The following is a 57,671-nucleotide window of genomic DNA, read 5'->3' on the forward strand; positions in this document are numbered from 1 at the left end:
CGCTTCGTCTCACGTCATTTCTGCCATTAAATGTCGTGCCGGTGCATCGCCGAATTCCCTGAAGTCTAAAAGAAAGCTCCGGCGTGCCCTTCTTTCCATAAATTGGGGAAAGCGGAAGGCGACGTGTCGTAATTCACATACGCAAGTTTAACTTGGCGATCGATCGACTCGATTACTCGGGATAGGACTCAACGCCCTCGTGCACCGACTTATTGAAAAGAATGAATACCAAGGGGTTTCCGGGCTCCGACATTGCATCGCTGCGCTGGCCTGTTACCTCCCCGGCAACGCTGCTCGTATACTCCGCAACAACCTCGCCGAAGCTATTGCGCTGGATCGCAACTTTTTGTCCGGCTTCAACTTTGTCGTTAAGTTTGACCAAATGCTCGACCAGCCCGCCTGCGGTCGCCAGGACCGGGAACGCGCTGTTACCAACAAAGACGGTCACGTCCTTGCCTGTACGCCCCATTGGCCCGGCGATGATGCCATGATGCCTGAGGACGTTCATCGTGCCTTCGACGAAGAGGGAGCTCATCTCCCTATCGAGGACGCGTGCAGCACCAATTTCCGGGGTGAACGACGGAATGCCAACGTCCATGAACGCGTTGTGCAGAACGCCGGGATAAACGTGATTGTCGAAAATCTGACCAACTGGGTAGAGCTCCATCATCGCCTTGACCTCGGGCACATCCATGCCGCCGAGGTTAAATGCAGTGACTTCGAATCCAGTTGTCCCGGTGTGAAAATCGATCGCGAAGTCGGCATTCGGCCGCAACAGCCGGTTGAATAAAAGCCCGGCGTGCCGGTTGGGTGCGGTAGCACCGTTCTCGTTCCCGGGCCACTCGCGATTCATATCGATCAGATCGATGCCTCTGCCCTGATTGGGCCATCTCCGCTGCATGCTTTCCAGGGCGGGACGGGAGATATCCGTGACCGCCATCACGGTACCCGACATTTCCGCAGGATTGAGCTGGTTCATCACTGTCTGGACCGTATGCACCGAACTCATCTCATCCCCGTGCACGCCACTTGTCAGGATGCCGCGCTTCCCGGGTTTTGCTCCCTTAGCCACCGTCACAGAAACATACCAATGCTGTCCAGTCGGCATCTCAACACCCTGAAAATACAAAAGGTGCTTCTTGCCTGGCTCCAGGTCATTGACGTCGAGCCTACTGATGACCTTTTTGCCTTCGATGACATCGCCAGTGTAGACGGTTCCCGAGGCCGGATTGGCAGGGGGTGTGGCTTGGGCTTGAGCATTCGCAGTGCCAGCGGTGCCGGCGAGCGCAGCCGACGCGCCGACTGTGGCAATGGATGCGATCATGAAATCGCGGCGATCGAGGCGGCCTTTCGATTTGTCCGACATGAGGGATCGTCCTTTGTCATCTGAGAAACTGCGTAAGAACAACGACGTACACGTGGTCACAGGTATCTTCCGCAACCTAGACCACAACCAGCTACTCGCAAAGTTGCTTATTTCTGTGTGGCTGTGCGGGAGGGGCCCAAGCAAGTGGTGGAGCGGGCAAAAAGAAAGAACAGCCAACCAAATTGACTGGCGCCCGGCGCTTTGCGAGTGGCGGGAAAATTAGTTCAGAAGGCGGAACGACTTCTGTTTGAGAAGGTTAGCTCTTAAACAGGAGCTACCGACATGCGTGCACTTTGCTGGCATGGAAAGGGCGATGTCCGAATTGACACCGTTCCCGATCCCAAGATTGAACATCCTCGCGATGCGATCATCAAGATAACCTGTTGTGCGATATGCGGGTCCGATCTGCATCTGCTGGACGGCTACCAGCCCACAATGGAAAAAGGCGATATTCTCGGCCACGAGAACATGGGTGAGGTTATTGAACTTGGTTCTGACGTCACCAATCTGAAAATTGGCGATCGCGTCGTGGTACCTTTTACAATCAGCTGCGGCCAATGCTGGTTTTGCAAGCATGGAATGTTCTCGTGTTGCGATCGCACCAATCCCAATGCTGAAATGGCTGTCAAAGCCATGGGGCACTCGCCCGCAGGCCTATTCGGGTTCAGTCACATGCTTGGTGGGTATAGTGGCGGCCAGGCGGAATATCTGCGCGTTCCGATGGCGGATATCGGGCCTATCAAGATTCCTGACAGCGTGACGGACGAACAGGCCCTGTTTTTGTCCGATATTTTTCCGACCGGATACATGGCCGCTGAAAATGCACAGATCGAGCCGGGTGATACGGTTGCGATTTGGGGATGCGGACCGGTTGGTCAGTTCGCCATCCGCTCCGCGCTGATGATGGGTGCTGGGCGGGTTATTGCGATCGACGAAGTTCCGGAAAGGCTTGCGATGGCCGAAGAGGGTGGCGCCGAGACCATCGATTTTTCCAAGACGGATGTCTACGACGAGTTGATGGCAAGGACCGACAAGCGCGGACCTGATAGCTGTATTGATGCTGTCGGCTGCGAGGCCTCCGGCCATGGTGCGACGGACGCAATAATCGACAAGGTCAAGGCCGCGACCTACCTTGCTACTGATCGGGTCCATGTCCTTCGAGAAGCCATCATGAGCTGCCGCAAGGGCGGAACCGTCTCGATACCGGGTGTGTATGTCGGTATGGGCGATAAAATTCCACTTGGTGCCGCGATGAACAAAGGGTTGACCTTCAAGATGGGGCAGACACACGTTCAGAAATATACGAAATCGTTGCTGGAGAAGATCGAGGCTGGCGAAATAGATCCGAGCTTTGTCGTCACACATCCCTCCGCACTGGAAGACGCGCCGGAAATGTACAAGAAATTCCGCGACAAAGAGGATGGCGTAATCAAGGTGGTGCTGCGTCCATAATTACAGTGCGGCACACTTGGCCGATGGGAAATCCAACGGCTTGGAGGCTGGACGCTTCGGACCGCCTGTGGGCAAGCAGATCCGAAGTGGAGCGAGCGCAAGACGGCCCGCCGATGAACTCGCGGCCGCTTTGACTGCCTCACCACTCCGTTTTCGATCTAGGAGCTCACTACGATCCCCGGGGGCGCCCAGGTCCCCTCGCCCGCCGGCAGCACCGAAGGCGGCGTTGTCTTTGGCCAGTAGAGCCGCATCACCAAATAGATCGGCCCGTCAGGGGCAGGCAGCCAGTTCGCTTCCTTGTCTGCGCCCGGAGACTTGTTCTGGATATGCAGTGTCAGCGACCCATCCGCGTTGGTCTTCATAGCGGGCAGCATGGGCGAGTTGATGAGATAGCGGTTGATCGGGTTTTCGATCAGGAGCTGGGACTTGCCGTCATAGATGGTCAGCGACCAGAAGGAATTCACCGGCGGCAGTTGTCCGGCCGGAAACGTCAGCGTGTAGTTGTGCTTGCTGCCGTCGAGCGTCTGCCCGTCGCTGTCGACGCGCGTAAACGGATAAGTCGCCTCCTCCGGGTCATTCCCATATATCCCGGCCTGCGCCGCAACGGCGCGTTTCAACCAGTCCCCGTTGTAGTGGGCGCTATCCCCGGGGAGACCGCTCACCCGCCAGCCATTGATTGTTTTGCCAACGTTGGCGACCGCCTCGTCGACCTTGCGCTGGCCCTCTTTCATGCCAAGGGCAAGCTCCAGCTTATGCTCCACTGACAGCTCCTTGAAGTCGAAGGTCTTGCCTGGACCGACGCCGATGCGAGCCAGCTTGGCGCGTATCTCCCTCTCATTGTCCTGCGGCGGCGCATACTGCAGCGCGAAGTCGAGGTAATCGAAGAAGTTGGTCTTCACGAGTTCCTTATCGATCTTCGGGAAGTCGATGGCCGGAGCAGCCGCTGGTGGCGTTTGCTTCAGATACGCCGAGAGCATCTGTACCTTGTAACCAGCCTGCACCTTCTTGACGTTGTCGAGATCATCCGGCCCGAAGAGCTGGGTGCGATAACCCGCGACGGAAAACTGTGTGCTCGAACGAAACACCTGCTTGATGCCTGCCGGGGTGTCACCCTTCCAGTCTGGCCCGACCACCATGTAGTCGCCGGCCTCGCTGCCCGTGGCACGAGTACCGATATAGCCGTAATTGTAGGTATTGCCGTCGCAGAGCATCACCGAGTAGTAGCGCTTTGGGTCAATCGCCGGGACCGAGAGTACGACCGGCTCGGCCCGCAAATCGAGCCACACGAAGGAATAGGGTGTGTCGCTGTTTGGCGTGACGATTGCTGTGTCTTTGTAGGTGAAGACGTTGGGTTCGTTCTTGATCTCGTTGAACGGAGCCTTGAACTGCCCCGAATTGCGATCGACCGCATACTCGTACATGACCCCATAGTTCATCACAAGCGGCAGGCCATAAATGAACCCTTCCTCGGCGATGTTCTTGGCGTCGATAATGTCTGGATAGCTCTGCGCCACCAAGATGCTTGGCTTCACGATTGTAGCGGCAGCGGCAATTACCGCAGCCGAGCGAAGAAGATCGCGCTTCGTCAACATTTGCTGTGTACTCCCGCCGTGGCCGCCAGAAGCAAGTGCCCCATGATATTCCCCCTCTGAATTACCCAAACTTGGCGGCGCAATATTCAGAAAACACTCATTTTGCGTCACCCGGTTTTGATATTCAAAGGCTGCAATCTTGGCTAGTAGAGCGATCAGATGTTACTGTAAATTACTGTTTCCAAGGCCTTGCAGAACGGCTGAATGCATTCCGATATCGTCGGACGGTTATTGCGAGAGGCGGGCTGCATCGCTTTGAAAAACTATACCTTAGGGCTGCGCCAGCGCCGTTGCCATCGAACCAGCAATGTCGTCTTGAAGCTGAAACAGGCCCTGGCGCTGAATATCGTTTTCGTAGCTGTTCGTCCAAAAAATGGAGCCATCGGCACGATTCACGAGACGCGTGCTTAGCCGAAGCCTCTCGCCCTCGATCCGGACCCGTCCTTCCAGCATGAAGGTTGGTTGCGGATCGACGATCGTGTTGGATGCAGCGCCATCCACGACGACGATCTCCTTGAATTTCGCGAGTTGCATGATGACTTCGTCAGTCAATCCCTTCGCTATATTCGCGGAGCGCCGTGTTCCCGAAAGGTCACCAAACGGTTCGACGAGTAATCGAGGAATAAGAGGTCCTGATCCCCTCGCGACAGTGGTCCCGCCATAAAGGCTCGCATGCGAGCGGATCAGGTAGTCGCCGGTCGCCAGTGCGAAGCCAATAGCAGCGATAATAGGGAAAACTGGCTGTCCTTCACTTGCTCGGTAATGGACAATGGCGCGCTTCTCGTAGACTTCCCGGTTTTTAAGCGCAACTCTGCGCCGCAACCACCGGTGCATGAGGCTCAACCTTCTTCCGGCAATCATCCGGCCAAGACGGGAGCGATCGACTTGCGCTTCACCTTGCACCGTCGCTGCATCGTGCAGCTGCTTGTTAAGGCTTGAGCAGCCAGGCGCGATCAGCTTCATCAACAAGACAGAAACGGCCAGCGACATTAAGCTTCGCCTCATAATCCGCAATCTCCGTTTCATGCTGTTCGACGTTCTCCGCTTCGGCGGCGCGAGCGTTCTTCAGTTGGACCTGGTAGGCGTCGATAACGATCTGATCGGCCTTGCGCTCGCGCTCGATTTTGTCGACTCTGGCTTCGGCAGCGGTTGCCCGGCCTCGGCCGCCTAGCCGCCGCCTCTGGCGTCGTTGCGTTCGATCGGAACAATGATGAGCGAATAGAATGCCGCGGTCACTGCTCCCCCGGCCAGCGCATAGAGGGCAGCCTTGATGGCTTCACGGATTGTCACGGCCCCTCCTCTGCGATTGGAGTGACCGGATTGACCTGTGCCGCTTGAGTAACCTCCTCGACGCGAGTTTCAACCTGGCGCCCGCCGGCGCCGAAGCGCCTCTTGTTCTGACCATCCCAGATTGTCACGGCAACATTGCCGGCTTAGCGGTCTTGAAAGGATGCGAACCGTGAGCCCACCATAGTGTAGTCGCATCGTCCGGCATAACGAATGCGCGAATCTTGGGAGGATATTCTGCATAGCTAACTGATTTCGCCCGCTGCGCTCCGCCGCCGCTTCTGAAAGTCGATCGTCCGCCGGCCGCTCGAATTCCCGACCTGGATTAGCCCATTAGATTGCACGCAATTGAGCGGCAGAGATCTTGCCCGATCTTTTGTTTTGAACGATTTCGAAGCTAATTTTTTGCCCATCGTTGAGTTCGCGAAGCCGGCTCGCTCGACCGCCGAAATATGTACGAGCACGTCTGTACCCCCGCTATCTGGCTGAATGAACCCGAAGCCCTTCTGAGAATTGAACCACTTAACTTTACCAGTAGCCATGCGTCGTCCCCTCTGTTGCAAATAACAAAGTATCGAGGGCAGTAGTAGGATCAAGCCGTGGCATCACCGACGGATGGAAAACCCATTGTCGGCTGTCCTCATGACAAACTTGAGTATCTGTCTCAAGTGGGCGACTTTTGCTCTGAACATGACAATGCCGGCGCCATTACGGTGTCTCAAACGGAACAAATGCGTAGCGAAAGGAAGGTTTCATCGGCCGCCGAGATTGCATGCGCTTTAATTCAACCCGCAGATATTGACGGAGATACCCAACTCGGCCGCCAGCGCTGCTTTCGTCCACATGGCTGCGTCCGCCGCCTCGGCGGAGGTGCCATAGGCAACTTGAACATGGTTCGCTTTATGCCGCGCCATCATGGCGTCGCGATCAACGCCTGTCAGGACGGCGTGCATGATAGGCCATTCGGGATTGGTGGCCCGCGACCGGCGCTCCGTCTCAGCTTCTGACAACGCTACGGCTTGGCCGCGACCAATATCCATATGAAGCGTGCCGTCTGCCACAAAGATTCGGCTCCACACGAGTTGACCGGCTTTAGCGACACCGCGCAGAGAGCCGCCTCCGGCAGGAAAGAACATTGCTGGTTGGCGGAAGCTTTCCGATCCTGCCCAGCCACCCTCGTGGTGTGCCGGAGGCGCCGCTCCCGAAATCTCGAAGACCCAGATGAAATCATCGCGGCCACCCGAGCGGTCGATGTCGCCCCAGCGAATATCGTGCAGCGTATTTTCCACCGGCTGACCAAGCGCGCGATGAACGCGATTGGTCATGACTCCATCGAGTGCTGCGCACTCATCGACTTCGTTGAAATGGATGATCGCTTCGCCCGGCTTGATCGGCTTGCCATCGCGGCCGATGACGTCGGGGCGGTCATCATTATTGAGAATTCCCTCGACGAGATCAGAGGCGGGAAGGAGGTCCTTCAGTCCCTGCTGATACTGAATTCCAACTGCCTCGCAGCCGAAGGCGTCGGCTATTCGCACCACGGCGATGTACATGCGGCATTGGTCGATAACCTGCGCTTCGGTAAGCTCAATTTTCGGATCGTCACCGAGGTGGAATGTCATGCCCTTTGCGACCATCCAATTGTACACTTGACGCGCTTCGGTCTCTGACACTTGCATCGTTGCGTGGTAGAGCGCCGATTGGGACAGCCGTTCCTTCCAGAAACCCAGCGGCATCAGGAGTTCGTCGGGGATGATTGCATTGTACATACCCATGCAGCCTTCATCAAAAACGCCAAGGATGACCTTGTCGCGCCGGATGGATTTTGCAAGCTCCCGGCCAAGCCTCGCTGCCTCGGCGGGCAAGCGAGCCTTGTCCAGTGCGATGGCATGCGACGTGTCATGCTCGATTCTACCCGTTTCGAGCCACTTCTTTAGTCCAGAGCGAAAGAAGGTGTCGTCGAATGTCTCGCTCCATAGTGTCGAGTAGGCGACGCCGGCTTTGGTGAGGGAACCGTTCAGATTGAGAAGTCCGACGAGCCCGGGCCATTCCCCGGCCCAGTTGGCAACAGTCAAGATTGGTCCGCTGTGGTTGACGAGGCCGGCGAGCACGTGATGCGAATATTGCCAGACCGCCTCGGCGACAATAAGCGGCACCGCGGGGTCGATCGTGGCAAAAATGTCCATGCCTTCGCGCTGTGAGGCGATGAACCCGTGGCCCTTTTCATTTCGGAACGGATGGGCGCGCACGAGGTCGTGGCCTAGACTGGCCAATACCTCGGTGAGTTTCCGCTCCATCGCCGCCTGGGCCGGCCAGCACTTGACATTCGCACTCTCCCGCAGGTCACCGCTGGCGACAAGCATTATCCTGGTCATATTCATTCCTCTTAATTCAGCGGCTCGGCCGACATCATTTGCGCGTAAGTGGCAAAGTCTTCCTGCATCCTGCGGAACACTTTGTATTTTGCCTTGTGATACCGCCGAATCTTTCCCGATCGTGGTTCGACAACCGTTCCGTCTCCACTCATGGCTGACATCGCGGAAGCAATGTCATTGAATGCGCCGGCCGCTACGGCGCCGAGAATGGCAGAACCCAACAGCACTGGTTCCGATTGCGCCGGCACCACCACACGGCACCCCGTCGCGTCGGCATGCTCCCGGAGATAAAGTGTATTCTTTGCGAGCCCGCCACTGACTACGAGGCTCGACACCTCGATCCCCTTGCGTTGCATCTCTTCAATGATATGGCGCGTGCCATAGGCGAGTGCCTGGATGGTCGCGAGATAGTCGAGTGCAAGGTCGTCAATATCGGAATCAAGGGTGAGCCCGCTCACCGCGCCTTTTCGCCACGCTTGCGCCAGGGGCGAACGGTTTCCGTGAAAATCGGGGTTGAGGTGCCTATCCGCCGTCAAGAAGGCGGGCTCGTCCGCCATAGCGGCCAGGTGCCGATGCAATTGTTCGGCGGGCCTACTATTGTCGCCAAGCGTGGCGCTGGCGGCATGGCGAGCGATCACAGCATCGATCAGCGCGCCGGCGGCGGATTGCCCGCCTTCACTGGCCCATACTCCTGGAAGCAGCACGGAATAATAGGGTCCCCAAACACCGCCGACGAAGATAGGTTCTTCGGAAGTTACAATGTGACATGATGATGTGCCGCCAATAAGCGCAAGGCTTTCGCCGCGAGCAGCGCTGACTCCCAACGTTCCGAGCGCGCCTGCATAGGCGTCGATCATGCCGCTCGAAACGGCAATACCAGGTCGCAGACCGAGTTCCGCCGCTGCAGTCTTGCTCAATTGTCCAATGGCCGTTCCCGCGGGCGCAAATTGGTTGCCGATCGCGACGTGATCATTCTCCCCGAGATCACCAAGGCCAATTGCGGCGAGGAAGTCTTGATCCCATCCTTCGCCATTGAAACCCTTGTGCCCGAGATAGGTCCACTTGCACACAGCCGAGCAGACGGACCGGGTGCTGGTGCCTGTTGCCCTGTGGACGAGCCAGTCGGGAAGGTCCCAAAACGTAGCGGCAATCTTCCAGCTCTCCGGTAGTTCACGCTTGAGCCACCGAAGTTTTGGCATCTGCATTTCCGGAGATATACGTCCGCCGACGTAGTCAAGAACCTCGCCGCCAATTGCATTGATTTCATCGGCATCGCCAATTGCCCGGTGGTCCATCCAAAGGATGATGTCGCTATCCGGTGTCGAATTGGGGCAGACGCTTACCGGTTTTCCAGTCTCGCCGACAACGACGAGCGAGCAGGTGGCGTCGAAGCCGATACCGACGATGCTGGCAGGGGCGATTCCGGCGCTTTCCGTCGCCGCGACCACCGCCATACCAACTGCGCGCCAGACGCCGGCTGAGCTCTGCTGGGCGAAGTTCGGGCGCGGGCGAAGCGTTTCGATCGCGGCAATACCTGTTCCGAGCAGCTTGCCCCGGGCATCAAAGACGCCGGCGCGGGCACTGCCCGTCCCGACGTCAATTCCCAAAAATGCTTTCATGCGATTTTCCCGTGTCGTTCCCGCACCGACTACCAGGCAGTAAAGCCGCCATCCACGACCACATTCGAGCCGGTCATGTAGGACGAGGCATCGGAGGCAAGGAAGCGGATCACCCCGTTGTACTCATTGATCTCGGCCTGCCGGCGCATGGGCACGCGGTCGAGGAAGGCTTCGACGAATTCCTTATCGAAGCTTGCCGTCTTTACGCCGCCGAAGGAGATGAGGTTGACGCGAACGTTCTTGGTTCCCCAATAAGTGCCGAGATAGCGCGTCAGGTTGACCAGGCCCGACTTCGACGCGGCGTAGGAGATCGCCTTGACGAATGGAATGCCGTCGCGCTCTTCGCGATAAGCATAGAGAGCTTGGTTCGGCGAGACGATGCCGTAAATCGAGCCGACATTGATGATCGAACCGCGCCCAACCTCAGCCATCTTGCTGCCGACGACCTGGCTGGTCAGCATGACGCCCGTAAGGTTGGTATCGATGATTTCATCCCAATATTTCTGCGGGTAAACCTCGAAGGGCGCATTCTGCTCCGCCGAGCCGTCAGGCTTGGAGTCGATCCCGGCATTGTTGACGAGGATGTGCGGTACACCCCAATCGTCGATCAGTTGTTCGGTCGCCTTTTCGAGCGCGGCCTTGTCGGTCACGCTTGCTTCGTAGACGCGAATGCGGTCTGTGAGGCCCGGGAACTTTTCGGCAAGCTTCTCGGCGCTGAAAGGACGTCTGCTGAAGATTGCTACCTTTACGCCAGCCTCCGCAAGCGACTTGGAGAATTGCGTGCCTAGCTGACCGAGACCGCCCGTGACGACCGCGACGCGGCCACTGATATCAAATGCATCACTCATGGTGTTTTTCCTGGTGTCCTGAAATGTTCGGTGGTCAAGCGGACTTAGCGGATGTATCAACCGCTTCGCGCGCGCGGCGCAGTCCCTCATTGAGGAACAGGACGTCATTTCCCATGATGATCATGTCGACGCCCTTCTTCTTGAGCGCGGAGACGTTCTCGGCAACAGGCGGAATGCATGGTGCCATCACCTTGATGCCGCGCGCATGGCATTTTTCGATGAGCTCGGCGAGCTTCTCCTCGATTTCAGGATGCGACATCGAATAGTCGATGGAGATGCGCCGCGAAATCGAATAGTCCGCCGGTCCGAAGTTGATGACGTCGATACCTTCGACGTCGAGGATCTCGTCGATATTGTCGAAGAACTCGTAGCTCTCGGCCATTGGAATGACGAGACGGGTTGCGTTCTCGTGCTCCATGTAGGCCGACCACTGGAAGCCGGGCCCGGCAAAGCCGGCGGCACGACAACTGGCATCGCCGCCACGGCGGCCAAAGGGCGGGAATTTAGCGGCCCTCACGATGGCGCGCGCCTGTTCGGCCGTTCCGACCTGCGGCACGATAACCCCCGTTGCCCCGAATTCGAGCGACTTGCGAATGTCCCATTCATTGGTCCCGCGTACCCGCACGAGAGGCGCGATTCCCGCGAGCAGCGCGACAAGCACCAGTTTTTCCATGTGTGCATCGACGTTGACCGGCGTGTGTTCGGCGTCGATGAAGGCGAAGTCAAGCCCCCAGTTTCCGGCGGCCTCGATGGCAGCCGTCGATCCCGTGTAAAAAGTGGCGCCGAACGTCGGCTCGCCGTTTTTCAACTTGCTGGCTAGTTTGGTGTTCTCTGGTCCGGGCAATTTCTCAGTCTCCTTGGTGGTAATGGCTTGGCCGCTCACTTGAGATCGGGCGCGATGAAGTTTTTCAGTTCCGGCGTTTTTGGATGGGTGAAGATTTCTTCCGATTTACCTTCTTCCCAGATCGTGCCCTGGTGCATGAAGACGGTGCGGGTGGCGACGCGGCGGGCGAACCCCATCTCGTGCGTGACCAAAACCATGGTCATGCCGGCTTCAGCGAGCTGAGCGATCGTCTTGAGAACCTCGCCTGTCAGTTCGGGATCGAGCGCCGACGTCACCTCGTCGAATAGCATTACCTTTGGCTTCATTGCCAAGGATCGCGCTATGGCAACGCGCTGTTGCTGACCGCCCGATAATTCGTCCGGATAAGCATCGGCCTTCTCTGCCAATCCGACGCGGCTCAGGACCTCCCGCACCAGCGCTGAACCTTCATCACGTGGCAGCCCTTTGACGACGCGTGGCGCAAGCGTGATGTTTTCGGCGACGGAAAGGTGCGGAAAGAGGTTATAGCTTTGAAACACCATGCCGACCTCCTTGCGCAATTCACGCAGGTTGGCGCGGGATTGGTCGAGCTTGTGACCTACAACTTCGATCGTGCCTTCCTGGAACGGCTCAAGCCCGTTGATGCAGCGGAGCATCGTGCTCTTGCCAGAGCCCGAGCGGCCTATGACCGCGACGACATCGCCGTGCTCCACCGCAAGATTTATGCCTTTCAGGACAGGAACGCTGCCGTAGGATTTTTTGAGATTCTCAATGCGCAGTGCCGGCATGTTTTCTTTCCTTGAGTTTCTCGCTCCACCACGACAGGGGATAGCAAACGACGAAGTACATCGCGGCGACCGTCAGGAAGACGTGGAAGGGCTGGAACGTCATATTGTTGAGGAGCTGGCCTGCCCGTGTCAGTTCAACGAAGCCAATCAGAGCGGTCACGGACGTATTCTTCACGATCTGCACCATGAACCCGACTGTGGGACCGAGCGAGATTTGAAATGCCTGTGGCAGGATTACATAGCGCAGTCGTTGGAACGGGCCGAGTGCGAGTGCGTCGGCTGCTTCCCATTGCGTGCGGGGAATCGCCTCGATACAGCCCCGCCAGATATCGGCGAGGAATGCAGTGGCGTAAATCGTGAGCGAGATCGCTGCCGCGGCCAACGGCGGGAAATAGAAGCCAAGAAAGCTCAATCCGTAATAGGAGAGGAAGACGACAATCAGCAGCGGAGTTGCCTGAACGAGCTGGATATAACCCGCCACCAGCGCCCGCAGCCAATTTGGGCCGAGGGAACGCGCAATAGCAAAGACCAGGCCGAAAATCCCGCCGCCGACGAATGTGCACAGGGAGAGGCCCACGGTCCACACAAGACCGTGGAAAAGGAATTGTACGCTCTGCCAACCGAAGGACTGGATCATGATTCGACCTCGCGGGGGAGGGTGAGTGTTGCGGCTGCAGACCCCGTCTTGGGGACGCGGCGACGGAACAGCCACAGCCCGACCAGCCAATAGAGGAAGCGGAAAACGAAGGTCATGGTGACGTAGATTGCCGCCAAAACCAGAAAGGTTTCGAGACTGCGGAAGGTCTGTGATTCGATCTTTGCGCCTGCCAGGGTCAATTCGGTCGCCGAGATGGCGGACGCGATGGACGTGCCAAGCAGAGTCAGCGTGAGCTGTCCGGTTAGAGAGGGATAGATGATACGCAGTGCCGGAATAATGACGACATAACGCATGACCTGGAGGCGCGAGAGGCCAAGCGCGAGACCCGCCTCGATTTGCGTCTTCGGAATGGCCAGCAGGCCTGCTCGAAAGATTTCGGCCGAATAGGCTCCAAGGTTAAGGGAAATTGCGAAGATTGCCGCCTCATTGGCAGTCAGTCGGATTCCCATATAGGGCAACCCGAAAAACAGAAGGAACAGCTGCACGAGCAGCGGCGTATTGCGAAAGGCTTCAACGTACGTGGCGCTGGCAACGGCGCCCCACTTCGGTCCATCCACGCGTAGCAACGCGGCTGCAAGTCCGATCGTTAGCCCGATGCCGATAGACTGACTCGACAGTATTAGAGTGTCTATGGTGCCGCTGATCAATTCCGGCGTTCGCGCCAAAACGGGCGTGAAATTCATCTCGTATGCCATGACGGTCTCCTGCTGTGCCCGAGCCGGGGAACTTGACGATCCGGCTCGGGACAGGGCATGCACAAGTCGAGGTTTGGTTAGAAGGTCGGAAGCTTGCCACCGGGTACAGGAATGCCGATCCACTTCCTGTGCAGTTGATCAAGCTTGCCGGTCACTTCGATGTAGTAGATGAAGTTGTTCAGCCACTGGTGGAGTTCAGTCGCATCTTTGCGCGTGGCCATCGACCAATAGAGGGTGAAGAGCGGAACGTCTTTCTTCACTTCGAGATTGCTGAGATTACGCTTGGTAATGATGTCGTTGGCGACTGCGGCAACAGCTGCTGTTGCATCGACCTGACCGGAGATCAGCGCCTGCATCGCAAGCGCATCGTCGTCGAACCGAACGACTTCGAGACCTTCGACACCGTAACCGCTGACTGCAACGTCCTGTGTACTGCCTTTGGGTACAGAAACGCGCTTACCTTTGAGATCGTCGAGCGAAGTCAGCTTCATATCCTTGGCCGCAACAAAGCGCATCTCATAGGCGCCGTAGGGATTGGTCATAAGGAACGTCTTGGCCCGTTCCGGTGTCGCGGTCATTTGCGCGATGAGGAAATCCACGCGGCCGGACTCAAGCGCTGCAGCCCGTGAAGCGTTGTTCACCGGTACAATCTCGAGCTTTACACCGAGGGCAGCTGCGGCCTCCTTGGCAAGGTCGACGATGAACCCGTCGGTGTTGCCGTTGGCATCTACCGTATCATAAGGCGGGATGCCGGTTAGAACACCGATGGTGACGCTGCCCTTCTTGGCGATATCCGCCGTTGTCTGTGCACTTGCACCTGTCGCAGATGCAGCCAAAACGGCCGCCAGGGCAATGATGCCGCCGACCAAATGTCGCAAACGTTTGATCATTTTATTCTCCTCCCTCGTTCGTTACGGATCGCACTGATCGTCGCATACCGTATGTTTGCCACCGCCCTAACGTCCGGGCGACCTGCAGAGCGACTGCCACTTGCCGTGCGCGCCCTGAACTAACTCTTGACATATGACTTATGACATAAGTATGAGTCAAGCACGTCCGCTGAATAAATTGCAGCACATGATTGTGATGAAGAGCGATGGCTACTTGTGATTGCAGTTGCGGTTGTGGGACTGAAAGAGAGGTCGAAAATGAGATCCACCGAACAGGCGCCGCCTGAAGCGAGGCCGCGAAGCAGGCTTCATTCCTCGGTCGCGAGTGCGCTCGAGGACCAGATCATTTCAGGCGCTTTGTCGATTGGGGAGCGGCTTCCATCGGAAAGTGAAATTGCCCGTGACTTTGGTGTATCCACGCGGTCTGTGCGAGAAGCGATGCAAATCCTTGAGACCAAGGGCCTCGTCAGACGGCGACACGGTGAACGCACCATCGTCGTCCGAGATGATGTGGCCGAGTTTCTGGGGACGCTCGCCGTTACGGTTCGGCAACGCTTCGCCAGCGACTCGGAATATCTCCTACAGTTGATGGTCGTACGCCGCATGATCGAAACCGAGGTGGTGGGCCTGCTGACAGCGAAGGCACAGCCGGTGAATGCCGAGGTAGAGGCGGCCCTTGAAGCGATGCGCGTCGCTCGCGACAAGGAGGATTTTGCAGGATTTACGCAGGCGGACGCAGCCTTTCATCTGGCTCTCGTACACTCGACAGGAAATGCGATCCTGTCTGTCTTCTACGACAATCTCTACGGCCTCATCACCGAAGTCATCCGCGTCACCAGCCGTGTACCAAGCAAATCACTCGCGGCCGCCTATGCGGAGCACGCGGATATCTTCGAAATGATCCGCAACCGTGATGAGGCTGGTGCGAAAACGCTAATGCGCGCCCAAATCGACAACAGTGCAGCTTATCTGCGGGTCGCGATCGAAAATGCCAACGCTAAGGAAAAATGAAAATGCCTGATTTCAACTATTCGGACACGGATTGGGACTCGATAGAGCGCCTTAAGAAATGGTACTCCGGCGACGTCCACGACAGCATGGAGCATCTTGGCCTATGGGGATACCTCGACGGGATCTCGCTTCTTGGGGCCCTTGGCTCGGGAGAAGTCGTGTGCGGTCCCGCGGTAACCATTCTATTCGAACCTTCTGATCGCAAGGGAGAGCCCCAGGACGTCTATCATAACGCGATTGACAATACGCCCAAGGGCGGAATTTTGGTCTGTGACGCCTCTTGTGCCGATGGATCCTGTTCGGGCGAATTGATGAGCACCGGAGCGAAAACCCGGGGCGCGGCCGCCACCATCGTCAACGGTACCGTCCGCGATCTCGCCCAGGTCCGCGCACTGGGCTATCCATTGTTCGGTACGTCGCCGAGCCCCGTGGGCGTGACCGGCAAGAAAGAACCGAAAAAATCTCAGGTGCCGGTCAAAATCGGAAGGGTGACCGTAAGCCCCGGCGATATCATCTTTGGCGATATCGATGGTGTTGTTGCAATACCGAAAGAACGGCTCCGCGACGTTGCTGATGCCGCCGATGCACTCGGCAAAAACGAGGCGGCCGCGCGAAACCGTATTCTTGCGGGAGAAAAGTTGCAGTCGGTCTGGCCAGCTTGAATGTGGGTGGCCCGCCAAAGCGGGCCACCCAACGTCGCTTTGGGGTTCCCATCCTGATGTCAACCGAGCTTCCTTGTTGGTTCGCGGAAAGGTAACTGCCATATCCTGCGAGGGCGAGGCTTCCCAAATCAGCTGTGATGCGATCAGCCAGTGGTGTTTCCATCTGAAAACGCGGATACTTGGAAACGTGTCGTTATCAGCAGCGATGAATTGCACCAAGAACGTGCTTGATAAGGCGACGCCGCCACCGTTCAGCCCTGGCGCATTCTGCCAATCCACGACTAGCACACCTGCCCAAATGGATGATTTGCCCAATGGTGTCGCGTTCAACTATACTCAGCGAGCCTTCAGGCTCAAATGCGCACTGAAGACCGAGAACAGAACTGGGGGATTTCATGTTCGTCGGTGATATAACCAACCTTCTGTCGAAGGTACACAATATTTGTGTGGTCGGTTCAGGACCGGTAGGAATCGTAACAGCATTGGAACTTGCGCGGCTCGGACAATCGATAACGCTCATCGAGTCCGGCCTGTTCAAGCCTGATGCCGCCGCACAGGCGCTGTCGGATGCAGAACGCGCGGACATCCGACGCAACAGCGACATGACGCTTTCAGTTCAAAGAAGCTTTGGCGGGACATCAAATCTTTGGGGAGCGGGCTGCGTTCCACTTGATCCGATCGACTTTGCCTACCGTCCAATTACTGCAGACGCGATATGGCCAATAGCCTACAGTGAGTTTGCCGATTATCTGAAGATTGCCTGCCGTTATGCCAATTGCGGCGAGTCATTCCAGCAGCCTGTTCGCGGACTGAAACTCGTGGATAATAACTTTTCTACCGGCAATCTGATGCGCTATGCACAGCCTGTCAGCTTCGGCGTGGCATATCGTAAGGAAATCGAGCGATCGCCTTTGATCACGGCATGCCTCGGTGCGACGGTGACCGATATGTGCTTCGCGCATGATGACGGTATAGAAGCAATCAAAGTCAGGAGTCGCGATGGCTCGATGGGGTTGCTTAAAGCCAAGGCTTACATCTTTGCTTGTGGTGGGGTCGAAACGACCCGTCTCCTACTGGCTGCACAAGCGGAAGCACCAAAACGTTTTGGGGGAGAAGAGGGTCCGCTCGGCAGATTCTATATGGGACATCTTTCTGGCGATGTTGCCGATATACATTTTTCTCATGCTGGACTCGACAAAGCATTGGATTTCTTCCGCGGGCCGGACGGTGCTTTCGGGCGCCGGCGGATTACCGGCAGCGGTGAGTTTCAGGCAAAGGAAAACCTGACCAATATTTCGTTCTGGCCGAAGCTTCCCGCCATGGCCGATGCAAGCCATCGAGATGCAGTCTTGTCGCTAGCCTATCTCACTCTATCCGTACCACCGGTGGGACGTGTTTTGGTAAGTGAGTCGCTGCGCCGCATTAATGTGGGCGACGGTGGGCATAAAGCGGCGCACGCACTCAATGTCGCCCGCGGCTTGCCGGCGATCGCTAAATTTCTCCCACGCTTCATATACGGGAGGTCGCTTTCCAGCCGAAGGCTCCCTGGGCTGCATCTGCTCAACGGTGCTCGGCGTTACCCTTTGCATTATCACGCCGAGCATCTTCCCAACGTAGATTCGCGCATCCGTCTTGTTAATGAACGCGATGCGCTCGGTTTAAGGAAGGTGATTCTTGACCTGCGTTTTCAGTCGAAAGACGCCGAAGCCGTTGTCGACACTCATAAACACCTTGACCGTTGGATGAAATCAACCGGACTAGGAGAACTGATCTGGCATGGCCCACCGGAAGAACGTCAACCGAGTGTCATGGATCAGGCCGGTGATGGCGTCCATCAGATTGGAACCGCCCGAATGGCACTAAGCCCAAAGGCCGGTATCGTCGATCGTAATTGTCGCGTATTCGGGGTCAGGAATCTGTTTCTTGCCAGCAGCGCCGTATTCCCCACTTCCGGGCAAGCTAATCCGACTTTAAGCGCCATCACGTTGGCCGCTCGCTTGGCACACACGATAGCAACCGAAATAACCACTCACCTGGTTTGAGCGTGTGACGCACCAGTTCGCGGTTTCTGCGGAAGAATTCTTGCAACTCGCCGCCCTCAAGAATGGCCCCGCGATTCGCACTGCCGAAGCGAATTGATGAGCACCGGAGCGAAAACCCGGGGCGCGGCCGCCGCCATCGTCAACGGTACCGTCCGCGATTTCGCCTAGGTCCGCGCACTGGGCTTTCCATTGTTCGGTACGTCGCCGAGCCCCGTGGGCGTGACCGGCAAGAAGGAACCGAAAAAATCCCAGGTCCCGGTCAAGATCGGTAAGGTGACGGTGCGCCCCACCGATATCATCTTTGGCGATATCGATGGTGTTGTAGCAATACCGAAGGAACGGCTCCGCGACGTTGCGATGCCGCCGACGCCCTCGGCCAAAACGAGGCTGCCGCGCGCAACCGAATCCTTGTGGGAGAAAAGCTCCAGTCAGTCTGGCCAGCTTGAACGTGGGTGGCCCGCCAAGGCGGGCCACCTAACATCGCTTTGGGGTTCCCCTCCTAATGTAAGACAGCTGCGCGACGAATACGGAATCCGAATGAACTAACATGCGGAATATTCGAGATTTCAGAGGGTGCAATCTCGATGGTTCCGGACATCTTACTCGCTTCTACTTGGAACAACGACCGCCGCTCCGTTCAAACGTCCTGATCGTAGATCCTCGAGCGCGGTATTAGCATCTTTCAACGAATAGCGAACGGTAGTGGTCAGCACTCCGGCTTTGGCAGCGATTGGAAAGAAATCCCTGGCATCCTGACGCGTCAGGTTTGCGACGGAAACAAGCTCACGTTCCCCCCAAATATTGGCATATGGCATGGCTGGAATTTCGCTAATATGAATACCGCAAACCACGCGGCCACCTTTACGCACCGCTCTTAAGGCCTTTGGTACAAGGTCGCCGATCGGAGCAAAAATGATGGCGGCATCAAGTTCCTCTCGGTTTTTTCGTCCGAGCCGCCCGACCACGTGGCACCCAGTTTCTTGGCAAAACTTTGCGCCTATAAGTCTCCTTTTCGGGTAAATGCATAAACCTCCCGGCCCTGCCACGTGCAGATCTGCGCGATGATGTGAGCAGCGGCACCGAAACCATGAAGTCCGAGTTTTTTGGCTGTGCCAACCTTCGTGAGAGAGCGCCAACCGATCAAGCCAGCACATAACAGCGGTGCCAGAGAAACGGCATCTGCAGCCGGATGAAGGTAGGTACTCGAAATTGCCGCACAACTTCCCGAAGGAATATGATCGTGCCCCAAGCTCCGTCGTTTCTTGACTCCATTGTTCCGCTCGATATCAAGACCGAAGCGAGGTCGATTGGCCAGCCGAGTCGAGCGCTCGCCCTTGCGATCGATAAAGATAGCAAGGCTGCGGCAGCGGGTCTTGTTGAAGGCGACATTATCGCCAGCATCACCGGCAAGCCGTTCATTCGTCCGAGGAAACACTCAGGTTTGGCCCAGCGAAGTGGGCATCCGCTGCTTCTTGGCCTCTATAGCGCCGGTTGCCATACACCGGGACATTTCCAAGGCAAGCCGGACATGGCGCGTTACCTCGGCGGCTCCGAGGCGGGCTTCGAGATGACGAAACTTGGAGTTTTCTACGGCCCGACTTCACCCCATCGGTGGCGGTAATATCCGACGGCGGGTCTGTTTTATTATGTGAGCTGCGAACGTTCCGACCAGCCAACCGCTGCAGGCGGTACGCGCCGTTGTCGACGAGGCGCTGGAAGTCCAATCGTCTGATTCGAAGGCGATGTACTCGGCGATTGGCCGCCCGTCGATTCCTGCTCCGTGCCCTGTTGTTGCGGGCCTTTTACGATCCGCTCGGAGCGTCAGCTCATGGAGCAGATGGACTACAATCTGTTGTTCCGATGGACGCGCGGATCTGGGGCGTCACCGTCTTCACCAAGAACCGTGAGCGCCTCTTGGCGGGCGACATCGCCGCCGCGTTCCTAGTCGCCTTTCTGAGCCAGCCACGGCTAAGGCTCTCTTGTCGGACGAGCACTTCTCGATGGACGGCACCTGATCGAAGCCTCGGTCTTCAACAGTTTAGACTTTATGAGACTGAAATTCCCTTCGATCGAAGACTGCCGTATGCAATATGGAAATCTAGATATGATGGTCAATCCTCAATCGGAAAAGCAAAGCCAGCCTTCACTCGATCCATAACGACCATGGTCTTGAAGCCCTTGATATCGTGGTTCTCGTAAAAGAACCGCCGCGTGAAAGCCTCGTAGTCCTCCATATCCTTCGCCGTGATCACCAGGATGAAGTCTGCGTCGCCCGTCACATAGTAGCCGATCATGACTTCCTTAGTCGTACGGATCGCTGTCTTGAACCGGTCCACAATATCCGCCCGTTCGCGCTCCAGGGAGACAAGCACTATCATGGTGATGCCGCGCCCGACGGCCTTCGGCGACACGATCGCCACGTCCGCCTCGATCACGCCCTCTTCACGCAGCCGTTTCAGTCGTCGCTGACATGCGGTCGGCGACAGGTTGGCGATCTGCGCCAACTCTTCCGACGTCATGCGGTTGTTTTTCTGCACCGCATCAAGCAGTACCCTGTCAGCTCTATCAAGCCCACCCATGCAGAACTCCGGCGAAAGCGAATCGATAATCGCATATTTTCTGCATCAAAAAGGAAGTCAACGCAGAAATGCGATGCCAAGACGCGAGTACACTTCCTATGAAGACAATCCGGAGCAACTATGAACCGTACCGCCGCTGCTGCCTTGACCAATCTATCACGACCTGATCTGATCGAACGTCGGGCCTTTCTGGATGGCACCTGGGCCGCGCGCGAGAGGACGCTGGACGTCGTCGATCCTGCGACGGGAGAACACCTCGTTGATGTTGCGGCTTGCTCGCTTGAAGATGCCGATGACGCCGTCGGTGCGGCGGGAAAGGCATTTCTCGACTGGAGGGACAGACCTCCCGTTGAACGGGGCCAGGTCCTTCGGGCCTGGGGCAAACTGATGCGTGACAACGCACGGGATCTTGCAGTCATCATGACGGCCGAACAGGGCAAGCCTTTGGCGGAGTCGCTTGGCGAGATCTCCTACGCTGCCAATTTCCTCGACTGGTTTGCCGCCGAGGGCGAGCGCGCCTATGGGGAAACAATTCCGAGCCATCTGCCCGCTAGCCGGCTTTCGGTCCACATGCAGCCGCTGGGGGTGACCGTCGCCATTACGCCCTGGAACTTTCCCTCGGCGATGATCACCCGCAAGGCGGGCGCAGCCTTGGCCGCCGGCTGCGCGATGATCGTCAAACCCGCTCCGGAAACTCCCCTCTCGGCGCTCGCCCTGGCGAAGCTGGCCGACGAGGCCGGCATGCCCGCCGGCGTATTCCAGGTTCTGACCGGCGAAGCCGAGCCGCTTGCACGCCGGCTTCTGGAACATACGCAGGTGCGCGCCTTTTCCTTCACCGGTTCGACAGAAGTCGGGCGCATCCTGCTGGCGCAATCGGCTGCTACCGTCAAGAAAGCTTCCTTGGAGCTCGGCGGGCACGCCCCCTTCATCCTGTTCGACGATGTCGAACTCGCTCAGGCTGTCGAAGGCTGTATCGGTGCCAAATTCGCAACCTCGGGCCAGGATTGCCTCGCCGCCAACCGGATTTACGTTCAACGCGGGATCTATGATCGTTTCGTCGAGGCCTTCGCCGAGGCGACGTCTAAACTCCATGTCGGGCACGGTCTTGAAGACGGGACCGATATCGGCCCGATGACACGGAGGTCGGTGGCGGAAAAATGCCGCCAGCAGATCGCGCAGGCGCTTTCTGCCGGCGCGCGCCTTGTCTGCGGCGCGCAGGAGAGCCCACTTGGCGCCAATTTCGTCACACCGACCGTGCTGGCCGATGTGACCGACGACATGACGATTGCTCGCGAGGAAACTTTCGGACCGGTCGCCGCGATACTACCGTTCGACGACGAGCGGGACGTAGTCGCGCGCGCCAATGCCACCGAAATGGGGCTGGCGGCCTATGTCTACACGAACGATCTCGGCCGCGCGATGCGCCTTAGCGACCGGCTCGAATACGGCATGGTGGCGGTCAACACCGCAAAATTCACCGGCGCGCCCATCCCCTTCGGTGGCTGGAAGCAATCCGGACTCGGTCGCGAAGGCTCGCGCCACGGCCTCTCCGAATATCTCGAATCAAAATATGTTTGCTTCGGCAACCTCTCTGCCTGAAAGGAACCTGTCATGGCCATAGACGTCACTCGGATTGCCGAGATGGACCGCAATTCGGTCCTGCATCCCTTCACGAAACTCAATGACTTCGCCAGCGGCAAGATGGGCGATCCGACGATCGTCGAGACCGGCAAGGGCATCCGCATAGAGGACGCGCTTGGCAATCAGCTGATCGACGGCTTTGCCGGCCTCTATTGTGTTAATGTCGGCTATGGCCGCACCGAGGTCGCCGAGGCAATTTCGCGCCAGGCCTATCGTCTCGCCTACTACCATTCCTACGCCGCGCACACGACGGATGAGTTGGCAATCCTTTCCGATCGCCTCGTGAAGATGGTGCCGGGCAAGATGAGCAAGGTCTTCTATGGCATGTCCGGTTCCGATGCCAATGAGACCCAGGCAAAGCTCGTCTGGTACTACAGCAACCTTCGCGGCAAGCCGAACAAGAAGAAGATCATTTCCCGCGAACGCGGCTATCACGGCTGCAGCGTCGTCTCGGGATCCATGACCGGCATGAGCTTCTACCATGACCACATGGATCTGCCGCGTGCGGGCATCCTCCATACTGGCGCTCCGCATCATTATTGGGGAGCGGAGGCCGGCGAGACGGAGCTCGAGTTTTCCAAGCGCCGTGCCGAAGAACTCGAGGCCCTGATCCTGCGAGAAGACCCTGAGACCATCGGGGCCTTCATCGCCGAGCCCGTGCTCGGCACCGGGGGCATCACGCCGCCGCCGCAGGGATATTGGGAAGAAGTGCAAAAAATCCTCAGGAAATACGACATCCTGCTGATCGCCGATGAAGTCATTACCGGCTTCGGGCGAACCGGTTCCATGTTCGGCTCGCAGCACTACGGCATCGAACCGGACCTGATCACCGTCGCCAAAGGCCTTACTTCAGCCTATTTCCCGCTCTCGGCCGCCATCGTCGGCGAGAAGGTGTACAAGGTCATGGAGGAAGGAGCAGATCGCGTCGGAACCTTCTCCCACGGATACACCTATTCCGGCCATCCGATCGGTGCTGCGGCAGCAAATGCCGTTCTCGACATCGTCGAGAAGGAAGACCTGCCGGGCAATGCGCGGGCGGTCGGCACCTACTTCCAGGAGCAGTTGAAGGCGAGGTTCGCCCAGCTTCCCATCGTCGGCGAAGTGCGCGGAGTGGGCTTGATGGGTGCGATCGAATTCGTCGCGGATCGCGATAAGAAGACGCGTTTCGCGCCGGCTCTCGCTGTCGGCGCACGCGTCTCCAAGGCGGCTCGCAATCGTGGCCTGATTGCCCGCGCCATGCCGCATGGCGACATCCTGGGTTTTGCGCCGCCGCTCGTCACCACAAAAGCCGAAGTCGACGAAATCGTCGCCATTGCAGAATCTGCCGTCCGATCCGTCATGGATGAGCTGGCACAAGCTGGCGAAAAAATCTGATCCCGGCATGTGCCGGGCTGGATTCGCTCTCCCGGCACATATTCGGAGCCCAAAAGCCCGGCAATTGCGCTTATCTTCAAGGCAATTGCCGCCGCGTCGTGCAAAACGCTTCATCTTTATGGATGAAGCGTGCATAATGTCATGAAATTATAGCTCTAATAACGAGACAATTTCATGCGCCGCCAAGCCAATCCGCTTGCCACCAACCCGAGCCCTGCGACGAGGCCGGTGGTGTGGCGACCAAGCCTCGCCAAACAGAAGGGCGAGACTAAGCACGCGGCACTGACCGAACGCATCATCGCCGATATTGATGGCGGCCTTCTCAAGCCGATGGACCGGATGCCCACACATCGCGACCTGGCGCGCGATCTCGGCCTTTCCGTGCAGACCGTCAGCCTTTCCTACAAGGAGGCCGAACGGCTCGGCTATCTGAGCGGCGAGATTGGCCGCGGCACCTTCGTGAAGGCGCGCGTGACTGATCGTGCCGGTCGAATGATGCTGGATCATAGCTCCAACGAAGTCCTCGACCTGTCCATCATTCGCGGTGTCTATCTCGATGAGCATGAAACCGCATCGCGAGAAATCTTTCGCGAGATGGCTGAAGGGAATGTCGCCGATTTCATGCGTCCCTGCCGCCCGATCGCAGGTCTCGACCGTCATCGCGAGACCGCACGGATCTGGCTGCGCACGCTGGGCGTCTCCGCCAATGCCGGACGCATCCTCGTGACGAACGGTGCGGCCCACGGCATATTTCTCGCGCTTACCTGCATCATTCGTTCCGGCGATGTGGTTCTTTGCGAAAATCTCACCGATCACGGCATTATCGGCCTCTCCAATATACTCGGCTTCAGCCTGAAGGGCCTGCCCACCGACGAAGAAGGTATCCTGCCCGACGCTCTTGAAGCCGCGTGCGCATCAGGTGGCGTTCGAGCGCTCGTCTGGATTCCGACACTCAACAATCCCACCGGTCATGTCGCAGGCGCCGCCCGACGACATGAAATCGCCACGATCGCAAAGCGTCACGGTATCTTTGTCATAGAGGATGAGGTCTATCGGCCGATGATCGACGAGGACTTGCCCTCGATCGCCGAAATGCTGCCCGATCTCGGCTTCTTCGTCACGAGTTTCACCAAGACCGTGCTGACCGGGTTGCGTGTTGGCTATCTTGTCGTGCCCCCCGCCTATTCCATTCGTGCGGCCTCCATCTTGCGCGTATCGAGCTGGAGCGGCACCTATCTGACCGCCGAAATCGCCACACGTTGGATCGAAAACGGTACGGTCCAGCGGCTGATCGGTATCCAGCGCGGCGAAATCCGAACCCGCCAGGGAATCACGACAGACATTCTGGGCGATCACATCGCTTCCAGCCATCCGCTGTCGCCTTGCGCCTGGCTGAAAGTGCCGAAGCACTGGGCGGAAGACGGACTGGTGCGTTCGCTCGCCAACCAGAATGTCGCCGTAACGCCATCCGAGCCCTTCGTCGCCGGCCCCGGCCATGGCGGCGGTATCCGCATCTGCATCGGCGGCCGCATGAGCCATTCGAGCCTCTCCAAGGCGCTAACGACGGTGCGCCAGGCGTTCGAGCAATTGCCGCCCGTCTACGATATAGGTTCGATCGGCTGAGGCCGTCCGCCACAATCATTGAATCATGACAATATAATAATTGACATGATTTTACTTCGCTCCCAACATGACAATCATGACGAGCGCCAACCTGCCCAGAACTCCCGACCAAGCGATGCTGCCGGTTACGCCGACGGATATCGAGCAGGCTGCGGCGCGCATTGCCGGTCGGTTGGAGCCTACGCCCCTAGCGCACTCCGGCACACTATCTGAACGCACCCACCAGTCTGTCTATCTCAAGCTCGAAACGCGCCAGCCGATCGGGGCCTTCAAACTGCGTGGCGCAATGAACGCCATCCTGTCGCTCGATGATGCCGAGCGGAAACGTGGCCTTGTCACCGCCTCAACGGGCAATCATGGCCGTGCCGTAGCCTATGCCGCTCGGGAACTCGGCTTGTCGGCCACTATCTGCATGTCGTCGCGAGTTCCCGCGAACAAGATCGAGGCTATCCGCGCACTCGGCGCCAACATCCGTATCGTCGGCGTCTCGCAGGACGATGCGCAGGAGGAAGTCGAGCGCCTGGTTCGAAGCCTTGGCCTCGTTTCAATCCCGCCATTCGACCATGTCGATGTAGTGGCGGGTCAAGGGACGATCGGCCTGGAAATCGTCGAGGACCTGCCCGACCTCGCAACCGTGCTCGTTCCTCTCTCCGGCGGCGGCCTGGTCGGCGGCATAGCCGTAGCCGTCAAAGCCGCGAAACCACAGGTACAGGTTATCGCTATCTCCATGGAACGCGGCGCGGCCATGTATGCGGCAATCGCAGCCGGCAAACCGGTCGGGATCCGCGAAGAAGAGACGCTGGCGGATTCCCTCGGCGGCGGCATCGGCCTCACAAACACCATCACCTTCCCGCTCTGCCGCGACCTGCTCGATGACATCGTGCTGCTGACGGAAGCCGAGATCGCCGCTGGCGTTCGCCACATGGCACGAGAGGAATACGAAGTCGTGGAGGGTGCCGGAGCGGTCGGCGTCGCTGCGATCCTCGCCGGGAAGATCAAACTTTCGGGACCCACCGTCATCATCGTATCGGGTGGCAATATCGATCCGGACACCCATCGGCAAATCGTCGAGGGGACCGCAGCATGAGCCGGATGAGCATCCTCACGGAAAGAGATCTTCGCGCGGCTGTCAGGCTCGACATTTCTGCGGTCGACTGTATCGAGCAGGCCTTTGCCGCGCTCGCCACCAAGGCAATCGCGATGCCGCCGATCCTGCGTCTGGACATTCCGGAATTCCGTGGCGAGGTAGACGTCAAGACGGCCTATGTGCCCGGTTTCGACAGCTTTGCGATCAAGATCAGCCCCGGCTTCTTCGACAATCCCAGGCTTGGCCTGCCGAGCCTCAATGGTCTGATGATCCTCTTCAGTGTGAGAACCGGACTGGTCGAAGCCCTTCTTCTCGACAATGGCTATCTGACGGACATTCGAACGGCTGCGGCCGGAGCGGTCGCCGCACGGCATCTATCGCGCGAGGACGCTGCCGTCGCCACGATCTTCGGAGCGGGCATGCAGGCGCAACTGCAACTTCAGGCGCTGATGCTGGTGCGGCAAATCAGGTCCGCACGCATCTGGGCGCGCGATCACGCGAAAGCGCTAACGCTCGCGGCCGAATTTTCCCACGCCCACGGCATCGACGTCGTCGCCATTGCCGATCCGCATGAAGCCGTACGAGGCGCGGACATCGTCGTCACCACGACGCCGGCGGAAAAGCCGATCTTGATGGCCGACTGGCTGGAGCCCGGGCAGCATCTGACCGCGATGGGATCGGACGCCGAACATAAGAACGAGATCGATCCGGCCGTCTTCTCCTGCGCCACCTATATCGCCGACCGCATCACGCAGACGCGCATTCTCGGCGAATTGCATCATGCGATCATCGCAGGCGCGGCACAGCCCGACCAGCCCTTTTCCGAACTCGGCGCCGTCATAGCCGGCAAGGCACAAGGCAGGACCGGTGCGAATGACATCACCCTCGCCGACCTTACTGGCACCGGTGTGCAGGACACCGCCATTGCCAATCTGGCCGTCACCCGCGCGAAAGATGCTGGAAGCGGTCAGGTCATCGAAAACCATATCAACACGGGAGATGCAGTGTGAGCGTGACCCTGAGCTTTACGCGCGAGGAATATGCCGAGCGCCTGTCCAAAACCCGTCATGCCGCAGAAAAGGCCGGAATCGATCTTCTGATCGTCACAGACCCGTCCAACATGCACTGGCTTACCGGATATGACGGCTGGTCCTTCTACGTGCATCAATGCGTGCTGGTCCCGCCGATGGGCGAGCCGATCTGGTACGGCCGCAAGCAGGATGCCAATGGCGCGAAGCGCACCGCCTATCTGAACCACGCCAATATCATCGGTTACCCCGATCACTACGTGCAGTCGACCGAGCGTCATCCGATGGATCTCCTGTCGCAGATCATCGACGAACGCAAATGGTCAGGTCTCACCGTCGGCGTCGAGATGGACAACTATTATTTCTCGGCTGCGGCCTTCGCATCGCTGCAAAAGCATCTGCCGAATGCCCGCTTCAAGGATGCTGCGGGCCTCGTCAACTGGCAGCGCGCCGTCAAGAGCCCGACCGAAATCAACTACATGCGCAAGGCGGGCAAGATCGTCGAGCTGATGCACAAGCGCATTGTCGATGTCGTCGAGCCCGGCATGCGCAAATGCGATCTCGTCGCCGAAATCTACGATGCCGGCATTCGCGGCACATCCGAATTCGGAGGCGACTACCCGGCAATCGTACCGCTTCTGCCCTCCGGGGCCGACGCTTCGGCCCCCCACCTGACCTGGGACGACAAGCCGATGCAGTCGGGCGAAGGCACGTTCTTCGAGATCGCCGGCGCGTACAAACGCTATCATTGCCCGTTGTCGCGAACCGTATTCCTGGGAAAGCCTACACAGGCCTTTCTCGACGCGGAGAAGGCGACGCTCGAAGGCATGGAAGCAGGCCTTTCCGCCGCAAGACCGGGCAATACCTGCGAGGACATCGCTAACGCTTTCTTTGCCGTGCTGAAGAAATACGGGATCATCAAGGACAACCGCACAGGCTATCCGATCGGTCTGTCCTATCCGCCGGATTGGGGCGAGCGCACGATGAGCTTGCGCCCGGGCGACCGTACGGAACTGAAGCCCGGCATGACCTTCCATTTCATGACAGGCCTCTGGCTGGAAGACATGGGACTGGAAATCACCGAGAGCATCGCGATCACGGAAACAGGTGTCGAATGCCTGTCGAACGTGCCGCGCCAGCTCTTCGTGAAGGGCTGAGACCGTGCTGATGAGCGTGTCCCGCCCTTCGCCCATTGCTCCGACCGTCGATTTCGACGCCAAGGGGGTGCAGCACGGTCATCTGCGGCTGCCCTACAGCCGCGATGACAGCGCCTGGGGTTCGGTAATGATTCCGATCTGCGTGATTGCCAACGAGGAAGGCCCGACTGCGCTGCTAACCGGTGCCAATCATGGCGACGAATATGAAGGACCGGCGGCCTTGCTGGAACTGGCACAGACACTCGATCCGTCGCAGGTGAGCGGGCGCGTGATCATCGTCCCGGCGCTCAACTATCCGGCTTTCCGCGCCGGTACGCGCACCTCGCCGATCGATCGCGGCAACCTCAACCGGAGCTTCCCGGGCCGTCCGGACGGCACGGTGACGGAGAAGATCGCCGACTACGTGACGCGCCATCTCATTCCGCTGGCCGATATCGTGCTCGACTTCCATTCGGGTGGAAAGACGCTCGACTTCCTGCCCTATGCTGCGGCTCACGAGCTGCCGGACAAGGACCAGGAAGCCCGCTGCTTCGAAGCGGTTGCCGCCTTCTCGGCGCCCTTCTCGATGAAGATGCTGGAGATCGACGCGGTTGGAATGCTGGATACGACGGTCGAGGAAATGGGCAAGACTTTCGTCACGACCGAGCTTGGCGGGGCCGGCACGGCAACCGCCCGCTCCATAGAGATCGCACGCAAGGGTAGCCTTAACCTCCTGCGCCACGCCGGCATCCTGAAAGGCGAGCCGGATGTCCGTCCGACCCGTTGGCTGGATATGCGGTCGGACGATTGCTTCACTTTCGCGCAGGACGACGGATTGATCGCATTTGTCCGTGATCTCGGTGATCCGGTCAGATCCGGCGAAACCGTTGCCCACGTCTACCCGCTGGGCCGGACCGGCATCGCCCCTGTCGAATACCGCGCCGTCATGGATGGCGTTCTTGCAGCACGCCATGTGCCCGGCCTCATCAAGGTCGGCGATTGCCTTTCCGTCATCGCGACGATCACGGAGAACATCTGACCGGAACAATCGATGCGAGATCCGAAAACGGACCGCCGAAACTTTAACCAGAGGAGAATGACGAATGACTATGACGAAAATCGCGGCGCTTGGCGCCATTGCACTGTCCATCAGCGTCACGACCGCCAGCGCCCTCACCGTCGAGGAAGCCAAGTCGCAGGGCTATATTCGCGCTGCAACGGCGAACGAAGTGCCCTATTCCTACATGCAGCCGGACGGAACATCGGCCGGAATCGGTCCCGACGTCGCCAATGCGGTCCTCAAGTCCATGGGCATCGAGGAGGTCAACTGGACCGTAACGCCCTTCGGAACACTCATTCCCGGTCTTAAGGCCCGTCGCTTCGACTTTGCAGCCGCAGAGCAGAACATATCGCCAGAGCGCTGCAAGCAGGTCGCCTTCACCGAGCCGAACTCGTCGTATGGCGAAGGACTGCTGGTCAAGAAGGGCAATCCCAAGGGCCTGACCACCTATGCGGATATCGCAAAGGATCCGTCACTGAAGGTCGCCGTCGTTTCGGGTGCCAACAATGTCGACTTCCTGCGCGCCGTCGGCGTCAAGGACGAGCAGATCGTCTTCATTCCGGCCAACGCGGATGCGATTCCGACAGTGCAAAGCCGGACCGATGCCTATGCGGCGACCGAGCTGACAGTTTCGGAGCTCGCCAAAGGCCAGGCCAATGTCGAGCAGGTCGCTCCCTTCAAGGATCCGGTCGTCAATGGAGCACCGGTTCGCAATTACGGCGGCTTTGCCTTCCGCCCGGAAGACAAGGAACTGCGTGACGCCTTCAACACTGCCCTGGTCGCCTTCCGCGAGACAGACGATTATAAGAAAATCCTCGGCAAATACGGCCTTTCGGAACAAAGCATCGCCGCAACCGCGCAAAAGAACGTCGCCGACCTTTGCGCCGGGAAGTAACGGCAGAAGGCGCTCGGTCGAGAGTCGGGCGCCATTCGCAATAACCGGGAGACTTCCAGATGGACTGGACAGCCTACCTGCCGATGCTGTGGCAAGGTGCCGTCGTTACTATGACAATTACGCTGGCCGCCATTGCCATCGGCGTACTGCTTGCTTTTGTCTTCGGCATTCTGCGTGTCGAAGGTGGGCCGATCCTGTCGGCGATAGCGCTCTGCTATACGGAGGTGTTTCGCGGCACTTCCCTGTTCGTCCAACTGTTCTGGTTCTATTATGCGCTGCCGCTGGTCGGCCTCAGCTTCGATCCCATCACCACAGGCATTCTGGTCCTGGCTGCCCATGCCGGCGGCTACGGCGCGGAAATCGTACGCGGCGCGCTTTCGGCCGTTTCCACGCAGCAGCTTGAGGCCGCTCGTGCACTTAATTTCGGTCGCTTTCAGACGCTGTTTCGCATCTCCCTGCCCCAAGCGGTTGTCGAGATGATGCCGGCTTTTGGCAATCTCGCTATCGAAACGCTTAAGCTTTCGTCGCTGTTGTCGCTGATATCGATCGCCGATCTCACCTTCGCGGCCCAGTCGATCCGCAACATCACGCTGGATAGCGCCAGTATCTATTCGATCACGCTCGTCTGCTACTTCGGCATGTCGCTCTTGCTGATGGTCGCTATCCGCATCATCGAGCATTTCGTACGGCGCGGCGACGTCTTCCCCCGCGCCCGCCATTCGTGAGGATCTTACCATTATGATGTACGGCTACGAATGGGACACAACGAACTGGATCACTTATACAACCTCGATCCTGCCGATCATCCTTATCGGTTTGACAGTCACGTTACAGGCGGCGGCGGCGGGCTTTGCAATTGCGCTGGTGCTTGGCCTGGTGTTTGCGCTGTTGCGCCGCAGCCGCATCAAGGTGATCTCCTGGACGACCGCTTTCATCGTCGAGTTCCTGCGGGACACGCCGCTGCTGGTGCAGCTGTTCTTCCTTTATTACGTTCTGCCTGATTTCGGCGTCGTGCTGCCCGCCTTCCTCACCGGCGCGCTGGCGCTCGGCCTGCAATACGCTGCTTATACCTCTGAGGTTTATCGAGGCGGCATAGAGGCGGTGCACCGTGGCCAATGGGAAGCGGCAACCGCCCTCAATCTGACGCGGATGCAGACCTATCGCGATGTGATCATTCCTCAGGCGATACCGCGAATCGTGCCTGCCATGGGCAATTATCTCGTTGCCATGATCAAGGAAACGCCCGTCCTTTCCGTGGTCACAGTTCTAGAAATGATGGGGCTCGCCAACATGATCGGCGAACGCACTTTTGAATATCTCGTGCCCCTGACGCTTGTCGGCCTGATCTTCCTTGTCCTGACGTTGATCTGCTCAGCTGGCCTCCACCGCCTGCAGAAAGCCCTTCCAAAAGCGGGAATACCCTTGCGATGACCAATAATAATGATCAGCCCATCATCGAATTTTCCGACGTCACCAAGCGCTTCGGTATTCTGACTGTGCTCGACAATTTCAATTTCAGCGTCGCGAAGGGAGAAAAAGTGACACTGATCGGCCCGTCCGGCTCCGGCAAGTCGACCGTTCTGCGCGTGCTGATGACGCTCGAGCCGTTCCAGGAAGGCAGGCTGACACTTGCCGGCACGCCTTACCACGAGCCGGGCGGCAAAGGCCGGTTCCAGGCGTCGGAAAAACACCTGCGCCAGATCCGCAATCACGTCGGCATGGTCTTCCAGAGCTTCAATCTTTTTCCTCATATGACCGTCCTGCGCAACATTGTCGAAGCGCCGGTCCGAGTCTTGGGGATGGCGCGGGCGGAAGCGGAAGCGCGTGCAATTGAACTGCTACAGATGGTGGGGCTTGCGGAGAAGAAAGACCACTATCCGGTGCAGCTTTCCGGCGGGCAGCAACAGCGCGTGGCTATTGCCCGTGCGCTTGCGATGCGCCCGCAGGTTCTGCTTTTCGATGAACCGACGTCGGCGCTTGATCCGCAATTGGTTGGCGAAGTCCTCTCCGTCATTCGCAGCCTGGCGCACGAGCACGACTTGACCATGCTGCTCGTCACACATGAAATGCGCTTCGCCCGGGAAGTATCCGACCGCGTCTGTTTTTTCGACAAGGGAATCATCTGCGAACAGGGAACGCCGGAGGAGATATTCGGCGCGCCGAAAGAGGCGCGCACGCGTGAGTTTCTGTCTTCGGTTCTGGGATAATCCCAGTTGTAGCCTTTTAGAGAAACCTACGGTTGGTCGAGATTTGCCCCTTGGCTGTCTCTGAAGCCAGGTTCAAGATCAGATGAAGAGTTGGTGTTTGAATTCTGTTGCTGCGGCTCAGACAGAGCCTCATTGGCGCTGGGATTTTTCTCATTGACATGGTTTTCCAACAACACAACCACTTCGTCATGCAAAGCAGCCAGATCGCAAGGATCGGCTGCAGCGCTGAGAGGACCGCCGGGCGCGGAATGGGCCTCAATAATTACCCGAAAGCGCTTCCAGCGTCCCCATCGCCTAGCACCGCTTCTCCGACGGCAACCTCGATGAGCTGGGCTATATCGCGCCGGTGCAGCGTGATTCGCTCACGAACCAGCTTGAGCGCCCGCGAAGCTGCCCGCACGCTCTCAGCCGCCTGCGGTTCTTCAGCGTGCCAGAAATTGCCAGGGACAAGCCGAAGGGGTTCTCCATCCTGATATCAATCGAGCTTCGTAATGGTGCGCGGAAGGTAACTGCCATATCCTGCTAGGGCGCTGCTGCCCAATGTTGTGCCGTTGGGAGTAGGTGGCGCCGCAGCGGCTGATTTATGGGCAATTCCTTGGTGCAATAAGCCATTCTCATCGCTGCAGAGTCGCACTTCAAATTAGAACTCACCTGGCTACAATGGCGGGCAGCGCTTGCTCTTTTAAGCCCCTGCGGAGGCGGTGGTACAGTCTGTTTAAAGATTGTTCTCAAAATTGTTGAGATTAAACGCTCGGTTGTTAGTCGCGCCAAGAACTTCACCTCGATGGAAAAGCGCAAAGTGATCGCTCTTCTCGATAATGGTCAAGACATTCGCGAGCTCGAGCGTGAGATTGGAGTTCCCGTCGGCCAGTTGTTGACCTCGGTCACGCGATATAGCTTGCGCGATTTGTCGAAGTCCGGGGCATGGACAACGGCGGTTTTTAGTGGCTTCGGTATCCCCGCCTTCTTAGCCCTTCTAGACCATGAAGCGCACTACCAGGAAAAGTGCCTTTTCGCAACGTCGCCAGATGTCGTTGCGTCAGTTCGTCGGACCCTCGAGGTGTTTGAGCGCCGGCGCAGCCGCCTAGCGGATGAAAGTTGCTGTGGTTTGCCAAGATGGGCAGGAAGACCTTAATGCCCTGGGACTAACGTTCAACTCAGAAACCGGTCGGGAGTGAAGCCCGTTGTCAATGGATCCATATCGCCCTTGACGAGGGTGGCGACCAATCTGCTGGTAATTGCCGCCAATGTCAGTCCGAGGTGGCCGTGCCCAAATGCGTAGATCACATTCCTGCTATGACGGCTCCAACCAATGACCGGCCGTGAATCCGGCAGAGACGGACGGAATCCCAGCCACTTGGACGATGCTTGTTCCAAATTGGGATAATATTGCCGTACTCCGCGGTCCAGAAGCTCAAACCGCGATTGATTTGGCCCCGCACGGGTTCCGCCAAGTTCCACTGTACCGGCAACTCGAAGCCGGCCAGCCATCGGCGTCATGTAAAATCCGAGATGGGTGGGGCACACGGGACGCTGGAGCAGCGGGCTTTCGGTTGCATATTCGAGATGATAACCACGTTCGGTTTCCAGCGGAATCCTGTCCCCAGCCTGGAAGGCAAGGTCCCTGGAAAAAGCGCCAGTAGCAATCACTGCGGTCTTTGCCCTTAGTTGAAGGTTGGGGCCACTAAGAAGCGTCCAATCCCCATCGATTTTGAGTTTAGCTACTCGCGATCTTTGAACGCCCATGCCCTTGGATCGCCCTGCAGCAAGAAGTTTCTCCATCAATGCGCTCGGATCAGTGACATTCATCGACTCGGGGAAGAAGATGCCGGAGCCCTCGAACCGTGGAAGAGTCGGCTCCATCGCGGCCACTTCCTCTGCGCTGAGTGTTTCCTGACGCATGCCAAGGTCGCATCGGATCTTGTGAGCCCACGACCCGGTAGAACGGTTGCCTCTGTTCTGCTGTAAATAAAGACACCCGTTCCGGCGCATCAAAGGCTCGGCGTGCGCTTCGACGGCCAATTCTTCCCATGCCGGTAAGGCTTCGGAAAGGATACCCGCCAGCGCGATGGCATTGGCGCGCGCGGCCCGTGGCAAAGATTCCCGGACAAACTGGATAAGCCAAGGTGAAAGTTGGAACAGTGCGGCCCAACGGAGCGAAAATGGGCTGTCAGCATTGAGTAGCAGCTGCGGCAGGTTTTTGAGAATGTCCGGGTTGCCCACCGGCACGCAGGCATAGTCTGCAAATGTACCCGCATTGCCGAACGAAGCTCCGGAGCCGGGTTCGTTCGGATCGATGAGAACGACCTCCCGCCCTTGGGACGCAAGCCTCAACGCAATGGAGAGCCCAATGACGCCAGCGCCAATGATTGCGATTTCAACGCTTTTTCGCTCGCTCACTGGGTACCCCTAGACAAAGCCCGGAATCTGCAGATGGCCCGCTTCCAGCAATTCACGCATTGTCTTCAGGGCACGCCGGAGGTCATCCCGCGATCGCGCCGCCCCAATGTTGATGCGGACACCGTGTTGCACGGGTTCGCGTCCGACTGCAAAGGCATCGCCGGGCAAGACACCAACGCCTCGCTGCAGGCAGGTGCGGGCAAAGCCGGCACCGCGCCATGGTTCGGGCAGGTGCAGCCATGCATGGGTTGAGGTCACATCGGTCTGAAGGTCGAAGCTACCCAGTATTTCAATCAGGATACGCTGCCGTTGTGAAAGCTCCGCTTTCTGGGCCTCGATGATTTCGACGGCAGTGCCCTCTTCGAGAAGAATGGTCGCGATGAGAGCTGCCATCGGATTAACGCTCCAGCAATTGATCCGAAGCGCCGCCGCCACTTGCCCCATCATGAACCGCGGACCGATGACAAAGCCAAACCTCAATCCCGGTGCGACACACTTGGAAAAACCACCAATATAAACCGTTAGTTCCGGTTCGAGACTAGCGAACGATGGTGGGGAATCGCCGAGAAGCGGGCGGTAGACATCATCTTCGATGATCAGCACATTGTGCCGGCGTGCTATCTCAACAATGTTCCAGCGCCGTTCTTCCGAGAGGGTTATAGTCGTGGGATTGTGCAGGCTGGGCACCAGGAAGACTGCTCTCGGACGCCATTGCGCGCATGCAGCTTCGAAAGCATCGGGGCGAAGCCCGCCTTTGTCCATCGCGAGTCCCTTCAGGTCGAGACCATGCGAGCGGCAAAGGGCGTTAATGCCTTGATAAGTCACCTCGTCAGCCAGAATGACATCACTTTTCTGCGCCACCGCACTGAGAACGCAGTCAAGGGCGTGCTGGGCACCGATTGTCAATACAACTCTTCCGGGATCGCCATCCCCTGCGACCGACTTCAGCCATTCCGCAACAGCGGTTCGGGCCCAAAGGGGGCCTTCGGCTGGGTGGTAGTCCTGAATTGCAGCATAGTGGCGGTTCTTGGAAAGTCGGGGGAGAAGCGCCGTGAACACGTCGAGATAGGCGTTTGTGGCGGGCCGGTTGATCGACAGGTCGACAACACCCGCCTCTTCGTTTGGGGCCGAAACGAAGCCGGGACCAACGCCGCTCTTCTGATCCGCGACAAGCATGCCCCTGCCTGGCCTTGCATCGATGAGCCCGCGCTCCTGAAGCGTGGAGAAAGCCCGCGTTACGGTTGTTACGTTGATTCCAAGGCTTTGGGCGATCTCGCGTTGGGGCGGCAATCGCTCGCCGGCAGCGAGCAGACCGCTCGCAATGCGCTCGGCTATGGCATCTGCCAGCCGACGATAAACCGGCCCCTGTCCCCCGGTAAGCTGCAAGTCTTGCATCATCTATCGCGCCATTCCGTGCGGTTAACATCCGGCTTGTACCATACGATAAATGCCCAAACAATCGAATTTACGTAGGATAATTCCGGAGCAGCTCCAATTTTATACAAAAATCCCACACAATGAGATCTTGACATCCAATTTGTATGGTTCATTATCGCCCAATCGGCTGATTGTATGATCATATAAGTTCAACGGTCCCGTGAGGAGGAGCAGATGAGCCCAAGCCCTTGGTTGCTTGAACAAACGCCAACGCCGTCAGCTAATGCGTGGACGTCGCACAGTGACACTGGTGACCTATGATAGTCGCCCACGCAAATAGACAGTTCGAAACTGTGACTGCGCAGAGTGAATCGCAAGAAGCCGATCGCTTTGTCGAATTCATTGACGTCGAGAAGTCCTACGACGGCCGCACCTTTGCAGTAACACGGCTCAACATGCATGTGGCTAAAGGCGAGTTCCTTACCTTGCTCGGCCCCTCGGGCTCCGGCAAAACGACCACGCTGAACATGCTGGCGGGTTTCGAGCGGCCAACCAATGGCAGTATCATGTTGGACGGGCAGTCTGTGGATCGTCGTCCGCCCTATGAACGCAACATTGGTATGGTCTTCCAGAACTATGCGCTGTTTCCGCATATGACCGTTGAGGAAAACGTCGCATTCCCGCTATCCGTGCGCAAGTTTTCGAAGGCCGAAGTAACCAGCCGCGTTGATAAGGCACTGGATATGATCCAGTTACGAAAGTTTGGCGACCGGCGGCCTGGTCAGCTTTCGGGCGGACAACAGCAGCGGGTGGCACTGGCCCGCGCTCTGGTGTTCGAGCCGAGTCTTGTGCTGATGGACGAACCGCTTGGAGCGCTCGACAAGAAGCTGCGCGAACACATGCAGCTTGAGATCAAGCAGCTTCATTCCATGCTGGGCGTGACCATCGTTTACGTGACCCACGACCAGAGCGAAGCCCTGACGATGTCAGACCGCGTCGCTGTGTTCAACAACGGTGGCATCGCTCAGATCGGCACGCCGGACAGTCTCTATAACCGGCCGGAGAGCCCCTTCGTGGCAAGCTTCATCGGCGAGAACAATACGCTTGAAGGCGTTGTCGAACAGGTGGCGGGCGATATTTGCCACGTGGCCCTCAAGGGTGGCGGCCACATCCGCGCGACGGCAATCGACATTGGGATACACGGAACCCCGTGCCAGGTCGCCATCCGCCCGGAATGCATCCGGATTGCCGCGGACGGTAACGAGGAGAACGCGTTCGAAGCGACCGTCGAAGGAAGAATCTATCTCGGCGATCATCTGCGGCTCCTGGCACGGCTCGACAATGGTCAGTTGCTGAGCGTGAAAGTCGGTCCCGAAACCACAACGCCAGAGGGTCAACCCATCTCGCTCGGTTGGTCGCACAGGGATTGCCGCGCATTTCCGCCACAGCAGTAGGTCGAAGAGCTCAACCAAGAACAAGAGAGGAACCCATGAAACGCCATTCTTTCCATTCCGTTGCCTTGGCGACGGTCGCCGTCTGCGCACTCTTCAGTCAATCCGCAATTGCCGAAGAATTATCGATCATGGCCAGTGGCGGTGCGTGGCAGGACGCGCAGCGCAAGGCCTGGTTCGAACCCTTCAGTAAGGAAACCGGCATCAAGATCGTGGAGCAGGAATATCTTGGTGATCTCGGCAAGGTCAAAGCCATGGTCGATACGGGCAATGTGCCGATCGATCTCGTCACCGTTGAGACGGCCACGGTTCTCCAGGGTTGCGACGCCGGCATTCTCGAGCCGCTCGATTATTCAAAGATTGCCGACCAGTCCAAATTCATTGAGGGCTCCGCCCTCAAGTGCGGTGTCGGACTGGACGCCTATGGCGACATCCTTGCCTATGATCCGAATGTCCTGAAGGAAGCGCCGACATCGGTGCTCGACATCTTCGACACCTCCAAGTTCCCCGGTAAGCGCGCGATGCGAAAATTCCCGGCGCAGAATCTCGAATGGGCGCTGATGGCGGATGGTGTTCCGGCTGACAAGGTCTATGAGGTTTTGGCCACGCCCGAAGGGGTTGATCGTGCGTTCAAGAAATTGGATACGATAAAGGGCGATATCGTCTGGTGGGATGCCGGCGCGCAGCCTGCGCAATTGCTTGCCTCGAAAGAGGTGGTCATGACGACGGCATGGAACGGCCGCATCCAAAACGCGATCGACACCGATTCCAAGCCATTCAAAATTGTCTGGAACGGCCAGATCCTTGAATACGACATGATCAGCATTCCAAAAGGCGCGAAGAACCCGGAGCTTGCCTATCAATATCTCGCCTACATCAGCAAGCCCGAGAACAACGCCAAGCTCGCAAGCTATATAACCTACGGGCCGGTAAGGGCCGACGCCACCGAGTTCGTGGCCGAGGATGCGTTGCCCAAGCTTCCGAATGCGCCCGACCACATGAAAACATATCTCGTCGCAGATACGGAATTCTGGGGCGACTATGGCGAGGATCTGGTCAAGCGCTTCAACGCCTGGCTGGCCCAATAGTCCAATGTCCACGGCCCAGCCCACCAACATGGATCACAAGCAGTTCATTCGAACTAATCCGAATGCAGCCGATACCAAGTCGGTGGCGGCCGCGATCCGGCGCTCTCAGGCACGCGAACGGCTGCGGTCGTTCGCGCTCGCCACACCGCTCCTGGTCTTGTTGCTTTTGAGCTTTGGCATCCCCATCGCCATTCTCCTGTCGCGGGCAGTCTATGATCCGACGATCGCCAATGCCTTGCCACTCACGAGTGCTGCAATGCAGAGCTGGAGCGGCAGCGGAATTCCCGACGACAAGACCTTCGAAGCGCTAGCTGCCGATCTGAAAGCCAATCAACAAAGGGGAAATCTCGCGGAATTCGCCAAGAGCCTCAATGCCCGATTGCCTGGCGCGCGAAGCCAGATCCTTAGGACCGCCCGCTCGCTCGACAAAGAAGGTATCACCGACACAGTATCCGTAATCAAATCCGTCCCGTTCTGGACCAGCCCAGGCACATGGGCGACGATAGAACGAGGAAGACACGCCCTCACCTCATTCTACCTCCTGAGCGCGGTCGACCTTCGCTGGAACGTCGATGGCGGCATCGAACGCGTACCGCTGGAACAGGCGATATTCTTGCGCGTGTTTGCGCGAACGTTCCTCGTCGCGGCGACAGTCACGCTCGCGACGCTCATTCTGGGATTTCCTCTTGCTTACCTGATCGCCAGCGTGCCGAAGACCGTAGGAGCAATTCTGATTGTCGCCGTGCTGCTGCCGTTCTGGACATCAATTCTGGTGCGGACGGCAGCCTGGACGGTGCTCTTGCAGAAATTCGGCCTGATCAACGACACTCTCCTATGGCTCGGCGTGACGAGCACAAGGCTTGATCTGATGTACAGCCGGCTTGGTCTCATCGTTGCCATGACCCACATCCAATTGCCATTCACGCTGCTGCCCATCTACAGCGTGATGCGCACGATCCAGCCATCGCAGATGCGGGCGGCCTATTCCCTCGGCGGCCGGCCATTGACGTCATTCCTGCGCGTCTACCTCCCACAGGTAGTGCCCGGCATTATGGCGGGCTGTCTCCTGACGTTCATTCTTTGCCTCGGGTACTACATCACTCCCGCCCTTGTCGGTGGAGCTGGGGACCAGCTGATCAGCAATTTCATTGCGAACTACGTCAATGTCGAGCTGAACTGGGAGATGGCTGCAGCGCTCAGTTTCATCCTCCTCGTTTTCACCTTGGGACTTTACGCGGTGTTCGCCCGCATGCTCGGTCTCGATCGCTTAAAGCCGGTGTGATCATGCTGTTGTCTCCCTATCCTACAATTGGTGAACGAATACGGGTAACGTTGCTTTGGCTGTGGGCTGCGCTCGTCATCGCCTTTCTGATGGTGCCGATCCTCATTCCGGTACCGCTTTCATTTAACAGCGGAGCGTTCTTCGTGTTTCCGCTGGAGGGGTTTTCCACCCGGTGGTACGAGGTAGTTCTCGGCACGGACCGCTGGCAGACGGCCATTGGCAACAGCCTCATCATCGCCTTCGGCACAACCGCGCTCGCTACAGCACTCGGAACGTTGACTGCGATCGCTCTATCAAGCGAGAGATTTCCAGCGCGGAGGATTATCATGCCGCTGGTTATCTCCCCCCTGATCGTGCCGGTTGTCATCACAGCTGTCGGCTCCTATCTCTTCTATGCGCGCGTTGGATTGGCCAGCACCTATCTTGGAATCATCCTCGCCCACACCGCACTCGCCAGTCCCTTTGTGGTAGTAACAGTGGGCGCGAGCCTCACGGGATTTGACCGCAGCCTCATGCGCGCCGCATCGATTGCCGGAGCGAAGCCTATGGTCGCATTCTACCGGATCATGCTTCCCTTGATCCTGCCGGGTGTCCTCTCTGGGGCGGCATTTGCCTTCGTCACTTCATTCGACGAAGTCGTTGTTGCCCAGTTTCTTGCCAGCGCAAATCAGCGAACGATGCCGCTCGAAATGTTTATCGGCCTGCGCGAACGTCTGAGCCCGGCAATCACCGCCGCCGCCACGCTGATGATGCTGCTTTCGATCATCCTGCTCGTGGTTGCCAATCTCCTGGCACGACGAGGTACAAAGAAACTAAAACCTGTCGCGTGAAGTGAAACGATATCCTTAACTGCTCGAAGGCTGGAAAAGCACTGCCAAGCATCGTCTTTTAGACCCGATTGGCGGCTCCCTTAAGCAATCCGACGTCAACGCGGAGCCCTCCAACTTCGTATCCCGCGTTCAACAGAATCGTTGCTGAGAGGCGATCCACAAAAGCTGATACCTTCGCTACCCCTAGCCCCGCGTCCTCGGTTTGCTGGCTGTCAATGCGATAGAAACGTTGGAAAACGGCCTCACTGTACTTGGCGTCAATACCGGGGCCGGTATCAAATATGGATGCCGATTTGAACGTCCTCCGTCTTGCGCGATGCCTGCGAGAATGGCAAGCAACCGGATTTCACGATCGCGGTTCCGGCGGTGATCGCCTGGGACGGTTTTCAGGCCGAGCTTGAAAGGCGGCCAGATGCGCTCCGGTCGTCACGCCGGTATGGCACTGCAATGACGCCTCCACCCGTACAGCCTCGGAACGGCGATCGCCGCGTCGATCTCGGCAATTCTGCCGCGAGCGAGTCGAGGGGCCCTCCCCTCCTTCATTCGCCACCGGCAGCTGCGCAGATTTCGCGCCGGCAAACATATGGACGTTGTCCGGAGATGGAGCCGGCGGTTTTGATCGTTGCACATCATATTTAAGTCATTGGGAGGAAATTATGAAATCACGGACCGCACTCGCGGCGGGTCTGGTTGGCGTATCGTTGTTGGCAGGTTGCAATAACGACCGCAAGACAGACAGCAACAACGACACGAGCAGTTTCGAACAGACGATTGCCCAGCAGGCCGGCGAGATTCAAGGCCTGAAGGATGGCCAGAGCAAGCTCGAGGCGGCGGCCGGCAGTTTGGGCACAACGCTAACGCAAGGCGCTGCCGAACTGGAGCACGCGCAGACCATCATCACCGAGATGCAGGCACAACTTGCGGCCAAACCTGACGGCGATCCTGAGGCTATCAAGGCGCTGCAGGCGACGCTGACGCAATTGCAGAACGACCTTGCGGCCAAACCTGCCGGTGATCCGAAAGCGGTCGAGGCGCTTCAGGACAAAATTGCCCAGATTCAGAAAGACCTCGCAGCGAAACCTGCGGGCGATCCGGAAACGTTGAAGACGCTGCAGACCACCGTTACACAGCTACAGATGGATCTCACGGCAAAACCAAGCGGCGATCCAGCGGCTGTCAAAGCACTGCAGGATGCGCTTGCCCAGGTTCAAAAGGACCTTGCTGCGAAACCAAGCGGTGATCCGGAAGCCATCAAGACGATACAAGCGACGCTCACGCAGTTGCAGAAGGATCTTGCAGCCAAACCTGCGGGCGATCCGGCAACGTTGAAGAACATCCTGGCGCGCCTGACCGAAATCGAGATGGCGTTGCGAAATCCCGATCAATCGGACATGGCACTGACCCAGTTCGTCGATCCGATGAACCGGGCAGGTGCCTCCGACCGATACCGGAAGCACGGAAGACCTGCTTGGCGGGTTCACAACGCCTTCGGCAAATGCTCCATTCGGAATGATTGCTTGGGGTCCCGACACCCCGGCAGTTCCAGGAACATGGAGCCCGCCCGGCTATCACTACCCCCAAGCATCGATCAACAGCTTCAGCCTGACACATCTCAGCGGCGTCGGTTGTCCTTCCGGCGGCGCGATTCCAATCATGCCGCAGATCGACGCAAAAGAAGGTACTATTCCCTTCAGCCATAATGACGAGGTCGCAAGGGCCGGGTACTACTCTGTCAAAATGTCGAATGCCATTCGAACAGAACTGACAAGTACAGTGCGCAGTGGACTGGGTCGCTTTACCTATCCCGAGGGCAAGCCTGCGCTCTTGAAAATTAAGGCCAGCACAAACTACACCGGATCGTCTTTAACCATCGCGGTCAGCGAAGCCGACCGCACCGTCTCCGGCTATGCAACGGGAGGCGGGTTCTGCGGCAGCGGAAAAAGTTATAAGATATATTTCTACGCAACGCTCGACCGGGCCTTCACCGCCGTGCAAAGCGGCAACAGTGTTACCCTTGCCTTCCCGGCGCCCTCGCCCTCCGCTCCGGTCAAGGCGCTGATGAAGGCCGCTATATCCTATGTCAGCATCGCCAATGCCATGGCCAACCTCGAAACGGAGGGCGGGGCCCTCACGTTTGAACAGGCCCGTGAGCAAGCGGATGCGGCATGGAACAAGCGCCTGAATGCAATCCAGGTCGACGGTGGGACCAAAGACGAAAAGACGAAATTCTATACGGCCATGTATCATGCCTTTCTGGCGCCGTCCGTGTTCAGCGATGTGAACGGCGAGTACATCAGTTTCAATGACGCCGGCACCACGAAAAAGGCCCCCGAAGGCCATGTCCAATATAACAACCTTTTCGAGTTGGGACACCTACAGGTCGCTTGCGCCGCTTCAGGCTCTGCTTGCGCCCGATGATGTCGGCGACATGATGCAGTCGCTCGTTTTCGACGCGGAAGATTGCGGCGGGACTTTCCCGATGTGGGCGGAGGGAAATACCAGCAGCAACATCATGCCTGGTGATGGCGCATCGATTATCGTTGCTCAGTCGAACGCCTTCGGCGCAGCAGGCTTCGACCGGCAGAAGGCGCGCAAGATCATGCTCGATACGGCGTTTGGCCGCGCCACAAGATGCCGGACGACGACTAACCTGCCGGGACTCACCGGTTACATCGAACTTGGCTATCTGGCCAAGGGCGGCGGCGAATATCAGGCGACGTCGACGAATATGGAATATGCCAGCACCGACTTTGCCGTCTCTCGATACGCGAGCGGCATCGCTGCAACGGATCCGCAGATCGTCGCTGGAGCCGCAGCAGACGAGCCGAAGACGCTGATGAAACGTTCCGGCAACTGGGCCAACCTGTTCAACCCGAACTGGCGCAGTGTGGCTGGGCAGCCCTATCCGCAGTTGCAGCCGCGCAACAAGGACGGGACCTGGGGGCCGTACCTGCCGGTATCGACCTGGGATAATGACTACCGCGAGGGTAATGCCGAGCAATATACCTTCATGGTTCCGCACGACATTCGCGGCATGCTCGCCAGATTGGTGATCGATACGGACAAGAACAAGGGCACGGAGAAGGATGGGATTGCCCGCCTGGATGAGTTCACAAAGAACCTCAATGGCGGCTGGAGCTATCAGCCTGCGAGAATGTGGATTGGCAACGAACCGGGCTTCCTTACACCGTGGCTCTACAACTGGACGAGCCAGCCATACAAGACGCAGGCGTTGGTCCGGCGCATCGTTGACGAGCAGTTCGCGGTTTCACCTTCGGGGTTGCCGGGAAATGACGATGAAGGCGCCATGTCCGGCGTCTACATCTGGGGCGCACTCGGGCTTTATCCGGAAATACCGGCTGTACCCGGCTTCGCCCTGCACAGCCCGATCTTCCCCGAGGCGCGGATCAAGCTCGGCAACGGTAAGATCGTCACGATCACGGCCGACAAGACCCCGCTCAAATAATATCCAGAAACTGACGGTGAATGGCGCATCCCATGACAGCCCATGGATCGATTTCGACAAACTATCGTCGGGTGCGCGCCTGGAGTTCACGTTGAGCGACAAGCCAAGTTGCTGGGGTTCAAACCCACCTGCCGCGCTGCTGCCGCCATCCTTCGCACCGGACGGCACACAGACGCCGCGGCTGAAGCCGGAGAAGGAGTGCGCCCTCAACTGACGCACAAAGCGTTCGCTGGACAAAAAAGGAGGGCTCCGACCATGTCGGAGCCCTTCACTTTTTATATGCCGGAGAATGCTAGCGGACGATGACCTTGGCGCCAACTTCGGCGCGATTGTAGAGGTCGATAATGTCCTGGTTCATCAGTCGGATGCAGCCAGACGACATCGCCTTGCCGATCGACCACCATTCCGGTGTGCCATGCAGGCGATAGCCGGTGTCGCCGCCCTTGTTGAACAGATAGAGGGCGCGGGCGCCGAGAGGATTGCTCAGGCCTGGATCCATGCCGTCGCGGAACTCGGCAAGCTTCGGCTGGCGCGCGATCATTTCCCTCGGAGGGGTCCATGTCGGCCATTCGCGCTTCAAGGCAATACGGGCGCTGCCTGACCATTCGAATCCTTGCTTGCCGACCCCGATACCGTAGCGCATGGCGCGGCCGTCGCCGAGGACGTAGTAGAGGTATTTTGCCTTGGTATCGACAATGATCGTTCCCGGCGCTTCGCCCCCGTCATAATTGACTTCCTGGCGCAGATATTGCGGCGGGATCTTGGTGCGCGGGACCGCTGGAATGACGTATCCCGCGTCGACGACGGAGTTATAGGACGCGGTCGAATAGCTGAGCCCGATTGTCGAACAACCGGTCAAGGCGGTTGCACTCATCAGTCCAACCGCAAGGACGATAGTCTTCAGTTGCATGGTCACCCCAGTGAATAATTGTGCGCGAATCGGCGTTTGGTTTAGCTGTTGCCTCTCTTGCGCCAATATTGTTAATGCCTGATTAACTGTAAAGCGCAGTGTTTCGTTAACCATGTTTTGCTCAACCTGGCGATTGGTTTTCCTACCCATGGTTGCAGTTTTGTCGGTATTGTCTCGTTTATGCCACTCGTCTCCCTAGGTCAGACAAGCCCCTTGATAGATGGCCGCCAGTCGGAAAACGCCATGATGGTGCGCCGCGGGGTGCAGCGGCTGTTCCTTGAACTCGGCCTCGCGGTCATGCCGGAACTGCCGCTCGCCTCGGGCCGGCGCGCAGATCTCGTTGCTCTGACGCGCAGTGGTGAAATCTGGATCGTCGAGATCAAATCCTCGATCGAGGATTTCCGGGTCGATCGCAAATGGCCGGTTTACCGCCAGCATTGCGACCGGCTGTTCTTCGCGACCCACCCCGGCGTTCCCGCCGATATTTTTCCGGACGATTGCGGATTCATCCTTTCGGACGGCTATGGCGCCGAGATCATTCGCGACGCCCCCGAGCACAGATTGCCCGGCGCTACGCGCAAAGCCATGACCCTGCGGTTTGCGCGGGTCAGCGCTGCGCGCATGACACTCGCGGAACTCGCCGGCATCGAGCTGCCCGAGACCGACGTGGAATAAAGCGTTTCGTTTCGGATTGCTGTAGAAGCAGTAAATGTTTTAATCGTCACCACGATCTAACGCGGGGCGCGCTTGGCGAGGATCCGCTGCAGCGTGCGGCGATGCATGTTAAGCCGGCGCGCCGTTTCCGAAACATTGCGGTCGCACATTTCATAGACCCGCTGAATATGCTCCCAGCGCACCCTGTCGGCCGACATCGGATTTTCTGGCGGCGCAACTTTTTCACCTGTTCGGCGCGTCAACGCGGCAAAGACCTCGTCAGCATCGGCAGGCTTCGAAAGATAGTCTATCGCCCCGATTTTGACGGCGTTTACCGCGGTCGCGATATTGCCATAGCCGGTCAGGACGATCGCGCGCGTATCCTCGCGGCGGGCGCGTATCGCCTCGATAATATCAAGGCCGTTGCCGTCGCCAAGGCGCATATCGACGACCGCATAGGCCGGCGCATTGACCTTGACGCTCGCAAGACCGGCCTCGACCGAATCGGCAATGGCGACAACGAAGCCGCGTGACTCCATGGCGCGTGCCAGCCGCTGCAAGAAGGGCTTGTCGTCATCGACCAGAAGAAGTGTTCGATCGCCGCCGATCGCTTCAATATCGTCCTGATCCGTGTTTTCCATCAGGTATTCCTGCTCATTCACTGTAAATATGGATGTTAATGGTTCGCAATGAACAAAAAGTCAAAGATTATCCGTCAGTAAGCAATTGATGGCGAGGCCAGATAACAACGACTTCTGCCCCCTGCCCCGGATCGTTGCGATTGCGGAAGGTAATTGTCGCGCCTGAGCGTTCGAGCAATGTCTTGGCGATGAAGAGGCCAAGGCCGAGACCGCCGCCATGCTCGTTGATCGCGCGGTCGCGGCCCGTGGTGTACGGCTCGCCGATGCGGTCGAGAATATCGGGAGCAAAACCCTTGCCGTCATCGCTGATGACGATCTCGACGGTCCTGTCGCTCCAGCCCCAATTGACGTTGATGGTTTCGCGGGCGAAATCGACGGCATTTTCGACGAGATTGCCAAGACCGTAGATGATGCCGGGATTGCGGCGGATAACCGGCTCATTGCCTTCGCCGCGCATCTTCGACACCACGATGTTGATGCCGAAATTGCGATTGGGTTCGATGACCTCCTCGATCAGCGAGGAAATCTTGAGGCGCGACATGTGCTCTTCACTGGTCGACGACAGGCTCGTCAGCCGCTTGAGAATTTCGCGGCAACGCTCGGTCTGCGAGCGTAGAAGCTCGATATCCTCGGCGAACCGGTCATCCTTCTTGAGACTGCGCTCCATCTCCTTGGCAACGAGCGCGATGGTTGCCAGCGGTGTGCCGAGCTCATGCGCGGCAGCGGCGGCGAGTCCATCGAGCGCGGAGAGATGCTGCTCGCGCTGCAGGATGAGTTCGGTGGCGTTGAGCGCATCGGCGAGGAGACGGGCTTCCTCGGCGACGCGGTAGGCATAGACCGCGGTGAATGCCAGAGCCGAAACGACCGAACACCAGACGCCGGCGATCAGTACGAAGGGCAGTTGCATCGTCTCGCCCTCATACCAGGGCAAGGGCAGGTAGACATAGGCGAGCAACGTTGCGCAGGCCGTTACCAAAAGGCCAAGTGCGGTCGTTGCATAGGCCGGCAGCGACGTCGCAGAGATGATGACCGGAACAATCATCAGCACGGCGAAGGGGTTCTGCAGCCCTCCGGTCATGTAAAGCAGTCCCGCCACCTGCAATATGTCGAAGGCAAGCACGGTGATGGCCGCCCGCGGTTCAAGGCGATGATTTATCGGATAGCGGAACGACATGAGAAGGTTCAGCCAGGCCGAGCAGGCGATCAGCGCAAAGCATATGCTGACGGGAAACGGAAACTTCAAATAGAGCGCGACGAAGAGCACGGCGATGCTCTGTCCTGCCACCGCAAGCCAGCGCAGCCGTATCAGCGTCGTCAGCCGGAGCCGGCGCGAGAGATAGGATGAGCGTGTCTGGAAATCCTGGACCATGCCGGTGATTTAGAACAAAGCTCACGCAAATGGAAACATGATTCCTGCGAGCCCGCTTCAGCGTTAATCGTTGGTTGTGACCGCTCAGGTTCCCCGCGGTTTCGCGCGGGCAGTGGGCACCGCATTGGCGGGGTCGTCCGGCCAGACATGCTTCGGGTAGCGGCCACGCATGTCGGAGCGCACATCGGCCCAGGAGCCCTTCCAAAAGCCCGGTAGATCGCGGGTGATCTGGATTGGCCTATGGGCCGGCGATAGCAGCTCCAGCAGGAGCGGCACCGTTCCGCTGGCGATGGCCGGGTGTGCCCGGAGCCCGAACAATTCCTGCACGCGCACGGCGAGCACAGGCGCTTCCGCCTCATAGCGGATCGGGATATTCGACCCGGTCGGCACCTCGAAATGGGTTGGCGCCAAGGCATCGATCTTTCGCTGTAAATCATAAGGCACCAGCGCACGCAGCCCCTCGGCAATCGCATGTCCCGATATCTGGCCGAGCTGAGCCGTTCCCTTGAGATAAGGCAACAGCCAGTCTTCGAGGTTTGCTTGCAACGACGCATCGTCCATCGCCGGCCAAGGATCGCCAAGACCCTGATGCAGCCAAGTGAGGCGACGCCGCAGGATCGCCGCTTCCCTGGACCATGGCAGGATGTCGAGGCCGTGGTCCCTGACGGCGGCAATGACGCCTCGGTCGGCTTCTTCGCCAGTCGGCGCCGGCAAGGTCTTCTCTGACAACGCGAGGGCGCCGATACGCGTAATTTCGCGCGCCTGCAAAGCGTTGCGGGCCGGGTCATAACTGACCTGCCTGCCATTGACGATGCGATCGCCGAGGGCGGCGCGTATGTCCGATTCGGAGATTTCCGCTGCCGAAAGAATGCGTGCACGGCCCGCCCGCCCCGCAAGATCGGCGACGACGAGCCATGGCGATTTTGCCAGCGAGGTGACGGGGTCGAGTTCGCCGCCCCGGCCATTGGCGAGCGTGAACTGGCCATTGCCGCGCGCCTTGGCGACACGGTCCGGGTAAGCGTCTATGAGAAGCCGCCCGGCACTCTCCTGCGCATCTGCCCGGCCTGTATCCTTGCCAGCGAGGCGTTTCGCCAGTCCGCGCGCGCGTGCCGCCCGATCGCCGCGCTCACGTTCAAAGCGCGCCAGTCGCGTTTCGATGTCGACGTCGTTGCCGCCAAGGCCGCGCTCCGTCAAAAGCACAGCGATTTCGGCAGAGCGCATGCCTTGCCCGCGCTCACGTGCCGCGAGCACCATATGGGCCAAGCGGACGGGTAAAGCGAGATTGCGCATAGCCTCGCCCATCGGCGTGATGCGATCATCGTGGAGCGCGCCAAGTTCGTTGAGCAGCGCCTTTGCTTCTTTAACCGCGGGCGCCGGCGGCAAATCGAGGAATGAAAGGCTGGCTGGGTTAGTTACGCCCCAGGCGGCGCAATCGAGGACAAGGCCGGAAAGATCAGCCTCCAGTATTTCGGGCGGCGAGAAGGCTTCGAGTGCCGCAGTCTGTTCGGCACGCCATAGACGCAATGCAACGCCGGGCTCCGTGCGTCCGGCACGCCCAGCACGTTGCTCGACGGCAGCGCGCGACGCCCGCACCGTTTCGAGCCGGGTGAGCCCGGTCGCCGGTTCGAATTTCGGCAGCCGCGCCAGGCCGCTGTCGATAACGGCGCGCACGCCATCGATCGTTATGGAGGTTTCGGCAATCGACGTCGCGAGCACCACCTTGCGTTTGCCGGGAGGCGGCGGGCTGATGGCAGCATCCTGATCACGGCCCTCGAGCGCGCCATAGAGCGGCGTGACAAAGGTGTCCGCCGAAACACGCCCCTCAAGCGCTGCGATGGTCCGTTCGATCTCGCGTTGTCCGGGGAGGAAAGCGAGAATGCTGCCACTCTCCCCGGCGAGCGTGTCCCGCACCGCCCGCGCCATTGCATCTTCGATCTTTTCATCGGGCTTGCGCTCGCGATAGCGGATATCGACGGGGAAGGACCTGCCCTCGCTTTCGAGGACCGGTGCACTGCCGAGGAGTTTGGCCACGCGCGCGCCGTCGAGCGTCGCCGACATCACCAGAAGCTTCAGGTCGGGCCGCAATGCAGCCTGTATATCGAGCGCCAGGGCCAGGCCGAAATCCGCATCGAGGCTACGCTCGTGAAACTCATCGAAAAGCACGACGGAGGTTCCCGAGAGCCCCGGGTCATCGAGGATCATGCGAGCGAACACACCTTCCGTCACGACGAGTATGCGCGTCTTCGCCGAGACCTTGTTTTCAAGCCGCATGCGATAGCCGACGGTTTGACCCACACTCTCGCCAAGGAGGCTCGCCATACGGTTCGCGGCAGCGCGGGCAGCGAGGCGGCGCGGCTCAAGCAGTACGATCGTGCCATCCCCCCGCCATAATGCACCAAGCAGGTGCAGCGGCACGAGCGTGGTCTTGCCCGCGCCGGGAGGGGCAACGAGTACGGCCGCGCTTCCATGCGCCAGCGCATCATCGAGCGCGGGCAGAATTTCGGTGACAGGGAGGGGTGGCAGTTGTTTCAATGGACGCGTCCCGCAGTGTTGCTAAAGCGAATTGACAGCGTTTCAATGGAAAGTCCAGCAAAGGGCAATTGGTGCGCATGATCGCACTCTCCATTGGAGAATATCCGGCCGGGTTCGCACCTTTTAGACGTTCGTCTAATTGTCATAATTTGCTGTTTCGAAAATAGTGCAACCGTTGCGGTAGGCAGATTTTTCGCGCCGGCATTTCAAGAAAATCTTTTCAGAGGGAATATTTAAGTAAATGAAATATCGTACCCTGCTTTTAATGGGGCTTGTAGCGCTTGGCGCATGCGACGACTCCAACTCGGCTAAAGATCAGACTCAAAACACCGCTGAATCGACAACATTCTCTTCGCCAACGACCACCGCTCCGTCCGTCGAAACGGCGGCAGTCCACCCTACGGTCCCAGCAACACCTTCCATATCAGCAGATGATGGGGCGAAGGCAATCGCCGAAGCCGCCAAGCTTGTTCTTAGAGGAGAGTTTGATAAAGCTGCCGACGCACTGAAAGCCGCAGGTCTTTCCGGATCGACGGGAACAGTGCTGGCCAATGCGGGCTATGAGACAGAAGCGTTCCAGGTGCTCGCCCCTGCAGATCATGTCGTCGATGACAAGAACGTCTACGACACCACTATCAATGGTTCGATCGCTGCCGAACTTGTCAATGAAACCACTTCGGTGAAACGCCACACGCTGAAAATGGACGGTAAAACTGTGCCTTTTACTGCCAATGCCGGTCACCTTATCGCCAAGGGACCGAAAGGCCAGCCTGAGGTAGCTATCTTTTATACAGCCTATACCCGCGACGGCCTGCCCAAGGAGAACCGCCCCGTTACGTTTTTCTGGAATGGGGGCCCAGGCTCATCGTCAATATGGCTACACCTGGGGTCATGGGCACCTTGGCGGATAAAGTCGGATGCGCCTAACATGCCATCTGCGACGCAACCCGAAAGCCTGCCGTTTGAAGAAAACGCCATCACGCTGCTCGACAAATCCGATCTCGTCTTTGTTGATCCAGCCGGAACCGGTTATTCAACCGCCATCGCGCCACACACGAACAACGACTTCTGGGGCATTGAGAGCGATACTCGGTCGGTTGCTGATTTCATTCTTCGCTACGTCAACGTCAACAACCGACAGAGCTCTCCGAAATATCTTTATGGCGAATCCTATGGCGGCATACGCACGCCGATCGTTGCCGATCTCCTGACACAGGCCGGTGTCAGCCGCTTCGAACCCGATCCTTCGGGCAAGCCAGCCAAAACGTTGTCCGGCTTGGTTTTGAACTCGCCGATCCTGAATTACAATTCAAGTTGCGACCCGTCCATGTTCTATACGAGTTGCGCAGGCTTTATACCCTCCTACGCCCTGGTGGCCGACGCTCTCGGAAAATCCACGGTGCGCGGCAAAAGGTCGAGAAGCGAATATCTGGACTACCTGCGCGAATATACCAAGACGAAGTTCGCACCCATCGCCGCGAAGTACGGGTACGAAGCGGCCTACGGCGTTGAGTGGAAAGATTATACGCCGACCGACGAGGGGAAAGCATTTCTTGCTGAACTGAGCAGCTTGACCGGAATTGGCAGCAAGTCGTGGGCAGAAGATCCGGTTTATGCGCTTGTCTTCCGTCCCATACGATTTCGAGAAGGGCTCGTTCCAGGGTTCAAGCTGGGCCGGTATGACGCCCGCATGATGGTTCCGGTGAAGAGCACGTTCAACGCGGACGACTATATCGACGTGGCTTTCGAAAATCAGGCGAAAACATTCTTCCCCGACTATACCAACTATAAGACCGGGTCGGTATATGTCACGTCCAACGAAGACGACGCCTGGGACTGGAAGCACCGTGACCAATTCGTATCGCCTTCAAGCCTTGGCGACATGACCGAGGCCCTGCGCTACGAGCCGAAGCTCAAATTGCTCACCCTTCATGGATATGACGATATCGCAACCCCGGGCTATCAGACCGAACTCGACCTCATTAGCGCCGGCCTTGAGACCCGCATGCCAGTCAAATGGTTCGAGGGTGGACACATGATCTACAATACGGAGGAGTCGCGCGCGCCACTCAAGACTGAACTCAACAAGTACTATGACGATCCGAACTATAGTCTCCCACCATCGACGGGCTCCCTAAGCAACTAGGCCTGACAAGACCGGACCGGGCGGGTCGGCAGCTTCGCCTTCCCGCCCGGAAAATGTCGCGGTTCGGATTGACGACCCTGTGCCCCTTCCCGATAGTGCGCCAAAGCAAATCACATTGCTGATCGAGACGCATCAGGGAGAATTTCATGAAATCGCGCGCCGCCGTCGCCTGGGAGGCCAAAAAGCCGCTCACCATCGAAACGATCGAGATCAGCGGCCCCAAGCCCGGTGAAGTCCTCGTCGAGATCATGGCGACCGGGGTCTGCCACACCGATGCCTACACGCTTTCCGGGCTTGATTCCGAAGGGAAATTCCCGGCGATCCTCGGGCATGAAGGCGCGGGAATCGTGCGCGAGATTGGCGCGGGCGTGACCTCCCTCAAGGTCGGCGACCATGTCATTCCGCTCTATACGCCCGAATGCCGCCAGTGCAAGACGTGCCTTTCGCAGCGCTCGAACCTGTGCACGGCCATCCGCTCGACGCAGGGGCAAGGCGTTATGCCGGACGGCACCAGCCGCTTTTCCTGCGAGGGCGGTGAGGTCTTCCACTATATGGGCTGCTCGACTTTCTCCAACTTCACCGTGCTACCCGAAATCGCCCTTGCCCGGGTGCGCGAGGATGCGCCATTCGACAAGATCTGCTACATCGGCTGCGGCGTCACCACCGGGATCGGCGCGGTTATTTATACGGGCAAGGTGTGGCCCGGCGCGAACGTCGTCGTCTTCGGACTCGGCGGCATCGGCCTTAATGTCATCCAGGGCGCACGCATGGTAGGCGCCGACAAGATCATCGGTGTCGACATCAATCCCGGTAAGGTGGCGATGGCGAAGAAATTCGGCATGACCGATTTCGTCAATCCGAACGAAGTGGGCAATGACAAGGTCGTGCAGGCAATCCAGGAATTGACCGACGGCGGCGCCGATTTTTCCTTCGACGCCACCGGCAACACCAATGTCATGCGCCAGGCGCTCGAATGCTGCCATCGCGGCTGGGGCACCAGCATCGTCATCGGCGTTGCCGAGGCCGGCAAGGAAATTTCGACGCGACCGTTCCAGCTCGTCACCGGGCGCAACTGGCGCGGCACGGCCTTCGGCGGTGCGCGCGGGCGCACAGATGTGCCGAAGATCGTCGACTGGTACATGGAGGGCAAGATCGATATCGACTCGTTGATCACTCACACAATGCCGCTCGACGAAATCAATACCGCATTCGATCTCATGCATGAGGGCAAGTCGATCCGTTCGGTCGTCACTTTCTGATGGAACCCGGTCCGTATAAAGTGATCCTCAGCGGGCTGGACGAACTCAGCCCGCGCGAACTCTATGATATGCTCAAGATGCGGGTCGACGTCTTCGTCGTCGAGCAGAAATGTCCGTACCCCGAGCTCGACGGCAAGGATGTCGATGCGCTGCACCTGCGCCTGATGGATGGCAAGACGCTCGTCGGCAGCGCCCGCATCCGCAAGCCGGAAAAGGACGAGCCGGCGGCTCGAATAGGCCGCGTCGTCGTCTCTCCGGACCATCGCGGCAAGCGCCTTGGGGAGCGGCTGCTGGTCGAGGCCATTGCCCAATGCGAGCGGCTTTATGCCGAACGCCCGATCAATCTTTCGGCGCAGAGCCACCTCAAGGGTTTCTACGAATCCTTCGGCTTCGTGTCGGTGTCGGAGGAATATCTCGAGGACGACATTCCGCATATCGACATGCAGCGCCCCGGTGCGGTCGCAACAGACTAGCTGTCGTTCGAAAAAGGCCGCCCCACATGTGGAAACGACATAATCCCTTTTACATTGCCGCCGTTGTCGGGATCGCCGTATTCGCAGTTGCGGTGTTCCTGCTTTCGTCGCGCATTGCCGCTGTCGTTGCCGCCAATGCGTTTTTCGTCATCTACCTGCTTCTGTCGGCATTCAAGGTTCACAGGCTCACGCCCGACTACCTTCGCAACAATGCGGCCAAATCGGACGAGCCTGTGGGCATCATCTTCGCAGTCACTTTTTGCACTGTGCTCGTCGCCGTCGGCTCGCTGTTTGCGCTGATCAATTCCGGTCAGGACAAGCACCCGCTCGACCTGACGCTGACGCTTTTCGCAGTCCCGCTCGGCTGGCTGACGATCCACATGATGACGGCGATCCACTATGCCCATATGTACTGGCAGCCGGACGAAGACGCTGACGGCGTGAAGGACAAGCCGCGCCACCACGCCGGCGGTCTCGACTTTCCGGGCGACAAGGAGCCCGGCGGCATCGAATTCGTCTACTTCTCCTATATTATCGGCATGACGGCGCAGACGTCCGACACCGCGATTACCAGTTCGCAGATGCGCCGGATCAATCTCGTCCACGCCATCGTTTCGTTCTTCTTCAATACGGTGCTGGTCGCAGCCGCGGTGAATGTCGCCGTCGCGCTCGGCCAACCGCAATAAATCGGGATCACCCATGGAAACGCTATCGACCGCCAGGACCTTCGAGGGAATTCAGGGCGTCTATCGCCATCGCAGCGAAGCCTGCCAATGCGACATGACCTTTGCCGTATTCCTGCCGCCGCAGGCGAAGGACGGTCCGGTGCCGCTCCTCTGGTACCTCTCGGGGCTTACCTGCACGCATCAGAACGTCATGGACAAGGGCGAATATCGCCGCGCCGCAGCCGAACACGGCGTCGCCATCATCTGCCCGGATACGAGCCCGCGCGGCGAGAATGTGCCGGACGAAAAAGACAACTGGCAATTCGGCAGCGGTGCCGGCTTTTATCTCGACGCCACGCAGGCGCCCTGGTCGACCAACTATCGGATGGCAAGTTATATCGGCGACGAACTTCCGGCGCTGGTCGCGGCCAACTTTCCCGTGGATATGGAGCGTCAGGGCATATTCGGTCATTCCATGGGCGGTCATGGCGCGATCACGCAAGCCCTGAAGCACGCGGGACGTTTCAAATCCGTTTCAGCGTTCGCGCCGATCTCGCGGCCCATGGTCGCCGGCTGGTCGCGCCCTGCCTTCGAGAAATATCTCGGGCCAGACGAAGCAGCGTGGCGGGCCTATGACAGCGTTGCGCTCATTGAGGATGGTGCTCGTGTGGCGGAGTTGCTGGTCGACCAGGGTAAGGCCGACGGATTTCTCGACGATGGTCTGCGCCCCTGGCTGCTGGAAGACGCCTGCGCCAAGGCCAGCATTCCGCTGACGCTCAATATGCGCGACGGCTACGACCATTCCTACTTTTTCATCTCAACCTTCATGGCTGATCACATTGCCTGGCACGGGAAGCGCGTGAAGGGCTGAGCGTTCCAGCTTTGAAGTGGCGTAGCGGCGCGGAACTGCTCCATTGCCCATAATTTGCTCGGCCGGCGCCGGCTAGGTCAGCTTCGATGAAATCCAGGCGGTCATACAGAGCCTAGTCTCCACTCTAAGTCCCAATTGAATTTCAACTTAGCCCTACCGGCACCCTCGGTTTTGACCCGAGGAGCCCGCAGCGGCAGCGTATGAGCGGAGAATTTGTAGCGGAGGCGGGCGCGCGTGGAGATCCCCGCGCCAAAGGCCGCATTACCGAGCGGCCTTAATGCAGACCTCAAGGAAACCGACTTACTCGAACACGATCGACGGGGCGGTGCGTCCGCCCTTGGCCGACTGCAGCTCGTCCCAGACCTTCGCCGCGATCTCGCGATAGGCCTTGGCTTGCGGGCCATCAGGGTTGCTGACGACAACCGGCCTTCCGCTGTCGGATGTTTCACGGATTTCCATAACGAGCGGCACTTCGCCGAGGAAGGGCACGCCGAGGCGTTCAGCCTCCTTGCGCGCGCCGCCATGGCCGAAAATATCGTAGCGCGCTCCGGTATCCGGAGCGATGAAATAGCTCATGTTCTCGACGATGCCGAGAAGCGGCACGTCGACCTTTTTGAACATGTTGAGGCCCTTGCGCGCATCGATCAGCGCCAGATCCTGCGGCGTCGAGACGATGACGGCGCCGGCAAGCGGCACCTGCTGAGCCATGGTCAATTGCGCGTCGCCCGTGCCCGGCGGCATATCGACGACCAACACATCGAGATCGCCCCACTCCACCTCGCGCAGCATCTGCGTCAGTGCCGACATCACCATCGGCCCGCGCCAGATCATCGGCGTTTCCTCCTCGACGAGGAAGCCGATCGACATGACCTTGAGCCCATAGCCCTCCATCGGCTTCAGCACCCGGCCGGAAACCACTTCCGGCCTGCCATGCAGATTGAGAAGGCGCGGCATGGACGGCCCGTAGATATCAGCGTCGAGAATGCCGACACGGTGGCCATTGGCGCTGAGGCCGAGTGCGAGATTGACCGCGGTGGTCGACTTGCCGACGCCGCCCTTGCCGGAGGCAACAGCGATGATCGCGCCAACGCCGGGCACGCCGGCCTTCACCGGCGCGGCTCCATGCGTGTGCGGCTGTGCGCCTTGCGCCGGGACACGCGGCGGCGGCGTGGCCCCGGCAGGTGCGGAACGTTGCACGGGACGGGGTGACGGCGTTGCTCGCGGTGCGTCATCACTGGTCGGGCCGCCTTTCTTTTCGGCGGTCAAGGCGACGACTGCACCGGCAACGCCGGGCAACGCCTTGACGACGCGCTCGGCGGCGGACCGCAGCGGTTCCAGTTCCTGGGCGCGGGCGGCAGGCACAGTGATCGAAAAGAACACCTTGTTGTCGGCAATGAAGATATCCGAAACGAGGCCGAGCTCGACGATGTTGCTGTTGAAATCGGGGCCCGTCACTGTCTTCAGCTGTTCGAGAACCTGATCTTTCGTCACGCCTGCCATTTAAAGTTCCATCCCTGTC

At 58.6% G+C, this 57,671-nt stretch carries 49 protein-coding genes and 5 pseudogenes; 31 read left to right on the forward strand and 23 right to left on the reverse strand.

What is annotated here, in order from left to right; translation table 11 throughout:
- Positions 1-172: 172 nt before the first annotated feature.
- The gene (locus BLR72_RS06880; protein WP_091946734.1) at positions 173-1,366 is read right to left on the reverse strand and encodes a M14 family metallopeptidase; all 1,194 of its coding nucleotides are present in this window, start codon (positions 1,364-1,366) and stop codon (positions 173-175) included.
- A 282-nt stretch (positions 1,367-1,648) separates the two neighbouring features.
- On the opposite strand from BLR72_RS06880, the gene BLR72_RS06885 reads away from it, so the two are divergent.
- On the forward strand, positions 1,649-2,818 hold the full coding sequence (locus tag BLR72_RS06885; protein WP_091946737.1) for a zinc-dependent alcohol dehydrogenase: 1,170 nt from the start codon (positions 1,649-1,651) through the stop codon (positions 2,816-2,818).
- Positions 2,819-2,976: 158 nt separating this feature from the next.
- Here the strand turns inward: BLR72_RS06885 and BLR72_RS06890 are convergent, their stop codons facing one another.
- Together BLR72_RS06890 and BLR72_RS22215 are read right to left on the reverse strand one after the other, a co-directional pair.
- A complete protein-coding gene (locus BLR72_RS06890) occupies positions 2,977-4,410 on the reverse strand; it encodes a DUF1254 domain-containing protein (RefSeq protein ID WP_091946739.1) in 1,434 nt (477 codons plus the stop codon).
- Positions 4,411-4,680: 270 nt separating this feature from the next.
- Positions 4,681-5,400 carry a hypothetical protein gene (locus tag BLR72_RS22215; protein WP_139202506.1) on the reverse strand — a complete coding sequence of 240 codons (720 nt, stop codon included), beginning with the start codon at positions 5,398-5,400 and terminating at the stop codon, positions 4,681-4,683.
- Positions 5,401-5,434: 34 nt separating this feature from the next.
- On the opposite strand from BLR72_RS22215, the gene BLR72_RS22405 reads away from it, so the two are divergent.
- Positions 5,435-5,581 (forward strand): hypothetical protein, encoded by a 147-nt coding sequence (locus BLR72_RS22405; RefSeq protein ID WP_175492300.1) that lies wholly within the window; start codon positions 5,435-5,437, stop codon positions 5,579-5,581.
- Here the strand turns inward: BLR72_RS22405 and BLR72_RS22795 are convergent.
- The 10 genes and pseudogenes from BLR72_RS22795 to BLR72_RS06945 all read right to left on the reverse strand — a co-directional run bounded on the left by BLR72_RS22795 (position 5,578) and on the right by BLR72_RS06945 (position 14,393).
- Positions 5,578-5,700: a hypothetical protein gene (locus BLR72_RS22795; RefSeq protein ID WP_280140119.1), complete on the reverse strand. Its 123-nt coding sequence runs from the start codon at positions 5,698-5,700 to the stop codon at positions 5,578-5,580. The two genes, BLR72_RS22405 and BLR72_RS22795, sit on opposite strands and share 4 nt — an antisense overlap.
- 330 nt (positions 5,701-6,030) lie before the next feature.
- Positions 6,031-6,239 (reverse strand): annotated as a pseudogene (locus BLR72_RS06905) (cold-shock protein).
- Positions 6,240-6,476: 237 nt separating this feature from the next.
- Entirely contained in the window at positions 6,477-8,072 is a 1,596-nt protein-coding gene (locus BLR72_RS06910; protein WP_091948526.1) for a fucose isomerase, read from the reverse strand.
- An 11-nt stretch (positions 8,073-8,083) separates the two neighbouring features.
- Positions 8,084-9,691 (reverse strand): FGGY-family carbohydrate kinase, encoded by a 1,608-nt coding sequence (locus tag BLR72_RS06915; RefSeq protein ID WP_091946749.1) that lies wholly within the window; start codon positions 9,689-9,691, stop codon positions 8,084-8,086.
- A 29-nt stretch (positions 9,692-9,720) separates the two neighbouring features.
- Positions 9,721-10,539 (reverse strand): SDR family oxidoreductase, encoded by an 819-nt coding sequence (locus BLR72_RS06920; RefSeq protein ID WP_091946751.1) that lies wholly within the window; start codon positions 10,537-10,539, stop codon positions 9,721-9,723.
- A 34-nt stretch (positions 10,540-10,573) separates the two neighbouring features.
- A complete protein-coding gene (locus BLR72_RS06925; protein WP_027232152.1) occupies positions 10,574-11,383 on the reverse strand; it encodes an HpcH/HpaI aldolase family protein in 810 nt (269 codons plus the stop codon).
- 35 nt (positions 11,384-11,418) lie between these two features.
- Positions 11,419-12,150, reverse strand: coding sequence for an amino acid ABC transporter ATP-binding protein (locus BLR72_RS06930; RefSeq protein WP_091946753.1), 732 nt, complete (start codon positions 12,148-12,150; stop codon positions 11,419-11,421).
- Complete coding sequence (locus BLR72_RS06935) at positions 12,131-12,790, reverse strand: amino acid ABC transporter permease (RefSeq protein WP_175492339.1); 660 nt, start codon at positions 12,788-12,790, stop codon at positions 12,131-12,133. Before BLR72_RS06935 ends, BLR72_RS06930 begins: the two co-directional genes overlap by 20 nt.
- A complete protein-coding gene (locus BLR72_RS06940) occupies positions 12,784-13,503 on the reverse strand; it encodes an amino acid ABC transporter permease (protein ID WP_091946758.1) in 720 nt (239 codons plus the stop codon). The genes BLR72_RS06935 and BLR72_RS06940 overlap by 7 nt, the downstream gene beginning before the upstream one ends.
- 77 nt (positions 13,504-13,580) lie before the next feature.
- Complete coding sequence (locus BLR72_RS06945; RefSeq protein ID WP_091923280.1) at positions 13,581-14,393, reverse strand: transporter substrate-binding domain-containing protein; 813 nt, start codon at positions 14,391-14,393, stop codon at positions 13,581-13,583.
- A 258-nt stretch (positions 14,394-14,651) separates the two neighbouring features.
- On the opposite strand from BLR72_RS06945, the gene BLR72_RS06950 reads away from it, so the two are divergent.
- The 3 genes from BLR72_RS06950 (at position 14,652) to BLR72_RS06960 (ending at position 18,108) form a co-directional block, all read left to right on the forward strand.
- On the forward strand, positions 14,652-15,404 hold the full coding sequence (locus tag BLR72_RS06950; protein WP_091946761.1) for a FadR/GntR family transcriptional regulator: 753 nt from the start codon (positions 14,652-14,654) through the stop codon (positions 15,402-15,404).
- 2 nt (positions 15,405-15,406) lie between these two features.
- Positions 15,407-16,066, forward strand: coding sequence for an RraA family protein (locus BLR72_RS06955; protein WP_175492301.1), 660 nt, complete (start codon positions 15,407-15,409; stop codon positions 16,064-16,066).
- 395 nt (positions 16,067-16,461) lie between these two features.
- Positions 16,462-18,108, forward strand: a complete 1,647-nt coding sequence (locus BLR72_RS06960; RefSeq protein WP_091946767.1) for a GMC family oxidoreductase — start codon at positions 16,462-16,464, stop codon at positions 18,106-18,108.
- A 599-nt stretch (positions 18,109-18,707) separates the two neighbouring features.
- Here BLR72_RS06960 and BLR72_RS06970 read toward each other — a convergent pair.
- A pseudogene (locus BLR72_RS06970) lies at positions 18,708-19,294 on the reverse strand (alcohol dehydrogenase); the annotation flags it as partial.
- A 306-nt stretch (positions 19,295-19,600) separates the two neighbouring features.
- Between BLR72_RS06970 and BLR72_RS06975 the strand changes: the two are divergent.
- Positions 19,601-19,702 (forward strand): annotated as a pseudogene (locus BLR72_RS06975) (cytochrome c); the annotation flags it as partial.
- A 42-nt stretch (positions 19,703-19,744) separates the two neighbouring features.
- A pseudogene (locus BLR72_RS06980) lies at positions 19,745-20,120 on the forward strand (transposase); the annotation flags it as partial.
- 99 nt (positions 20,121-20,219) lie between these two features.
- On the opposite strand, the gene BLR72_RS06985 reads toward BLR72_RS06980, so the two are convergent.
- Positions 20,220-20,687: an Lrp/AsnC family transcriptional regulator gene (locus tag BLR72_RS06985; protein ID WP_091946773.1), complete on the reverse strand. Its 468-nt coding sequence runs from the start codon at positions 20,685-20,687 to the stop codon at positions 20,220-20,222.
- Between the two features lie 120 nt (positions 20,688-20,807).
- On the opposite strand from BLR72_RS06985, the gene BLR72_RS06990 reads away from it, so the two are divergent.
- From BLR72_RS06990 to ehuA, 11 genes are all read left to right on the forward strand, one after another.
- Positions 20,808-22,286, forward strand: a complete 1,479-nt coding sequence (locus BLR72_RS06990; protein WP_091946776.1) for an NAD-dependent succinate-semialdehyde dehydrogenase — start codon at positions 20,808-20,810, stop codon at positions 22,284-22,286.
- 12 nt (positions 22,287-22,298) lie between these two features.
- Positions 22,299-23,702 (forward strand): aspartate aminotransferase family protein, encoded by a 1,404-nt coding sequence (locus BLR72_RS06995; protein ID WP_091946779.1) that lies wholly within the window; start codon positions 22,299-22,301, stop codon positions 23,700-23,702.
- Positions 23,703-23,876: 174 nt separating this feature from the next.
- Positions 23,877-25,325 carry a MocR-like ectoine utilization transcription factor EhuR gene (locus BLR72_RS07000; protein ID WP_091946782.1) on the forward strand — a complete coding sequence of 483 codons (1,449 nt, stop codon included), beginning with the start codon at positions 23,877-23,879 and terminating at the stop codon, positions 25,323-25,325.
- 67 nt (positions 25,326-25,392) lie between these two features.
- The gene (gene eutB / locus BLR72_RS07005; RefSeq protein ID WP_091946785.1) at positions 25,393-26,412 is read left to right on the forward strand and encodes a hydroxyectoine utilization dehydratase EutB; all 1,020 of its coding nucleotides are present in this window, start codon (positions 25,393-25,395) and stop codon (positions 26,410-26,412) included.
- Positions 26,409-27,422, forward strand: coding sequence for an ectoine utilization protein EutC (gene eutC, locus BLR72_RS07010; RefSeq protein WP_091923058.1), 1,014 nt, complete (start codon positions 26,409-26,411; stop codon positions 27,420-27,422). Before eutB ends, eutC begins: the two co-directional genes overlap by 4 nt.
- Positions 27,419-28,597, forward strand: coding sequence for an ectoine hydrolase DoeA (doeA, locus tag BLR72_RS07015; protein ID WP_027232340.1), 1,179 nt, complete (start codon positions 27,419-27,421; stop codon positions 28,595-28,597). The genes eutC and doeA overlap by 4 nt, the downstream gene beginning before the upstream one ends.
- A 4-nt stretch (positions 28,598-28,601) precedes the next feature.
- Complete coding sequence (gene doeB, locus BLR72_RS07020) at positions 28,602-29,615, forward strand: N(2)-acetyl-L-2,4-diaminobutanoate deacetylase DoeB (protein WP_175492303.1); 1,014 nt, start codon at positions 28,602-28,604, stop codon at positions 29,613-29,615.
- Positions 29,616-29,679: 64 nt separating this feature from the next.
- Positions 29,680-30,531, forward strand: coding sequence for an ectoine/hydroxyectoine ABC transporter substrate-binding protein EhuB (ehuB, locus tag BLR72_RS07025; protein ID WP_091946790.1), 852 nt, complete (start codon positions 29,680-29,682; stop codon positions 30,529-30,531).
- A 59-nt stretch (positions 30,532-30,590) separates the two neighbouring features.
- Complete coding sequence (gene ehuC / locus BLR72_RS07030) at positions 30,591-31,256, forward strand: ectoine/hydroxyectoine ABC transporter permease subunit EhuC (protein ID WP_027232343.1); 666 nt, start codon at positions 30,591-30,593, stop codon at positions 31,254-31,256.
- A 13-nt stretch (positions 31,257-31,269) separates the two neighbouring features.
- Positions 31,270-31,962, forward strand: a complete 693-nt coding sequence (gene ehuD / locus BLR72_RS07035) for an ectoine/hydroxyectoine ABC transporter permease subunit EhuD (RefSeq protein ID WP_027232344.1) — start codon at positions 31,270-31,272, stop codon at positions 31,960-31,962.
- Positions 31,959-32,738 (forward strand): ectoine/hydroxyectoine ABC transporter ATP-binding protein EhuA, encoded by a 780-nt coding sequence (ehuA, locus tag BLR72_RS07040; RefSeq protein ID WP_091946793.1) that lies wholly within the window; start codon positions 31,959-31,961, stop codon positions 32,736-32,738. The genes ehuD and ehuA overlap by 4 nt, the downstream gene beginning before the upstream one ends.
- A 1,152-nt stretch (positions 32,739-33,890) precedes the next feature.
- Here the strand turns inward: ehuA and BLR72_RS07050 are convergent.
- Positions 33,891-35,138 carry an NAD(P)/FAD-dependent oxidoreductase gene (locus BLR72_RS07050; RefSeq protein WP_091946797.1) on the reverse strand — a complete coding sequence of 416 codons (1,248 nt, stop codon included), beginning with the start codon at positions 35,136-35,138 and terminating at the stop codon, positions 33,891-33,893.
- A 9-nt stretch (positions 35,139-35,147) separates the two neighbouring features.
- Positions 35,148-36,536, reverse strand: a complete 1,389-nt coding sequence (locus tag BLR72_RS07055) for an aminotransferase-like domain-containing protein (protein WP_091946799.1) — start codon at positions 36,534-36,536, stop codon at positions 35,148-35,150.
- Between the two features lie 332 nt (positions 36,537-36,868).
- Here BLR72_RS07055 and BLR72_RS07060 point away from each other — a divergent pair, with 332 nt between their 5' ends.
- From BLR72_RS07060 to BLR72_RS07075, 4 genes are read left to right on the forward strand one after another with little or no spacing between them, the layout of a single operon-like run.
- The gene (locus BLR72_RS07060) at positions 36,869-37,969 is read left to right on the forward strand and encodes an ABC transporter ATP-binding protein (RefSeq protein ID WP_244506652.1); all 1,101 of its coding nucleotides are present in this window, start codon (positions 36,869-36,871) and stop codon (positions 37,967-37,969) included.
- Positions 37,970-38,004: 35 nt separating this feature from the next.
- Entirely contained in the window at positions 38,005-39,054 is a 1,050-nt protein-coding gene (locus BLR72_RS07065) for an ABC transporter substrate-binding protein (protein ID WP_091946807.1), read from the forward strand.
- 4 nt (positions 39,055-39,058) lie between these two features.
- Positions 39,059-40,336: an ABC transporter permease gene (locus BLR72_RS07070; RefSeq protein WP_091946810.1), complete on the forward strand. Its 1,278-nt coding sequence runs from the start codon at positions 39,059-39,061 to the stop codon at positions 40,334-40,336.
- 2 nt (positions 40,337-40,338) lie between these two features.
- Positions 40,339-41,166, forward strand: a complete 828-nt coding sequence (locus BLR72_RS07075; protein WP_091946813.1) for an ABC transporter permease — start codon at positions 40,339-40,341, stop codon at positions 41,164-41,166.
- Between the two features lie 315 nt (positions 41,167-41,481).
- Here the strand turns inward: BLR72_RS07075 and BLR72_RS22680 are convergent.
- A pseudogene (locus BLR72_RS22680) lies at positions 41,482-41,599 on the reverse strand (DUF1612 domain-containing protein); the annotation flags it as partial.
- A gap of 1,076 nt (positions 41,600-42,675) precedes the next feature.
- Here BLR72_RS22680 and BLR72_RS22800 point away from each other — a divergent pair.
- Genes BLR72_RS22800 through BLR72_RS22240 form a run of 3 tightly spaced genes read left to right on the forward strand, consistent with a single transcriptional unit; the run spans position 42,676 to position 44,846 of the window.
- On the forward strand, positions 42,676-43,584 hold the full coding sequence (locus BLR72_RS22800; protein WP_091946816.1) for a glycoside hydrolase domain-containing protein: 909 nt from the start codon (positions 42,676-42,678) through the stop codon (positions 43,582-43,584).
- On the forward strand, positions 43,505-44,632 hold the full coding sequence (locus BLR72_RS22805) for a glycoside hydrolase domain-containing protein (RefSeq protein ID WP_175492306.1): 1,128 nt from the start codon (positions 43,505-43,507) through the stop codon (positions 44,630-44,632). The genes BLR72_RS22800 and BLR72_RS22805 overlap by 80 nt, the downstream gene beginning before the upstream one ends.
- Positions 44,633-44,648: 16 nt before the next feature.
- Positions 44,649-44,846, forward strand: coding sequence for a glycoside hydrolase family 92 protein (locus tag BLR72_RS22240; RefSeq protein ID WP_139202509.1), 198 nt, complete (start codon positions 44,649-44,651; stop codon positions 44,844-44,846).
- Positions 44,847-44,924: 78 nt separating this feature from the next.
- Here the strand turns inward: BLR72_RS22240 and BLR72_RS07095 are convergent, their stop codons facing one another.
- A complete protein-coding gene (locus BLR72_RS07095) occupies positions 44,925-45,542 on the reverse strand; it encodes a L,D-transpeptidase (RefSeq protein ID WP_027230592.1) in 618 nt (205 codons plus the stop codon).
- 180 nt (positions 45,543-45,722) lie between these two features.
- On the opposite strand from BLR72_RS07095, the gene BLR72_RS07100 reads away from it, so the two are divergent.
- Complete coding sequence (locus tag BLR72_RS07100; RefSeq protein WP_091946819.1) at positions 45,723-46,217, forward strand: MmcB family DNA repair protein; 495 nt, start codon at positions 45,723-45,725, stop codon at positions 46,215-46,217.
- Between the two features lie 56 nt (positions 46,218-46,273).
- On the opposite strand, the gene BLR72_RS07105 is transcribed toward BLR72_RS07100, so the two are convergent.
- The 3 genes from BLR72_RS07105 to hrpB all read right to left on the reverse strand — a co-directional run bounded on the left by BLR72_RS07105 (position 46,274) and on the right by hrpB (position 50,738).
- A complete protein-coding gene (locus BLR72_RS07105) occupies positions 46,274-46,837 on the reverse strand; it encodes an ActR/PrrA/RegA family redox response regulator transcription factor (protein ID WP_027230594.1) in 564 nt (187 codons plus the stop codon).
- A 67-nt stretch (positions 46,838-46,904) separates the two neighbouring features.
- The gene (locus BLR72_RS07110) at positions 46,905-48,206 is read right to left on the reverse strand and encodes an ActS/PrrB/RegB family redox-sensitive histidine kinase (protein ID WP_027230595.1); all 1,302 of its coding nucleotides are present in this window, start codon (positions 48,204-48,206) and stop codon (positions 46,905-46,907) included.
- Between the two features lie 84 nt (positions 48,207-48,290).
- On the reverse strand, positions 48,291-50,738 hold the full coding sequence (gene hrpB / locus BLR72_RS07115; RefSeq protein WP_091946820.1) for an ATP-dependent helicase HrpB: 2,448 nt from the start codon (positions 50,736-50,738) through the stop codon (positions 48,291-48,293).
- Between the two features lie 241 nt (positions 50,739-50,979).
- Here hrpB and BLR72_RS07120 point away from each other — a divergent pair, with 241 nt between their 5' ends.
- The 5 genes from BLR72_RS07120 to fghA all read left to right on the forward strand — a co-directional run bounded on the left by BLR72_RS07120 (position 50,980) and on the right by fghA (position 56,152).
- Positions 50,980-52,884, forward strand: coding sequence for a S10 family serine carboxypeptidase-like protein (locus tag BLR72_RS07120; RefSeq protein WP_210183723.1), 1,905 nt, complete (start codon positions 50,980-50,982; stop codon positions 52,882-52,884).
- 146 nt (positions 52,885-53,030) lie between these two features.
- A complete protein-coding gene (locus BLR72_RS07125) occupies positions 53,031-54,143 on the forward strand; it encodes an S-(hydroxymethyl)glutathione dehydrogenase/class III alcohol dehydrogenase (RefSeq protein ID WP_027230597.1) in 1,113 nt (370 codons plus the stop codon).
- On the forward strand, positions 54,143-54,616 hold the full coding sequence (locus tag BLR72_RS07130; protein WP_091946822.1) for a GNAT family N-acetyltransferase: 474 nt from the start codon (positions 54,143-54,145) through the stop codon (positions 54,614-54,616). Before BLR72_RS07125 ends, BLR72_RS07130 begins: the two co-directional genes overlap by 1 nt.
- A 26-nt stretch (positions 54,617-54,642) precedes the next feature.
- The gene (locus BLR72_RS07135; protein WP_027230599.1) at positions 54,643-55,302 is read left to right on the forward strand and encodes a DUF1345 domain-containing protein; all 660 of its coding nucleotides are present in this window, start codon (positions 54,643-54,645) and stop codon (positions 55,300-55,302) included.
- 13 nt (positions 55,303-55,315) lie between these two features.
- Entirely contained in the window at positions 55,316-56,152 is an 837-nt protein-coding gene (gene fghA, locus BLR72_RS07140) for an S-formylglutathione hydrolase (protein ID WP_091946823.1), read from the forward strand.
- A gap of 300 nt (positions 56,153-56,452) precedes the next feature.
- Here the strand turns inward: fghA and BLR72_RS07145 are convergent, their stop codons facing one another.
- Positions 56,453-57,652, reverse strand: coding sequence for an Mrp/NBP35 family ATP-binding protein (locus tag BLR72_RS07145; protein WP_091946824.1), 1,200 nt, complete (start codon positions 57,650-57,652; stop codon positions 56,453-56,455).
- Positions 57,653-57,671 lie beyond the last annotated feature (19 nt).

This window comes from Phyllobacterium sp. YR620 (assembly GCF_900104165.1).
In the GTDB taxonomy this organism is placed as follows: Bacteria; Pseudomonadota; Alphaproteobacteria; order Rhizobiales; family Rhizobiaceae; genus Phyllobacterium; species Phyllobacterium pellucidum.

What these genes read in the sequence shown, in the direction of transcription:
- BLR72_RS06880 (WP_091946734.1), bottom strand. Translation starts at nt 1,366, where the DNA reads ATGTCGGACAAATCGAAAGGCCGCCTCGATCGCCGCGATTTCATGATC.
- BLR72_RS06885 (WP_091946737.1), top strand. Translation starts at nt 1,649, where the DNA reads ATGCGTGCACTTTGCTGGCATGGAAAGGGCGATGTCCGAATTGACACC.
- BLR72_RS06890 (WP_091946739.1), bottom strand. Translation starts at nt 4,410, where the DNA reads ATGTTGACGAAGCGCGATCTTCTTCGCTCGGCTGCGGTAATTGCCGCT.
- BLR72_RS22215 (WP_139202506.1), bottom strand. Translation starts at nt 5,400, where the DNA reads ATGTCGCTGGCCGTTTCTGTCTTGTTGATGAAGCTGATCGCGCCTGGC.
- BLR72_RS22405 (WP_175492300.1), top strand. Translation starts at nt 5,435, where the DNA reads ATGCTGTTCGACGTTCTCCGCTTCGGCGGCGCGAGCGTTCTTCAGTTG.
- BLR72_RS06910 (WP_091948526.1), bottom strand. Translation starts at nt 8,072, where the DNA reads ATGACCAGGATAATGCTTGTCGCCAGCGGTGACCTGCGGGAGAGTGCG.
- BLR72_RS06915 (WP_091946749.1), bottom strand. Translation starts at nt 9,691, where the DNA reads ATGAAAGCATTTTTGGGAATTGACGTCGGGACGGGCAGTGCCCGCGCC.
- BLR72_RS06920 (WP_091946751.1), bottom strand. Translation starts at nt 10,539, where the DNA reads ATGAGTGATGCATTTGATATCAGTGGCCGCGTCGCGGTCGTCACGGGC.
- BLR72_RS06930 (WP_091946753.1), bottom strand. Translation starts at nt 12,150, where the DNA reads ATGCCGGCACTGCGCATTGAGAATCTCAAAAAATCCTACGGCAGCGTT.
- BLR72_RS06940 (WP_091946758.1), bottom strand. Translation starts at nt 13,503, where the DNA reads ATGGCATACGAGATGAATTTCACGCCCGTTTTGGCGCGAACGCCGGAA.
- BLR72_RS06945 (WP_091923280.1), bottom strand. Translation starts at nt 14,393, where the DNA reads ATGATCAAACGTTTGCGACATTTGGTCGGCGGCATCATTGCCCTGGCG.
- BLR72_RS06950 (WP_091946761.1), top strand. Translation starts at nt 14,652, where the DNA reads ATGAGATCCACCGAACAGGCGCCGCCTGAAGCGAGGCCGCGAAGCAGG.
- BLR72_RS06955 (WP_175492301.1), top strand. Translation starts at nt 15,407, where the DNA reads ATGCCTGATTTCAACTATTCGGACACGGATTGGGACTCGATAGAGCGC.
- BLR72_RS06960 (WP_091946767.1), top strand. Translation starts at nt 16,462, where the DNA reads ATGTTCGTCGGTGATATAACCAACCTTCTGTCGAAGGTACACAATATT.
- BLR72_RS06985 (WP_091946773.1), bottom strand. Translation starts at nt 20,687, where the DNA reads ATGGGTGGGCTTGATAGAGCTGACAGGGTACTGCTTGATGCGGTGCAG.
- BLR72_RS06990 (WP_091946776.1), top strand. Translation starts at nt 20,808, where the DNA reads ATGAACCGTACCGCCGCTGCTGCCTTGACCAATCTATCACGACCTGAT.
- BLR72_RS06995 (WP_091946779.1), top strand. Translation starts at nt 22,299, where the DNA reads ATGGCCATAGACGTCACTCGGATTGCCGAGATGGACCGCAATTCGGTC.
- BLR72_RS07000 (WP_091946782.1), top strand. Translation starts at nt 23,877, where the DNA reads ATGCGCCGCCAAGCCAATCCGCTTGCCACCAACCCGAGCCCTGCGACG.
- eutB (WP_091946785.1), top strand. Translation starts at nt 25,393, where the DNA reads ATGACAATCATGACGAGCGCCAACCTGCCCAGAACTCCCGACCAAGCG.
- eutC (WP_091923058.1), top strand. Translation starts at nt 26,409, where the DNA reads ATGAGCCGGATGAGCATCCTCACGGAAAGAGATCTTCGCGCGGCTGTC.
- ehuB (WP_091946790.1), top strand. Translation starts at nt 29,680, where the DNA reads ATGACTATGACGAAAATCGCGGCGCTTGGCGCCATTGCACTGTCCATC.
- ehuC (WP_027232343.1), top strand. Translation starts at nt 30,591, where the DNA reads ATGGACTGGACAGCCTACCTGCCGATGCTGTGGCAAGGTGCCGTCGTT.
- ehuD (WP_027232344.1), top strand. Translation starts at nt 31,270, where the DNA reads ATGATGTACGGCTACGAATGGGACACAACGAACTGGATCACTTATACA.
- ehuA (WP_091946793.1), top strand. Translation starts at nt 31,959, where the DNA reads ATGACCAATAATAATGATCAGCCCATCATCGAATTTTCCGACGTCACC.
- BLR72_RS07055 (WP_091946799.1), bottom strand. Translation starts at nt 36,536, where the DNA reads ATGATGCAAGACTTGCAGCTTACCGGGGGACAGGGGCCGGTTTATCGT.
- BLR72_RS07065 (WP_091946807.1), top strand. Translation starts at nt 38,005, where the DNA reads ATGAAACGCCATTCTTTCCATTCCGTTGCCTTGGCGACGGTCGCCGTC.
- BLR72_RS07070 (WP_091946810.1), top strand. Translation starts at nt 39,059, where the DNA reads ATGTCCACGGCCCAGCCCACCAACATGGATCACAAGCAGTTCATTCGA.
- BLR72_RS07075 (WP_091946813.1), top strand. Translation starts at nt 40,339, where the DNA reads ATGCTGTTGTCTCCCTATCCTACAATTGGTGAACGAATACGGGTAACG.
- BLR72_RS22800 (WP_091946816.1), top strand. Translation starts at nt 42,676, where the DNA reads ATGATTGCTTGGGGTCCCGACACCCCGGCAGTTCCAGGAACATGGAGC.
- BLR72_RS22805 (WP_175492306.1), top strand. Translation starts at nt 43,505, where the DNA reads ATGTCCAATATAACAACCTTTTCGAGTTGGGACACCTACAGGTCGCTT.
- BLR72_RS07095 (WP_027230592.1), bottom strand. Translation starts at nt 45,542, where the DNA reads ATGCAACTGAAGACTATCGTCCTTGCGGTTGGACTGATGAGTGCAACC.
- BLR72_RS07100 (WP_091946819.1), top strand. Translation starts at nt 45,723, where the DNA reads ATGCCACTCGTCTCCCTAGGTCAGACAAGCCCCTTGATAGATGGCCGC.
- BLR72_RS07105 (WP_027230594.1), bottom strand. Translation starts at nt 46,837, where the DNA reads ATGGAAAACACGGATCAGGACGATATTGAAGCGATCGGCGGCGATCGA.
- BLR72_RS07110 (WP_027230595.1), bottom strand. Translation starts at nt 48,206, where the DNA reads ATGGTCCAGGATTTCCAGACACGCTCATCCTATCTCTCGCGCCGGCTC.
- BLR72_RS07120 (WP_210183723.1), top strand. Translation starts at nt 50,980, where the DNA reads ATGAAATATCGTACCCTGCTTTTAATGGGGCTTGTAGCGCTTGGCGCA.
- BLR72_RS07125 (WP_027230597.1), top strand. Translation starts at nt 53,031, where the DNA reads ATGAAATCGCGCGCCGCCGTCGCCTGGGAGGCCAAAAAGCCGCTCACC.
- BLR72_RS07130 (WP_091946822.1), top strand. Translation starts at nt 54,143, where the DNA reads ATGGAACCCGGTCCGTATAAAGTGATCCTCAGCGGGCTGGACGAACTC.
- BLR72_RS07135 (WP_027230599.1), top strand. Translation starts at nt 54,643, where the DNA reads ATGTGGAAACGACATAATCCCTTTTACATTGCCGCCGTTGTCGGGATC.
- fghA (WP_091946823.1), top strand. Translation starts at nt 55,316, where the DNA reads ATGGAAACGCTATCGACCGCCAGGACCTTCGAGGGAATTCAGGGCGTC.
- BLR72_RS07145 (WP_091946824.1), bottom strand. Translation starts at nt 57,652, where the DNA reads ATGGCAGGCGTGACGAAAGATCAGGTTCTCGAACAGCTGAAGACAGTG.